This is a genomic window from Acinetobacter sp. YH1901134, from assembly GCF_013416965.1.
Taxonomy (GTDB): domain Bacteria; phylum Pseudomonadota; class Gammaproteobacteria; order Pseudomonadales; family Moraxellaceae; genus Acinetobacter; species Acinetobacter amyesii.
On sequence record NZ_VPEW01000006.1, the window covers coordinates 57672 to 115342 of the forward strand.

48 protein-coding genes and 1 tRNA gene (1 of these 49 only partly in view) are annotated in these 57671 nt (G+C 40.1%); 25 read left to right on the top strand and 24 right to left on the bottom strand.

Going from position 1 to position 57671, the window contains the following annotated elements:
• Positions 1 to 80 precede the first annotated feature (80 nt).
• Genes FTV50_RS07915 through FTV50_RS07925 form a run of 3 tightly spaced genes read left to right on the top strand, consistent with a single transcriptional unit; the run spans position 81 to position 3762 of the window.
• Positions 81 to 1751 carry a phosphoethanolamine transferase gene (locus FTV50_RS07915; RefSeq protein WP_180024076.1) on the top strand — a complete coding sequence of 557 codons (1671 nt, stop codon included), beginning with the start codon at positions 81 to 83 and terminating at the stop codon, positions 1749 to 1751.
• 3 nt (positions 1752 to 1754) lie between these two features.
• A complete protein-coding gene (locus tag FTV50_RS07920; protein WP_180024077.1) occupies positions 1755 to 2423 on the top strand; it encodes a response regulator transcription factor in 669 nt (222 codons plus the stop codon).
• Positions 2424 to 2442: 19 nt separating this feature from the next.
• The gene (locus FTV50_RS07925) at positions 2443 to 3762 is read left to right on the top strand and encodes an ATP-binding protein (protein WP_180024078.1); all 1320 of its coding nucleotides are present in this window, start codon (positions 2443 to 2445) and stop codon (positions 3760 to 3762) included.
• A gap of 46 nt (positions 3763 to 3808) precedes the next feature.
• Here the strand turns inward: FTV50_RS07925 and FTV50_RS07930 are convergent, their stop codons facing one another.
• A complete protein-coding gene (locus FTV50_RS07930; RefSeq protein WP_180024079.1) occupies positions 3809 to 4516 on the bottom strand; it encodes a phosphatase PAP2 family protein in 708 nt (235 codons plus the stop codon).
• 172 nt (positions 4517 to 4688) lie between these two features.
• Between FTV50_RS07930 and FTV50_RS07935 the strand changes: the two genes are divergently transcribed.
• Positions 4689 to 5387 (top strand): HAD family hydrolase, encoded by a 699-nt coding sequence (locus FTV50_RS07935; protein ID WP_180024080.1) that lies wholly within the window; start codon positions 4689 to 4691, stop codon positions 5385 to 5387.
• Between the two features lie 76 nt (positions 5388 to 5463).
• Here the strand turns inward: FTV50_RS07935 and FTV50_RS07940 are convergent, their stop codons facing one another.
• From FTV50_RS07940 to dhaK, 3 genes are all read right to left on the bottom strand, one after another.
• Entirely contained in the window at positions 5464 to 6651 is a 1188-nt protein-coding gene (locus tag FTV50_RS07940) for an ammonium transporter (protein WP_180024081.1), read from the bottom strand.
• A 602-nt stretch (positions 6652 to 7253) separates the two neighbouring features.
• On the bottom strand, positions 7254 to 7931 hold the full coding sequence (locus FTV50_RS07945; protein ID WP_180024082.1) for a DUF421 domain-containing protein: 678 nt from the start codon (positions 7929 to 7931) through the stop codon (positions 7254 to 7256).
• 224 nt (positions 7932 to 8155) lie between these two features.
• Positions 8156 to 9886 (bottom strand): dihydroxyacetone kinase subunit DhaK, encoded by a 1731-nt coding sequence (dhaK, locus tag FTV50_RS07950; RefSeq protein ID WP_180024083.1) that lies wholly within the window; start codon positions 9884 to 9886, stop codon positions 8156 to 8158.
• Between the two features lie 471 nt (positions 9887 to 10357).
• Here dhaK and FTV50_RS07955 point away from each other — a divergent pair, with 471 nt between their 5' ends.
• The gene (locus tag FTV50_RS07955) at positions 10358 to 10783 is read left to right on the top strand and encodes a hypothetical protein (protein ID WP_180024084.1); all 426 of its coding nucleotides are present in this window, start codon (positions 10358 to 10360) and stop codon (positions 10781 to 10783) included.
• 112 nt (positions 10784 to 10895) lie between these two features.
• On the opposite strand, the gene metH is transcribed toward FTV50_RS07955, so the two are convergent.
• Positions 10896 to 14585 (bottom strand): methionine synthase, encoded by a 3690-nt coding sequence (gene metH / locus FTV50_RS07960; protein ID WP_180024085.1) that lies wholly within the window; start codon positions 14583 to 14585, stop codon positions 10896 to 10898.
• 466 nt (positions 14586 to 15051) lie between these two features.
• On the opposite strand from metH, the gene FTV50_RS07965 reads away from it, so the two are divergent.
• On the top strand, positions 15052 to 16671 hold the full coding sequence (locus FTV50_RS07965) for an inorganic phosphate transporter (RefSeq protein WP_180024086.1): 1620 nt from the start codon (positions 15052 to 15054) through the stop codon (positions 16669 to 16671).
• A gap of 165 nt (positions 16672 to 16836) precedes the next feature.
• Here the strand turns inward: FTV50_RS07965 and FTV50_RS07970 are convergent, their stop codons facing one another.
• From FTV50_RS07970 to FTV50_RS07980, 3 genes are all read right to left on the bottom strand, one after another.
• Complete coding sequence (locus FTV50_RS07970) at positions 16837 to 18387, bottom strand: hypothetical protein (protein WP_180024087.1); 1551 nt, start codon at positions 18385 to 18387, stop codon at positions 16837 to 16839.
• A gap of 219 nt (positions 18388 to 18606) precedes the next feature.
• Entirely contained in the window at positions 18607 to 18786 is a 180-nt protein-coding gene (locus FTV50_RS07975) for a hypothetical protein (RefSeq protein WP_078189949.1), read from the bottom strand.
• 243 nt (positions 18787 to 19029) lie between these two features.
• Entirely contained in the window at positions 19030 to 19647 is a 618-nt protein-coding gene (locus tag FTV50_RS07980; RefSeq protein ID WP_111884441.1) for a rhomboid family intramembrane serine protease, read from the bottom strand.
• 159 nt (positions 19648 to 19806) lie between these two features.
• Between FTV50_RS07980 and nfuA the strand changes: the two genes are divergently transcribed.
• A complete protein-coding gene (gene nfuA / locus FTV50_RS07985; protein WP_078189947.1) occupies positions 19807 to 20445 on the top strand; it encodes a Fe-S biogenesis protein NfuA in 639 nt (212 codons plus the stop codon).
• Positions 20446 to 20674: 229 nt separating this feature from the next.
• Positions 20675 to 22870: a FepA family TonB-dependent siderophore receptor gene (locus FTV50_RS07990; protein ID WP_180024088.1), complete on the top strand. Its 2196-nt coding sequence runs from the start codon at positions 20675 to 20677 to the stop codon at positions 22868 to 22870.
• A 37-nt stretch (positions 22871 to 22907) separates the two neighbouring features.
• On the opposite strand, the gene FTV50_RS07995 is transcribed toward FTV50_RS07990, so the two are convergent.
• Positions 22908 to 23915: a hypothetical protein gene (locus tag FTV50_RS07995; RefSeq protein ID WP_180024089.1), complete on the bottom strand. Its 1008-nt coding sequence runs from the start codon at positions 23913 to 23915 to the stop codon at positions 22908 to 22910.
• Between the two features lie 46 nt (positions 23916 to 23961).
• Positions 23962 to 25002 (bottom strand): alpha/beta fold hydrolase, encoded by a 1041-nt coding sequence (locus FTV50_RS08000; RefSeq protein ID WP_373683680.1) that lies wholly within the window; start codon positions 25000 to 25002, stop codon positions 23962 to 23964.
• 334 nt (positions 25003 to 25336) lie between these two features.
• Between FTV50_RS08000 and FTV50_RS08005 the strand changes: the two genes are divergently transcribed.
• A complete protein-coding gene (locus FTV50_RS08005; protein ID WP_111884438.1) occupies positions 25337 to 25951 on the top strand; it encodes a carbonic anhydrase in 615 nt (204 codons plus the stop codon).
• An 83-nt stretch (positions 25952 to 26034) separates the two neighbouring features.
• Here the strand turns inward: FTV50_RS08005 and FTV50_RS08010 are convergent, their stop codons facing one another.
• Positions 26035 to 26664 (bottom strand): arylesterase, encoded by a 630-nt coding sequence (locus FTV50_RS08010; RefSeq protein WP_180024090.1) that lies wholly within the window; start codon positions 26662 to 26664, stop codon positions 26035 to 26037.
• Between the two features lie 11 nt (positions 26665 to 26675).
• On the opposite strand from FTV50_RS08010, the gene FTV50_RS08015 reads away from it, so the two are divergent.
• Positions 26676 to 27407 (top strand): ABC transporter ATP-binding protein, encoded by a 732-nt coding sequence (locus FTV50_RS08015; RefSeq protein ID WP_180024091.1) that lies wholly within the window; start codon positions 26676 to 26678, stop codon positions 27405 to 27407.
• Entirely contained in the window at positions 27404 to 29905 is a 2502-nt protein-coding gene (locus FTV50_RS08020; RefSeq protein WP_180024092.1) for an ABC transporter permease, read from the top strand. The genes FTV50_RS08015 and FTV50_RS08020 overlap by 4 nt, the downstream gene beginning before the upstream one ends.
• A 129-nt stretch (positions 29906 to 30034) precedes the next feature.
• On the opposite strand, the gene FTV50_RS08025 is transcribed toward FTV50_RS08020, so the two are convergent.
• The gene (locus FTV50_RS08025) at positions 30035 to 30859 is read right to left on the bottom strand and encodes a rhomboid family intramembrane serine protease (RefSeq protein ID WP_180024093.1); all 825 of its coding nucleotides are present in this window, start codon (positions 30857 to 30859) and stop codon (positions 30035 to 30037) included.
• Between the two features lie 78 nt (positions 30860 to 30937).
• Here FTV50_RS08025 and mtgA point away from each other — a divergent pair, with 78 nt between their 5' ends.
• Complete coding sequence (gene mtgA / locus FTV50_RS08030; protein ID WP_078193019.1) at positions 30938 to 31615, top strand: monofunctional biosynthetic peptidoglycan transglycosylase; 678 nt, start codon at positions 30938 to 30940, stop codon at positions 31613 to 31615.
• Between the two features lie 146 nt (positions 31616 to 31761).
• Positions 31762 to 33843: a polyphosphate kinase 1 gene (ppk1, locus tag FTV50_RS08035; protein ID WP_180024094.1), complete on the top strand. Its 2082-nt coding sequence runs from the start codon at positions 31762 to 31764 to the stop codon at positions 33841 to 33843.
• An 84-nt stretch (positions 33844 to 33927) separates the two neighbouring features.
• Here ppk1 and FTV50_RS08040 read toward each other — a convergent pair whose 3' ends face one another.
• The 5 genes from FTV50_RS08040 to rubA all read right to left on the bottom strand — a co-directional run bounded on the left by FTV50_RS08040 (position 33928) and on the right by rubA (position 38627).
• Positions 33928 to 34539, bottom strand: a complete 612-nt coding sequence (locus FTV50_RS08040; RefSeq protein ID WP_180024095.1) for a response regulator transcription factor — start codon at positions 34537 to 34539, stop codon at positions 33928 to 33930.
• A gap of 753 nt (positions 34540 to 35292) precedes the next feature.
• On the bottom strand, positions 35293 to 36198 hold the full coding sequence (gene oxyR, locus FTV50_RS08045) for a LysR family transcriptional regulator OxyR (RefSeq protein ID WP_180007453.1): 906 nt from the start codon (positions 36196 to 36198) through the stop codon (positions 35293 to 35295).
• 11 nt (positions 36199 to 36209) lie between these two features.
• Positions 36210 to 37148, bottom strand: a complete 939-nt coding sequence (gene estB, locus FTV50_RS08050) for an esterase EstB (RefSeq protein WP_078189932.1) — start codon at positions 37146 to 37148, stop codon at positions 36210 to 36212.
• A gap of 58 nt (positions 37149 to 37206) precedes the next feature.
• Entirely contained in the window at positions 37207 to 38385 is a 1179-nt protein-coding gene (locus FTV50_RS08055; protein ID WP_180024096.1) for an NAD(P)/FAD-dependent oxidoreductase, read from the bottom strand.
• Positions 38386 to 38462: 77 nt separating this feature from the next.
• Positions 38463 to 38627 carry a rubredoxin RubA gene (gene rubA, locus FTV50_RS08060; RefSeq protein ID WP_005179369.1) on the bottom strand — a complete coding sequence of 55 codons (165 nt, stop codon included), beginning with the start codon at positions 38625 to 38627 and terminating at the stop codon, positions 38463 to 38465.
• Between the two features lie 527 nt (positions 38628 to 39154).
• On the opposite strand from rubA, the gene FTV50_RS08065 reads away from it, so the two are divergent.
• Positions 39155 to 39700, top strand: coding sequence for an adenine phosphoribosyltransferase (locus tag FTV50_RS08065; protein WP_078189930.1), 546 nt, complete (start codon positions 39155 to 39157; stop codon positions 39698 to 39700).
• A gap of 91 nt (positions 39701 to 39791) precedes the next feature.
• On the opposite strand, the gene FTV50_RS08070 is transcribed toward FTV50_RS08065, so the two are convergent.
• Positions 39792 to 40298, bottom strand: coding sequence for a YqiA/YcfP family alpha/beta fold hydrolase (locus tag FTV50_RS08070; protein ID WP_180024097.1), 507 nt, complete (start codon positions 40296 to 40298; stop codon positions 39792 to 39794).
• A gap of 461 nt (positions 40299 to 40759) precedes the next feature.
• On the opposite strand from FTV50_RS08070, the gene lysS reads away from it, so the two are divergent.
• Complete coding sequence (gene lysS, locus FTV50_RS08075) at positions 40760 to 42286, top strand: lysine--tRNA ligase (protein WP_180024098.1); 1527 nt, start codon at positions 40760 to 40762, stop codon at positions 42284 to 42286.
• Between the two features lie 169 nt (positions 42287 to 42455).
• A complete protein-coding gene (locus FTV50_RS08080) occupies positions 42456 to 43907 on the top strand; it encodes a capsule assembly Wzi family protein (protein ID WP_180024099.1) in 1452 nt (483 codons plus the stop codon).
• Positions 43908 to 44260: 353 nt separating this feature from the next.
• Here the strand turns inward: FTV50_RS08080 and trpS are convergent, their stop codons facing one another.
• Positions 44261 to 45274 carry a tryptophan--tRNA ligase gene (trpS, locus tag FTV50_RS08085; protein ID WP_180024100.1) on the bottom strand — a complete coding sequence of 338 codons (1014 nt, stop codon included), beginning with the start codon at positions 45272 to 45274 and terminating at the stop codon, positions 44261 to 44263.
• Positions 45275 to 45476: 202 nt separating this feature from the next.
• On the opposite strand from trpS, the gene FTV50_RS08090 reads away from it, so the two are divergent.
• Entirely contained in the window at positions 45477 to 46403 is a 927-nt protein-coding gene (locus FTV50_RS08090) for a DUF808 domain-containing protein (protein WP_180024101.1), read from the top strand.
• 46 nt (positions 46404 to 46449) lie between these two features.
• Positions 46450 to 47355 carry a neutral zinc metallopeptidase gene (locus tag FTV50_RS08095; RefSeq protein WP_180024102.1) on the top strand — a complete coding sequence of 302 codons (906 nt, stop codon included), beginning with the start codon at positions 46450 to 46452 and terminating at the stop codon, positions 47353 to 47355.
• 55 nt (positions 47356 to 47410) lie between these two features.
• Here the strand turns inward: FTV50_RS08095 and FTV50_RS08100 are convergent, their stop codons facing one another.
• Positions 47411 to 47968 (bottom strand): hypothetical protein, encoded by a 558-nt coding sequence (locus FTV50_RS08100; RefSeq protein ID WP_180024103.1) that lies wholly within the window; start codon positions 47966 to 47968, stop codon positions 47411 to 47413.
• A 219-nt stretch (positions 47969 to 48187) separates the two neighbouring features.
• Here FTV50_RS08100 and FTV50_RS08105 point away from each other — a divergent pair, with 219 nt between their 5' ends.
• The 4 genes from FTV50_RS08105 (at position 48188) to FTV50_RS08120 (ending at position 51464) form a co-directional block, all read left to right on the top strand.
• The gene (locus tag FTV50_RS08105) at positions 48188 to 49687 is read left to right on the top strand and encodes a sodium:proton antiporter (RefSeq protein ID WP_180024104.1); all 1500 of its coding nucleotides are present in this window, start codon (positions 48188 to 48190) and stop codon (positions 49685 to 49687) included.
• Between the two features lie 395 nt (positions 49688 to 50082).
• Positions 50083 to 50685 carry a BapA prefix-like domain-containing protein gene (locus FTV50_RS16855; protein ID WP_373683681.1) on the top strand — a complete coding sequence of 201 codons (603 nt, stop codon included), beginning with the start codon at positions 50083 to 50085 and terminating at the stop codon, positions 50683 to 50685.
• A 30-nt stretch (positions 50686 to 50715) separates the two neighbouring features.
• Positions 50716 to 50982: a type I secretion C-terminal target domain-containing protein gene (locus FTV50_RS08115; protein ID WP_180024105.1), complete on the top strand. Its 267-nt coding sequence runs from the start codon at positions 50716 to 50718 to the stop codon at positions 50980 to 50982.
• A gap of 164 nt (positions 50983 to 51146) precedes the next feature.
• Positions 51147 to 51464: an MGMT family protein gene (locus FTV50_RS08120; RefSeq protein ID WP_180024106.1), complete on the top strand. Its 318-nt coding sequence runs from the start codon at positions 51147 to 51149 to the stop codon at positions 51462 to 51464.
• A gap of 105 nt (positions 51465 to 51569) precedes the next feature.
• Here the strand turns inward: FTV50_RS08120 and FTV50_RS08125 are convergent, their stop codons facing one another.
• Both FTV50_RS08125 and FTV50_RS08130 read right to left on the bottom strand, forming a co-directional pair.
• Positions 51570 to 52010 (bottom strand): universal stress protein, encoded by a 441-nt coding sequence (locus tag FTV50_RS08125; protein WP_078193002.1) that lies wholly within the window; start codon positions 52008 to 52010, stop codon positions 51570 to 51572.
• Positions 52011 to 52303: 293 nt separating this feature from the next.
• Positions 52304 to 52720: a hypothetical protein gene (locus tag FTV50_RS08130; protein ID WP_078193001.1), complete on the bottom strand. Its 417-nt coding sequence runs from the start codon at positions 52718 to 52720 to the stop codon at positions 52304 to 52306.
• A 167-nt stretch (positions 52721 to 52887) separates the two neighbouring features.
• Between FTV50_RS08130 and FTV50_RS08135 the strand changes: the two genes are divergently transcribed.
• Positions 52888 to 52964, top strand: a tRNA-Met gene (locus tag FTV50_RS08135).
• Between the two features lie 267 nt (positions 52965 to 53231).
• Here FTV50_RS08135 and FTV50_RS08140 read toward each other — a convergent pair.
• Together FTV50_RS08140 and FTV50_RS08145 are read right to left on the bottom strand one after the other, a co-directional pair.
• Entirely contained in the window at positions 53232 to 54857 is a 1626-nt protein-coding gene (locus FTV50_RS08140; protein WP_180024107.1) for an NAD+ synthase, read from the bottom strand.
• Between the two features lie 375 nt (positions 54858 to 55232).
• The gene (locus FTV50_RS08145; protein ID WP_180024108.1) at positions 55233 to 55745 is read right to left on the bottom strand and encodes a hypothetical protein; all 513 of its coding nucleotides are present in this window, start codon (positions 55743 to 55745) and stop codon (positions 55233 to 55235) included.
• Between the two features lie 165 nt (positions 55746 to 55910).
• On the opposite strand from FTV50_RS08145, the gene FTV50_RS08150 reads away from it, so the two are divergent.
• Positions 55911 to 57413, top strand: coding sequence for an AAA family ATPase (locus tag FTV50_RS08150; RefSeq protein ID WP_180024109.1), 1503 nt, complete (start codon positions 55911 to 55913; stop codon positions 57411 to 57413).
• On the top strand, positions 57401 to 57671 hold the beginning of the coding sequence (locus FTV50_RS08155) for a VWA domain-containing protein (protein WP_180024110.1). It continues 1166 nt past the right edge of the window; 271 of the gene's 1437 nt are visible here — the first part of the coding sequence; its start codon is at positions 57401 to 57403; its stop codon lies off the right edge, out of view. Before FTV50_RS08150 ends, FTV50_RS08155 begins: the two co-directional genes overlap by 13 nt.

Here is a 57671-nt window from a genome sequence, read left to right on the forward strand (position 1 = left end):
CTTGGTTTTGATCAGTTTTAAGTGATTTTTAAGTTTGAATTTTTAGATTAGGGCATCAAAGATCAATAATTGATGCCAATATGCTTCAGGTCATAGCTAAAATACAGCAAAAAATTCCAAGACTTAGTTTAAGTCAATTTAACCTCGTTCTTGCCTTATGGCTTGGGATGGTTTTGAACCTCGCGTTTTATCAGCAAATCCAGCAGCTCACACCTTATACGGGATTGAAGGCCGGACTATTTTTAGCTGCAACCGTACTGGTGGTGGTGGCACTTTATAATGTGCTGATGCAACTCCTGCAATGGCGATGGAATTCAAAACTTTTGGCGAGTGTTTTGCTTATCATTGGTGGCTTGAGTGCTTATTTCGTCAATAGTTTAGGCGTGACCATTACATCTGACCAAGTGCAGAACATGATGCAAACAGATGTAAAGGAAGTGCAGGATTTAATCTCGCCACAATTTTTTATCTGGGTCTTTGGACTGGTTATTTTGCCAGTGCTATTGATCTGGCTTTTGCCACTGCATAAAGAATCCCTAAGCACGGTCGTAGCCAAAAAGGTTCTACATATAGTGCTATCGCTCATCCTGATGGGTGCTTTGCTGTTTGTTTATTTTGTTGATTTTGCTGCTATTTTTCGTGAGCATCGTGACTTAAAAGGCATGCTCTCACCACAAAACAGTATCGCTTCGACATTTTCCTATTATCACAAAAAAGCACCGAAACAGAATTTGCCATTGTTGATCTATGGTGAAGATGCACATATGGTTGAAAACGTAAGCGCCAATAGCTTGCCAAAATTGATGGTCTTGGTGGTCGGTGAAACTGCGCGCGCGGAAAGTTTTTCACTGAATGGTTATGCTAAAAATACCAATCCTGAACTCAGTCAGCAAAATATTATCAATTTTAGCCAAGTCAGTTCATGTGGCACCGCAACCGCTGTGTCTGTTCCTTGTATGTTCTCGGGTATGCCGAGAACCGAATATGACGAACAGCTTGCAAGTCATCGCGAAGGTTTACTCGATATAACACAGCGTGCAGGTTATAAGGTGACGTGGCTAGATAATAATTCAGGCTGTAAGGGCACATGCACACGTGTTGAAAAATATGAATTTCCTGAAGCACTAAAGAAAAAGTGGTGTGATGCCGATGGCGAATGTCATGATGAAATCTTAGTGGATGGTTTGAAGGCCTATTTGGCGTCGATCCCCAAAGCGGATCAAACTCCTCGTTTAATTGTGTTACACCAAATGGGCAGTCATGGCCCTGCCTATTTCAAACGAAGTACCGCTGCGTTTCAAAAATTTAAGCCAACTTGTAATAGCAATGCCATACAGGGATGTAGCTCGACAGAATTAATAAATAGTTATGACAACAGTATTGTCTATACCGACCATGTACTGAATGAATTGATTAACACCTTAAAAGTGACTGACAACTATCAAACAGGACTGTGGTATTTGTCCGATCATGGCGAGTCGACCGGTGAGCATGGCTTGTATTTACACGGTTCTCCATACGCAATTGCACCGTCACAGCAAACTCATGTGCCGATGTTGATGTGGTTTTCATCGGCGTGGCAAAAAAATAATTCAGCGCAATATACTTGTTTAATGGCACAAAAAAGCCAAAAATTAAGTCAGGATAATCTATTTCCATCGCTATTGAGTTTGCTCGATGTGCAGACTCAAGTGATTGATGAAAAAAACAATATGTTGCAACAATGTACTTCAGTACAGCGCAGGACTTAAGCCATGCACAAAATACTTATTATTGAAGATGATTTCATGATTGCCGAATCGACTAAAACTTTGTTGAACTATCAACAGTTTGAAGTCGAGTGGGTGAATAATGGCATCGATGGCTTAAAGCTCATTATGCAAGGGGGGATTGATATCGTCTTGCTAGATCTGGGTTTGCCGATGATAGATGGTATGCAAGTCCTGAAACAAATTCGTCAAATGCAGCCTAAATTGCCAGTGTTAATCATCTCGGCACGGGATCAACTACAAAACCGTGTAGATGGTTTAAACCATGGGGCAGATGACTATCTTATTAAGCCTTATGAGTTTGATGAATTACTTGCACGGATTCATGCGCTTCTTCGACGCACAGGGCTGAGTTCAGTCGAAGCACCGCAGAAAATTTTAAAACATGGTGAATTGATTTTAGATATCGAACAGCATCTTGCACGCTATAAGGGTCAATATGTCGATTTATCTAACCGTGAATGGGCCATATTGATTCCACTGGTGACACATCCGAATAAGATTTTTTCGAAAGCCAATTTAGAAGATAAGCTTTATGATTTTGATAGTGATATCAGCAGTAATACTATTGAAGTGTATGTGCATCATCTCAGAACAAAATTAGACAAAGATTTTATTCGCACCATTCGTGGTTTAGGTTATCGACTCGGTTAAGGCAAAGGAATTATCAACCATGCAGCAGCCTTATTCTCTGAAAAAGAGACTAATTATTTATGTGTCTGTTTTCAGTATGCTTTTGGGCTGTCTTTTGGTGTTTTCAGCATATCGAATTGCGCTTGAAGAAATTAATGAAATTTTAGATGCACAAATGCAAAATTTGGCGGAACGTGTTGCAGAGCATGATCCGCAGCCCATTCGCAGTGAATTTGATCAACATAAGCATTATCACGAAGAAGATTTATTTGTTGATGTGTGGACCTATCAATCCAATGCACATCAAACCCATCAATTAAAATTATTGGTCGCGCCTCAGCCCAAAGCCGGTTTTTATACCCACAATACCCAACAAGATGAGTGGCATACCTATATTTTGCCACTCACAGATCGGCAAATTCAGGTCAGTCAGCAAGAGTCGGTTCGGCAGCATCTTGCAGCAGAATTGGCCAGTAGTATGTTTATTCCCTATTTGGTTTTTATACCTTTTGCATTAATCGCTTTGGGATGGTTGATTCAACGTAGCTTAAACCCACTGGAAAAATTTAAAAAAGAATTGGCAAAACGGGATGCCTTTGAACTTTCTCCAATCTCTCAAATGCCGTATCCAGAGGAAATTGCACCAACCATTATTGAAATGAACCAGTTGTTTGAACGAATTTCGTTGTCGCAGCAGGAACAGCGCCAGTTTATTGCTGACGCAGCGCATGAGTTACGGACCCCGATTACCGCACTGAATTTGCAAATGCAGATTTTGCTACAAAAATTTCCACAAGATGACGCTCTACAAAATTTGAGTAAAGGTTTAATTCGTATTCAGCATTTGGTCAGTCAATTATTGAGTTTGGCAAAACAAGATGCCTCGGTCTTTGAACTTGAGCGCAAACAACATTTTGATCTTAAGCAAGTCGCAACCAATTGCGTGGAGCAACTGGTGCATTTGGCCATGCAAAAAGATATTGACCTTGGCATGGAGCAACAACAAAGCATTGCCTTATATAGTATTGAGCCAACGGTACATTCAATCATTTTTAATTTGATTGATAATGCCATTAAATATACCCCTGCACAGGGCATGATTAATGTCTCCGTCTTTGAACATGCGGGGCAGGCGGTTGTACAGGTTGAAGATAGTGGGCCTGGCATTGACCCAGCTTTATATGAGCAAATTCGAAAACGCTTTTATCGAATTTATAATCATGAAGAAATTGGAAGTGGTTTAGGGCTGGCAATCGTGGATAAAGCCGCAAAACATATCGGTGCGGATTTGGAGTTTTCTAAAAGTGAAGCATTGGGCGGTCTGAAAGTGAATTTACAGATCCCATTCAGTGAATCATGAGTGACTCAATCATTTTCAGATCAAGTTCAATTTAGATAATTAAAGATCAGATCCATGTAAACGCTTTGCTGTTTTGCTGCGTAGTTGATGCATTGAAATGACGAGAAAATAACAGATACATGGCACAATTAAATGCCCAAATGATCCATGCTGTCCAAAGGTTATGACTCAGAAAATGCGCACCCCGCATCATTTGCGCCCAGCCAAAAGCAAAGCCTAAAATCAGCCCTGCACATAAAAAGAAGTAAGCACGGGCAGGTCGATGTATTCGATAAACAAAATATCCGGTGATTAGGGCAAAACCAGTCGCAGCATGGCCACCGGGAAAACAGTGTCCTTGGCGTGCTGAAAAATCCCAAGAAAAGCCGTGGGCTGTGGCGACTGTCATATTCCAAGGGCAGGCATGCGCAGATTGTGATTTGAGCAAACCAATCATTGCCGTGCTGAGTAGAGCCACTACGATAAAATAACCGAATTCAAACTTGCGTGCTTTCAGATGAGGATATTTAAAACTACATATCCATGCTGCGATATAGAGAACATAAACGCCTATGACGATATTCTTGATATAGCGATGGTTCAGCACCGCAAGTGCCCAATCATGACGATGAGGAAAACCACCATGTAGGTCGACCCAAGGCTGAATAAAAGCTTGGTCGAGCGAACCACCGACGGGGAAAACATAAAGGAGGCCAACCAAGTTGAGTGTGAGCAGAAGGGCTTGTCGTAATAAAAAGGAACGGTTCGAGAGCATAAGTCGTGTGATGTGCTGAAATTATTTTGTTTGAATGCTGCTATTTGAAACCACAAAACTTAAATCAGACTTAATCGGCTATTTGAACTGTATTGATATCGATAGTGAAGAAGGTGCATAAAGCAAAACGGGCATTGTGTTAAAGTTTTTGAAAACTCAGTAATAAAGATTTATGAGCATACGTGCAGTCCTTTTTGATTTAGATAATACTTTGACTCATCGAGATCACAGCGTTCAGGCCTATACGCAGTATTTAGCCGAGTCTTATCAGTCGACGCTGGTGGAGGTAGACCTTGTACAGATTAAACGTATTATTAATCGTATAGATAATGGGGGATATCCGAAAAAAGAATTCCTTACTCATCCGAGTATTGGGGCATCTGTCGCTTATGCTCTACAAACGGAGCTGGATTGGATACATCCACCCGATTTTGATGAGCTCACACAATTTTGGTTTCAGCACTTTGGTCAGTTCGCCGTGGCGATGCCGGGAGCATTGACCTTGTTGCAGCAACTAAAACAGCAGCAGTATAAACTGGCGGTGGTGTCGAATGGTGGACATGCCACACGCCTGAATATTTTGAATGGACTAGGTTTTGCATCGTATTTTGATCAGATCATCAGCTCGGAAAGTGCAGGCATCAGTAAGCCCAAAGTTGAAATATTTCAGCACAGTTGTCGTGAGTTGGGCGTGATGGAAACCGAGTGTTTATTTATTGGTGATCATCCTGTCAATGATATTTACGGTGCGAGCCAAGCAGGGATGTCTGCTGTATTGCTTGAAAGCTTTCATACTTTAAGTGCTGAACAACAGCACAGCATTCCGAATAAAATTCAGCATTTGGATCAGGTCTTAGATTTTCTAAAATAAGGTGATTTAAACTCAAGCTTTAAGCGAAGTTCAGGGTAAAAAAAAGCGGCATAAATGCCGCTTTAGATTATGTTGTTTAGAACATGTTTTCTTCAGAGTTTGCCGAAATACGGTGAATACTTAAGTCTGCACCACGGAATTCTTCTTCTTGATCTAGGCGAATACCCATCGTTACTTTGAGTAGACCATAAACGATAAAACCACCAGCCAATGCAATCACGATCGCGAGTAGCGTACCGATACATTGAGAGATCATTGAAATACCGCCTAAACCGCCCAACCATTTTTGTCCAAATACACCCACTGAAATACCACCGAAAGCACCACATACACCATGTAGTGGCCATACGCCAAGTACATCATCGACTTTGAGTTTGTTTTGAGTGTATGTAAATAGTTTGACAAAGATCAGACCTGCGATAGCGCCGATAATTAACGCACCGACAGGATGAACTACATCTGAGCCTGCACAGATTGCAACCAAACCTGCTAAGGGACCGTTATGTAAGAAACCGGGGTCATTTTTACCCATAAAGTTTGCTGCAAGCGTGCCGCCCACCATTGCCATGAGAGAGTTAATTGCAACCAGTCCTGAAATGGCATCCAAACGTTGCGCACTCATCACGTTAAAGCCAAACCAGCCAACGATTAAAATCCAAGAACCTAAGGCAAGAAATGGAATACTTGAAGGCGGGTGCGCGCTGATACGACCGTCTTTTTTATAGCGTCCATGACGTGCGCCAAGTAAAAGCACCGCAGCCAAAGCGATCCAACCGCCCATGGCATGTACCACGACCGAACCAGCAAAATCATGAAATGCTGTGCCAAATGTGCGTTCTAACCATACTTGTAGCCCAAAATTACCATTCCATGCCATGCCTTCAAAGAATGGATAGACCAAAGCGACCAATAATAATGTGGCAATCGCTTGAGTCCGCATTTTTGCACGTTCAGCAATACCACCAGAAATAATCGCTGGAATGGCTGCGGCAAAAGTCAGCAGGAAGAAACAACGCATTAAGTTGTAGCCATGATCGGCGGCTAAAGTGTCCCCAATATGGAAAAAATGCTGACCATAAGAGATGTAATAACCCACAAAAAAGTATGCAATTGCGGAAATAGAAAAGTCAGTCAAAATTTTACTCAGCGCATTGACCTGATTTTTATGTCGTACTGTACCCAATTCTAAAAATGCAAAGCCTGCATGCATGGCAAGAACCAAGACTGCACCAAGAAGGAGAAAGAGGAGATCTATATTTTGCATAAGGTGTTCCAGTTTAGTGCGCTAGTTCACGAAAAGAACTTCAGTATATCGAGCGGAATAATTTCGAAAAGAGGAGTGAGAGAGGGAAATTTTGATTAAAAAAACTAAAAAATGTAGAAGACTCGATATAAAGCAAAGACTTGCTTGAGTATGATAATAATGCACTAAAATAGTGCAATGATGATTTGCAATGACAAAATTAAATGAATGATTATTAAGTGAAAAACTATGTTTTTAGAATCTGTTTAAAAAATGAAAAACAAATAGCACCATTTCTGAGTTAATTCAGGGCAATTCATTATTTTGTATTTTTATCTGATTGATAGATGTTAGCGCGATAATGGAACTGAAAATTTACGAATGATACATTTTTGGGAGTCTGTCTGAGCATCTTGTGGTCTTCAAAAGATGAAAGCTGGATGTCTTGCCTGAACTGAAATGATGCACAGATATTAACCAATGAAATCTCTGCTGCTGCACTTTTAGATGGCGAATAAAACATTCAAGGGTGGATCTGTGGTGATGGTCGTTGGATCTGACTGTATTTTGATGACGTATTTAATTGAAGCGGCACAGAATTTTAAAGTTTTAGCCTTGAATGCTTAAGCTAAACGCTGTGTATTAATCGCTTCAGCCCAGTCACAACATCCGCAGCGCGGGCAGGTATCCTGAGCACCGTGAATGTACATGATTTTGCCACAGTGCGTACAGGCATACAGCTGATGCATTTTGATATCTCGAACCGCTTTATAGGGTTTCGGAAATAGTGGCAGTCCATAACGCACTTGTTCAGGTGGGTAAAACAAAATACTAAATTTGCCATCACTTTCTAATAAGCCAACTCGAACTTGTCCAAGATGCTCAACATTTTGCTGACGCATTTCAGAGAAGAATTCATCATGTGACATTTTACCTTGTTTAATCTTTTCTAAGACCAATTCACCATCTTCCACAATGTAAAGGGCTTTACCTTCAATTAAATCTTCAAAGGGCTGGTATTTCATCATTAGCCAAGTGATTACGCGGTATAAACCAATCACCACCGTCATCACAATGAGCGCTTGTAAGAGGGGGAGTTCCTCTTCAAACATCGGGTCGCCTGCAATTGAACCCAAAGCAAGGAGGATGGCAACTTCAAAGATGGATAACTGACGCACGCCGCGTTTGCCTGTTAGGCGTAAGAATACGATGATTAAAACGAACATAATGACGCTACGCAAAATCACTTCAGCAGCAAAAGTCCATGTAGTGTCATGGATGAATATTTGATTTAAATCCATGTCTCATCCTTTTTTATCGTTATATGTTTTAACTTAGCAAAGCGCTAGGCGATAAAGCAGCTCAATTGTGTTAATTTTTAAGCATTATTTGAAAATGGATTTCATGCTAACGGTATTGTATGCATGAGATATTTGATGAAAAAAAGTGCTTTAAAATAGCCATAAAAAAAGCACCGACGAATCGATGCTTTTGATGTGGTCTGGCAATTTTTAAAGATGCTCAGTTATTTAATATGTTCTGCAATATCCGTAAAGATTACACCTAAACCATGTGCGCCTGCATCTGGATAGCCAAGACTGCGGTCGCCCACAGTTCCTGCACGTCCCATACGCGCCACGATTTCTTTGGTATTTTCAGCGCCTTGAACTGCCGCTTTTGCACCTAATGTAAAGTTTTCTTTAAATGATTTATCGGTATGGGCAGACCATGAATCTGCACATGGCACTAAGGCATCAATCAGGGTTTTATCACCCACCACTGCGCCACGTCCAAATGAACGTTCACCTGTGGTTTGAATGCCTTTGACCGCTGCTTGCAGCATCTCTGAGAAATCAGCGACAGTTAAAACTGATTTGCCTTGAATCGATTTCGCTGCCGCACGGAATGCTGAACCCCAGATTGGGCCAGACGCGCCACCACAATGTTCCATAATGATCATTGAGCAGTTCAGCATGAATTCATCCATCTGCTGCGCTTGAATCAGACTTTGCCATTCACGTTTTAATTGCTTAAAGCCTTTCGCCACGCTCATACCGAAGTCGCCATCACCTGCATGCGCGTCCAGCTCACAGAATAGCACTTCATTTCTAATGATACAGGCAGACATCACATCCACCACATAACGCATGTTTTCGATGGTGAATTGCTCATTGCTAATCACCGCATGTTCAGGCTGTGTTTCAACTTGGGTGTTTACTACAGCTTCGGCTGAAGAATCTTTGGACACAAAAGTTAAAGGCTGTGCTGCTGAACCATCCATTTTAAATGCAGGGGTGTTGGCTGCTGCATCGAGGTAAGTTTTCAATTCATCATCGACAGCAAGCAAGGACACAGATGCACCATTCATGTCGATACTGGTCATATAGTTGCCGACAAATGTGCGGTAAATTTTGATGCCTTTACGTGCAAGGTGTTCGCATACATCATGGTTAAAGACATACAACTCTTGCAGCGGTGTGCTACCAAAGCCATTGACCAAGACTGCAACTTCTTTCATGTCTGGGCGGTCAAGGAACAGGTCATCCACGATGCGCTGTGCCATTTTTTTGGATGGCAAGATTTTTTCACGACGGATGCCGGGTTCACCATGAATACCAACACCGTACTCCATTTCATCTTCAGCTAAAGAGAAGGTTGGTGTACCTTTGGCAGGTACGGTGCATGAGCTATAAGCAAAACCAAGGCTAATGACGTTGTCCGCAGCTTTTTGAGCAATCGCTTTTACGTCTGCAAGTTCTAAGCCTTTTGATGCTGCTGCGCCTGCAATCTTATGTACAAATACTGTGCCTGCAACACCACGACGACCGACTGTATATAGGCTGTCTTTAACCGCAATGTCATCTGCCACTTTTACATAGTCAACTTTAATGCCGTCTTCAGTTGCAAGGGCTGCGCCATTCTGGAAATTCATCATATCGCCAGAATAGTTTTTGATGATCATCAGCACGCCTTTGTCAGTTGCGACTTGCTGTAAGGCTTTATAGACCTGAATTTGCGATGGAGATGCAAATACATCACCACATACGGCAGCGTCTAACATGCCTGTACCGACAAAGCCTGCATGGGCAGGTTCGTGACCGCTACCACCACCACTGATAAGTGCCACGTTATTGTGCTTTTCTTTGCGTGAAATGATTTTGTGCGACTCGTTAAATGCGAGTTCTGGATGGGCAAGAACAAAGCCTTTGCACATTTCAATTACGATGTTTTCTGCACCGTTCATGAGTTTTTTCATGGATGTACCAATGGGTTATGAATTTGGGGAGATCTAAAGGTGATTATTATAAGGAAATTGGTGTGGTGTCTGACATAAAAGTGTAAAAAGGGCATTTAAGAAGTATCTCTTTAAATTAATAAACCTCTCCCTAACCCTCACTTGCGCTTCGTTTTAAAGCAGTGCTTTAAAATTTGCTCAGGAGAGGGAACATCCATTATTGAATTCGTAATGAAAGCTCCCTCTCCCATTGGGATGAGAAGCACTGCTTCGCAAGGGGGTGAGGGTAAAAGTAATAAGTAAATACTAGGTTTGCAATTTTATAGGTAAAAGCCAATTTTAAATTTCATAGTTGTTTTTACTGTCTTTTTGTTGTTTTATGGAGTGTAGAATTTATATTTATATTAGTATTAAACTACGATTAATTATAAATTAAGTGAATTAATTTAAGTTTCAATTCAATAAAATTGATTGTTATTACTAGGAAAGTTTATGGAAAAAAAAAGAAGTATTAATAATAGTTTTAAATTAAGCTTTATCTTTTTTATTACTATTTTGTTTATTGATCTAGTAAATCCAAATTTAAAATTCTCTCTTGCTGTACTTGAATATATAAATGAAGGTGGGATTATTAATCCTATCATAGTAACAATAATCGGTTTACTAGGTGCAACCTATTGTTACTTATTTAAAAAAGGTAGGAGAAATGAACTGTTAAAATTGATATCTTTTAAGTTTCTTTGTTCAATGCCAATCATTTACATTTTTTTATGTTCGGCACTATTCCAAATTTTGTTATCTTATCCAGAACCTAATTTAAGATTACAAATAATTTTATTGCTGGCTATTGCAATTCCTAGCTTGATCATTATGGAAGTTTTAATCGATAAATTTAGTAAATTTACTAAAATTGTATGATTTGGTATGTTCACTTAAAGATTTTATAAAACTAGACATATACCAAGTTTCCCCCTCAGTAAGATTTAAAGCATTGCTTTAAATCTTACATAAGAAAGGCAAATCAAGGGGGTTAATTCACTGAATCATCCAAATTTGGCGCTAACCAACGTTTCGCTTCATCCAGTGTCCAACCTTTACGCTTCGCATAATCCTCAAGCTGGTCGCCTGCGATTTTACCCACGTTAAAGTACTGGCTTTCAGGGTTTGCATAGTAGAAACCGCTGACAGATGAAGGCGGCCACATTGCAAAACTAGAAGTCAATTGCGTACCAATCTTGTCGGTAGAACCTAACCAGTCAAACAATGGCGCTTTTTCAGAATGCTCAGGACAAGCAGGGTAGCCCGGTGCAGGACGGATGCCCACATACTTCTCTTTAATCAATTCTTCATTGCTTAAGGTTTCAGACGCTTGGTTACCCCAGAACTCTTTACGGATGCGCTCATGCAAATGCTCCGCAAACGCTTCCGCAAAACGGTCACCTAAAGATTGCGCAAGAATTGCAGAGTAGTCATCGCCTTTAGCTTTGTACTCATTGGCCATTTCTTCTGCACCAAAGATCGATACAGTGAAACCGCCCAAGTAGTCTTCTGCGACACCTTTAGGCGCAATAAAGTCCGCTAATGACAAGTTTGGTTTACCTGTCACTTTATCAGACTGTTGACGAATGTGATGGAAGGTATGCGTAACCGATTGACCATCTTCGCTATACACTTCAACCGAATCCGCTGCAGAACGGTTAGCAGGGTAAATACCAAACACAGCACGAGCATCAAAACGTTTGTTGTCGATGATGTCTTTTAGCATGGTCTGCGCTTGTTCATACAAGTCAGTGGCTGCTTCACCCACCACTTCATCCTTCAGGATTGCAGGGAATTTACCTGCCAAACTCCAAGAAATGAAGAACGGTGTCCAGTCAAAGTACTCAACTAATGTTTCCAATGGATAATTGGTCAGCGTTTGCGTACCAATAAAGTTTGGCTTCACAGGCGCATTGGCTGCAAAGTCAATTTTTAAGCCATTTTCAACCGATTCAGCATACGTCAGTTTCGCTGCTTTCGGCTGTTTGTTAGCAATACGCTCACGGACTTTTTCATATTCAGCACGGGTTTCTGCTACAAACTTTGGCTTCATTTCCTTAGAAAGTAAAGTTGTTGCTACACCCACCGCACGAGATGCATCGGCAACATAAATGACTGCATCGTTTGAATATTGTGGATCAATTTTCACTGCCGTATGCGCTTTAGAAGTGGTTGCACCGCCAATCATCAATGGAACATTAAAGCCTTTGCGCTGCATTTCTTTCGCAACAAAAACCATTTCATCCAGTGACGGCGTAATCAGGCCAGACAGGCCAATGATATCGACTTTTTCATCAATCGCAGTTTGTAAAATCTTCTCGCAAGGCACCATCACGCCAAGGTCGATGATGTCATAGCCGTTACAGCCCAACACCACGCCCACGATATTTTTACCGATGTCGTGCACGTCGCCCTTCACCGTTGCCATTAGGACTTTACCCTTAGATTGGCCAGCTGTTTTTTCCGCTTCAATGAACGGATTCAGCCAAGCTACAGCCTGTTTCATGACACGTGCAGATTTCACGACTTGCGGCAGGAACATTTTGCCTGAACCGAACAAATCACCTACCACGTTCATGCCGTCCATGAGTGGGCCTTCAATTACATCTAAAGGACGTGTAGCTTTCAGACGTGCTTCTTCAGTATCTTCATCAATGAATGTGGTGATGCCTTTAACCAAAGCGTGTTCAAGACGTTTTTCAACTGGAAGTTCACGCCATTCCAAGTTTTCAACTTGTTTTTGTGCAGCGCCTTGACCACGGTATTTCTCAGCAACTTCAAGCAGCTTTTCAGTCGCGTCATGCTGACTTTCACCTTGGTTTTGGTTCAAGATCACATCTTCAACCGCAGCTTTCAGTTCAGCATCAATATCATCATAAATCGCCATTTGACCTGCGTTGACGATACCCATAGTCATGCCTTGCTGAATGGCATGGTATAAGAACACTGAGTGAATCGCTTCACGTACAGGCTCGTTACCGCGGAAAGAGAACGATACGTTAGACACACCGCCAGAAATCATGGCATGCGGCAAGTTTTGCTTAATCCAGCCAGTCGCTTCAATGAAGTCCACAGCATAGTTATTGTGTTCTTCAATACCAGTTGCCACGGCAAACACGTTCGGGTCAAAAATGATGTCTTCAGCAGGGAAGCCAACTTCATTCACTAACACGTCATAAGAGCGCTTACAGATTTCTTTTTTACGTGCAGCAGTATCTGCCTGACCTTGTTCATCAAATGCCATCACAATCACAGCTGCACCATACTGACGGCACAAACGTGCTTTGTGTACAAACTCGTCATAACCTTCTTTCAAAGAAATCGAGTTAACAACCGCTTTACCTTGTACACATTTTAAGCCTGCTTCAATGATTTCCCATTTAGATGAGTCAATCATGATCGGCACACGTGAAATTTCAGGTTCAGATGCTACAAGATTCAGGAAGTGCACCATTGCGCCTTCTGAATCCAGCATGCCTTCATCCATGTTGATATCGATAATCTGCGCGCCAGCTTCAACTTGCTGCTGTGCAACTTCTAAAGCTTCGGCAAAGTTTTCTTCACGGATTAAGCGTAGGAATTTTTTAGAACCTGTAACGTTGGTACGTTCACCGACGTTCACAAACAGCGAATCTTCTGTAATGTTGAACGGCTCTAAACCGCTGAGACGGCAAGCGGGTTTGGTTTCTGGCACTTGGCGCGGCGCAATGTCTTTTACGGCATTGGCAATAGCACGGATGTGATCCGGCGTTGTACCGCAGCAGCCGCCAGTGATGTTAATCAAGCCACTTTCTGCAAATTCTTTAATAAAGGCAGCGGTTTGTTCAGGGGTTTCATCATAACCGCCGAAGGCATTTGGTAAGCCAGCGTTCGGATGCGCCGAAACAAAAGTATCGGCAACGTCAGCAATGGTTTTTACATGCGGACGCATGGCATCTGCACCTAGGGCACAGTTAAAGCCAATCGACAATAAATCACCATGACGCACAGAGTTCCAGAACGCTTCAGCAGTTTGGCCAGTTAAAGTTCGGCCAGAGGCATCGGTAATTGTGCCTGAAATCATCAATGGCAATTCGTAGCCAATTTGGTTGAAGACTTCTTTCACTGCAAAAATGGCAGCTTTACAGTTTAAGGTATCGAATACAGTTTCAATGAGTAGAATATCCGCACCGCCTTCAATCAGGGCATGCGCAGCTTGAATATAGTTTTCTTTTAACTCATCAAAAGTAATATTACGGAATGCAGGGTCATTTACATTTGGCGAGATTGAGCAAGTACGTGAAGTTGGCCCAAGCACACCAGCCACAAAACGTGGTTTTTCAGGTGTTGAGTATTTTTCACAAGCGGCTTTGGCAATACGCGCTGCTTCACGGTTGATCTCTGATACCAAATCTTCCATGTGGTAGTCAGACATTGAAACTTTAGTGCCGTTAAAGCTGTTGGTTTCAATGATGTCTGCGCCAGCATCGAGGTAGGCTTCATGAATGCCTTGAATAATTTGCGGCTGAGTCAACACCAATAGGTCATTATTGCCTTTGAGGTCAGATGCCCAATCTGCAAAACGCTCACCACGGTAGTCAGCTTCTTCGAGTTTATGACGCTGAATCATGGTGCCCATTGCACCGTCGATAATCAGAATCCGTTGAGCGAGCAGCTCTTTTAGGGTGGCAAGCGTGGACATAAATAACCCCAATCCGATGGAATATAAAATCGGCAAATATATTAACAGAATTCATTGCAGTTTTATTGATATTCAATCATCTTCACAGCGCGCACTTATTAGCTTGTTGAATTAATGAGCAATATTGCAACTTGCTAATTTCATATAAATCTATGGAAAGCTTCATGAATTTGTAATATTGCTCAGGCAAGATTAAAAAACATCCAGCGGGGCTATGCAATATGACAAAAAAACATGACAGATGAAATATAAGTTGAAACATTGGGTTTTAAAGAAAATAAAGTTTAAATACGCAGATTAAATAACTGATTTACTTTATGAAAGTAGAGTATGGAAGTCGGTGTTTAACGCTTAAAAAAAACAAATAAAGCATGAAAAATTGCTTTATATGACACCGCTTTGTCATATAATTGTCATAATTAAATTGAACAATATGGGGATTTTAAAATCCTCTATTCCTGCCTGCATGAATTCTAAACAAACTCCCGTAGATTCAGCGCACACGTCGACTCCTCAAAAGTCCACGAATGTTCATGTGCCTACACCGAAATTCTTTATGCCGGTATTTTTAACGGTGATTATTTCAACGTTGATTTATATTGGTTTTCAGGTGACTGCCGATTTAGCGCATGTTCCGCCTTTAAGTCTTTATTCAATGATTTTATTGGGCACAGCCTTATTCATCGCACTTGGCTTTGAATTTGTAAATGGTTTCCATGACACTGCAAATGCAGTAGCAACGGTGATTTATACCAACGCCTTGTCAGCACCGGTTGCGGTAATGTGGGCGGGTTTCTGTAACTTCCTAGGCGTAATGGTTGCCAGTGGTGCAGTCGCTTACGGCATTATTGCCTTGTTACCTGTTGAATTGATTATGAATGTCGGTTCAGGTGCTGGCTTTGCCATGGTTTTCGCTATGTTGATCGCAGCGATTTTGTGGAATTTAGGAACTTGGTTCTTAGGCATCCCTGCGTCTAGTTCGCATACTTTGATTGGTTCTATTCTTGGCGTTGGCATCATGAACTACCTGTTAAATGCAGGCGGTGGTGCGAGCGGTGTAGATATGGAGCAGGTGCTTAAAGTCGGTAAGGCGTTATTGTTCTCGCCACTGATTGGTTTTGCATTTGCAGCTCTCGTTTTCTTGTTGGTGAAGCGTATTTTCCGCAAACAGCTTGAACTGTTTCAGCCACCAGAAGGCAATAAGCCACCACCACCACTGATTCGTGCAATTTTGATCTTTACCTGTACAGGTGTAAGTTTTGCGCACGGTTCAAATGATGGTCAAAAAGGTATGGGTCTGATCATGCTGATTTTGATCGGATGTGTGCCATTGGCTTATTCATTGAATAAGAACTTAGATAATCAACATATTCAATCTTTCCATCAGTTATCTGCTCAAACTGCGACTGCGATCTACGCAGAGCATAAGGATATTCCTGATGCACAAGCGCGTGATGTACTCACCAAATACATTCAAACCAAAGAAGTCAGCCCAGAAGTTGTGCCAGCTTTAGCAAGTTTGACCGATCATTTAGGTGAGCGTGTTGCACAGTATGGCGACTTAAAAGATATTCCTGAACAAGAAGTATCTTCGATTCGTAATGACATGTACTTAAGTACTACTGCTTTTAAACGTCTAGATAAAGCTGACCAACTACCAGCAATGGCAGAAGCTGAACAAAAGACTGTGAAGGAATATCGTAGTCACTTAGACTCGTTCTTACAGTACATTCCAACATGGGTGAAAGTCGCTGTTGCATTGGCACTGGGTCTTGGAACCATGGTGGGTTGGAAACGTATTGTCGTGACTGTAGGTGAGCGTATTGGTAAAAACCACATGACCTATGGTCAGGGCATGTCTGCCGAGCTTGTTGCTATGTCAACGATTGCTGCTGCGGATGGTTTTGGTATGCCTGTATCGACCACACACGTATTGAACTCTGCGGTTGCAGGTACCATGGTCGCGAATAAATCGGGTCTGAACTTTGCAACAGTGAAAACCATTCTATCAGCTTGGGTCTTCACTTTACCTGCAACGATCTGTCTATCAGGTTGCTTGTACTGGTTATTCTTGAAAGTGTTCTAAGCAACTCAAATTCCAGATATAAAAAAACGCTGCTTCGGCAGCGTTTTTTTATGGCTTTATCTCAGTCATCACCGATTTTAATGGGATGACTGAGAGCTGAATTAGAACAATCAAACTAGCGAGTTGAAGCTTTGCAAAGTTCAACACTTATTTGAACCAATGCCGTTACGCTTTTTTAAACAGTCCCAATACTTTTTTCACGGGCAATTTCTCTTCAGCAAAACCATACAGCGCTGCAAAAGGTAAGGCAGTACGCGCCAAATAAGCCACACGCCATAAGCCACCATGGTTGGCACCATGCATCATGAGTTCTAATGGATGGTCTAGCGCTGTTTCAGGGTTAGCAACCGATTGAGGGTTTCTCAAGTCGTGAATCCATAAAGCTGCCATGAGTGCATTGGTGGTTTCAGGTTGGAAGGATTCCACATCAAATAAACTCGCACCATTAAATGCGGCCTTTAATAATGGATTCTTCGTTACTGAGCGGGTCGTGGTGGATGGCGCAATATTGATACTAACCCGCTGACCATTTTGACGTGCCACAGTTGCACGCCATTGTTGAATACGTTTTGCAAGTGCGTAGTTAGGACCTTGTTCCACCACCAAACAGTCAGCGATACCATAGGATTTTCCATTGTCTGCTGTGGTGGTTTGCTCATTATTTTGCTTAAAGAAATGCTGACCTGTGACTTTGGCAATGCTTTGCGTCAATAGCTTTTGTGCAGACGCACGGTTTTGGAATTTGGCTTGCGCTGCCGTAACAATCTCTTCTGGAACCGCATAGACATCGGTCGGAGTACACATAAACATCAAGCTGGTGTCGGCTTTTTGTTGACTGACATAAGCCATGATGCTGTCCATCGCCATTGCAACACGAACATGCTTTTCACCATCTAAATAGGCAATTGCAGCCAGATCAAGTTGATGTTCACTTTGTGCAAGCCACTGTGCAATTTCAGGAATGTGTGTCAGTAAATTGGCGCCCAATTTGTGTTTTAGTTCTTGAATGGGAGTGTCTTCATGCACAGCATCAAGACTCGGTGCATATAAAGTGGCATTACCGGCTTGAACCGTACTTAAGATTCGATCCCAAACACGTTCATTATTGAGGTCGATAGCTACAATATTGGCTTTCCATTTTGCTAACCACGTCAGAGGGCCTGCTTCGGAGGCAGCACCAAAGAGCACCATAGTCCGATCTGATAAATCGAACCATTCTGGGTGGGCAATGGCTTCACGTAATGCGTCGGCATGACTGGCTTCAATGATGCCAGCATCTTGCCATTTTTGAATCTGAGCCTGTAAAGCCTCACCTTGCAGTTTTTGACCATGATAGGGCACATACCACTCAGGTGCAGCGTCACTTTCACCTTTTAATTTCACGGTATGCAGCGGATGTGCAGTTATAGCTACTGCATCTTTGAGAGTATGCTTTTCTTGATCACGATAAAACTCAAAGACGTGATGCGCTTTATTTAAACCTTGCTCAGCAATGTTGATCGCGGCTTCAGATGATTGAATCCCATGTTCAACCAAGGCTTTAAAATATTCAGGATATTTTTTACGCCAGTTTTTTTCTTGTTTTGCACGTACAGAAGAGTGATGGTCAACTGCAGCTAAGGCTTCAGCGATAATTTCACGACCGGTTTTAGATGTACTCGGCTTTTGGTTTGAAGCCGAAATGGGAAATTGAAGACCTTCAGTTGAACTCGACATGCAAAATATCTCAGCTAATTTTGTCATTAATATACAGATGTATACATTATCTATGCCAAATTAAAAAATAGGGTGGCATAAAGTGCCAGATTTATATGATTTGTCATGTGCTTTTGTGAACTTTCGTAGAATATACAGCGTCAATTTTTATTGTCGGAATTGAAAAAGCCTTCGTTTTGAAGGCTTAAAAGAAGAGGGTATGAAATCAGCAACGGCAAATCAACAACGGCCTTTTTTAGCCTGTCCGGGCGGGCAAAAGTCGCCATGGCGATCTGGGTAATTATAAGGATAGTGATTACGATCTGGGTCGACCACGATACTGCCTTCACGAGTGTGAACGGCACAAGCACTCAACACGCAGGTCAACAGCAAACTTGAGAACAACAGGACTATTTTCATTGGAATTTTCACTTTTTATTCTGTGTTATTTCAGTTTAAATCAGGGCAAGGATAGATAGCGTTTCAATCTGCTGTGAAATTGTATAGCTCGATATTTAAAGTGCAGTGTTGTAGATGTGGGAAATTGGCTAAACAAAAGATCAATGGTCATGAGGTTAAACTCTGCATAATAAAAAAGCCTAAACTGAAACGGTTTAGGCTGTCATTTTCAGGTTAAATCCGGCTGATTTTTAGACTTATCCTTTAGAAAGGAACGTTTAATAACTGACTTAAGAAATGTGGAATGAGCTTCGGTTCAAGAATAATCGTCATGATTACACCATACGCTGCGCCCCAAAGGTGTGCGCTGTGGTTAATGTTGCTGTTGCCACGTTTACCTGACCAGATACTATAAGCCACATACAGCACGGCAAAAATAATCGCAGGAACAGGAATAAAGAATACAAAGATCAGTTTCCACGGTTCAAACAAGATATAAGCAAAGAGTACTGCAGATACTGCCCCAGAAGCCCCTAAACTTGCCCAATGGGTATCATGCTTATGTTTTAAATAACTCGGAATAATCGCAGCGATCAAACCGCCTAAATAAAACAATACAAAGCCCATGTCGAAGAAATATTGGCGATAAAAACTTTCAATCACGCTACCAAAGAAAAATAAGGTAATCATGTTGAACAATAGGTGCGCGCCATCTGCATGAATAAAACCATGGCTAATAAATCGGTCATATTCGCCACGACTGAGGGCTGGCGGCCAAAATAACAAACGATTCATCACTTTCTGATTTGAAAATGCGATCAGTGAAATCACCACCGTAATTAGGATAATGGTCACGGTGTGGTTAAAGGGTAGACCCAACATATATGACTATTCTACTTGTTAAAATTTATGCTCAATAATGCCATTAAAAACGGCTTAAAGCGTGAACTTTCAGAATAATTCCGACAATTTTAGTTGATTTTTTTCTAATGCCCCGCATCTTAAGTTAAAATAGCGACTTCAGCTTGAGGAAATATTGTAATGTCGACTGAGAACAACAGCACAGCAGTTGCTGAAGAAATTCCAAACCTATTGATCACTCCAAATGCCCAAGAGTATTTGAAAGATCTTTTGGATAAACAAAATACACCGGGCATTGGTGTACGTGTTTTTGTGGAAAATCCGGGTACGCCACGTGCTGAATGTTGTATGGCTTACAGTGCACCAGAAGAAGTTGTGCCTACAGACTATAAACAAGACTATCCAGATTTCCCTGCATTTATTGACACACCGTCTATTCCATATCTTTTGGATGCGGTGATTGACTATAACAAAGACCGTTTTGGTGGTCAGTTAACATTCCGTGCACCAAACTCAAAAGTGCCACGTGTGGGTCCAGATGCCTCTGTAGAAGAGCGTATCACTTATGTTCTACAGTCAGAAATTAACCCTGGACTTGCAGGTCATGGTGGTAACTGTGCATTGGTAGAGGTGGTTGAAGATGCAGAACATGGTTTAACTGCAGTACTTAAATTCGGTGGTGGTTGCCAAGGTTGTTCTTCAATCGATTTAACCTTAAAACAAGGTGTTGAAACAACATTGAAGCAGCATGTACCTGAGTTAATGCGTGTTGTTGACCAAACGGATCACAGTAATACTGAAGGTGCTTATTTCAAATAAGTTCAGTATTTTTATAAAAAGCCGCAACCTTGCGGCTTTTTTATTGTCTAAATCAAAAAAATGAAGATTTTTAGATATTTCTAGGGTTTTTACATCAAAATGATAAGCGATATCACAAATACAAATGAGAATGATTATTAAAATTAATTGCAATATTGTTTGTTGTTGTTACAATGTGCAACACATTATTCTAGATTTCTCCATAAATACGTTTATTTGGAAGCACTCAATGACCAAACAACTATTAAAATCAACGCTTACACTTTCAATACTCTGTGCATTGGTAAGTTTGACGCATGCAGAAGATGTGCACACTGAAGTACCAGATGAATCCGTAACGAAGATGGAAACCATTGTTGTTACTGCAGCAGAACAAGTTAAACAATCATTAGGTGCTTCAAAAATTACGGCAGAAGATTTAGAAAAAATGCCGGTTGTGAATGATATTTCAGAATATGTGCGCCGTATGCCGGGTGTAAATTTGACTGGTAACAGTGCCACAGGCCAGCGAGGGAATAACCGTCAGATTGATATCCGTGGAATGGGGCCTGAAAACACGTTGATCTTAATTGATGGCAAGCCTGTAAATTCGAGAAACTCAGTACGTTATGGCTGGCGTGGTGAGCGTGATACACGTGGTGATTCGAACTGGGTACCTGCAGATGCTATTGCATCGATTGAAGTACTGCGTGGTCCAGCTGCAGCGCGTTATGGTTCAGGTGCGATGGGTGGTGTGGTCAATATTAAAACCAAGAAAGTGACCAATGAAGTGCATGGCTCTGTGGAAGTTTTTACCAATCAGCCTGAAGACGCTAAAGAGGGTGCAAGTCACCGTGAGAGCTTTAACTTAAGCGGGCCAATTCTTAAAGATGTCCTTTCATATCGTTTATACGGTAGTTATAACAAAACCGATTCAGATGCTGCGGATATTAATGCTCTAATGGATAATGGTGCGCGTATGGCGGGTCGAGAAGGCGTTGAAAATAAAGATATTGCAGGGCGCTTGGCTTGGCAGTTGAACGATCAACAAGTCTTGATGTTTGACGCAAGTGTTGGCCGCCAAGGCAACCGTTTTGCAGGAGACAGTCAAAACAGTGTATTTGATCCAGCCGATCCCAACAAAGCACCAATTTTATCCGCTTTAATCGGTGAAGAAACCAATACCATTTATCGTGATAGTTTTGCATTAACCCATGAAGGTACGTGGGGTTGGGGCGATAGTAAACTCATTGCGCAATATGACAAAACCAAAAATAAACGCCTACCTGAAGGAACAGGCGGTAGTACTGAGGGACAGATTAATAATCTCGAGAATAAACAAACGTCACATCTAGAAACCATTCGCTTTAATGCAGAAGCCAATCTGCCGTTCCAATGGTATGTCCCACAAGTATTAACTTTAGGCGCTGAATGGGTTGAAGATGACTTTACTGATACGGTTAATACACAAGCTGGCGCAGGCGGTTTTGGCGATGTGTTGACCTCAGGTGACCGTTCACACATGGATTCACGGATTGCATCGGCCTATGTTGAAAACAATATGAACTTGGGCGAAAGCACCGATGTTGTTTTGGCACTACGCTATGATAATCATAGTAAATCGGGCGATAGCTGGAGTCCAAGTCTCAATATTACGCAAAAACTTGGCGACTATTGGAGATTAAAAGGTGGTGTGGCTAAGGCGTATAAAGCACCTAATATGTACCAAAATGCGGAAGGTTATCTGTTAAGCACTCGCGGTAATGGCTGTCCGATTGGGCTGAGCCAATGTCTATTACAAGGTAATGGCGATCTCAAACCTGAAACTTCAGTGAATAAAGAATTAGGTGTACAGTTTGAAAAAGACATCGTAAATGCAAGCTTTGCATGGTTCCGTAATGATTATAAAAATAAGATCGTTGCTGGGGATACACGTCTAGAAGAACTGGAAGTAAATGGAACAACATATAATGTACTGCGTTGGATGAATACGCCAGAAGCCTTGGTGGAAGGTGTTGAAGGAAGTATTTCTTTGGACTGGGGTGATATCACGTGGACCAATAACGTCACCTATATGATCAACTCTGAAGATAAACGTACTGGCAATCCACTTTCAGTGATTCCAAATTACACCATAAACTCTATTTTGAACTACAACATCACGGATCGATTAGACAGTAACTTTGTCTATACCCAATATGGTCGTCAAAAACCACGTCAATATGCAGAAACCAGTCTTGAAAGCAAAAATGGCTTGGCGATGGATAGCGTGAAAAGTTATGGCATTGCAGGCATTAACTTTGGTTATAAATTTAATGCGGCTTTAAGTGCTCGTATCGGTGTGAATAACCTATTTGATGAGCAAAAACTGCGTGATAAAACGGTCAACCAAACATATAACGAGCCGGGTCGAGCTTATTATGCAAGTTTGAAATACCAGTTCTAAGTATTTCCAAAAGAAAAGCCGCTTCACGCGGCTTTTTTTATGTTGGGATATTTAAAATTTTCAGTGCTTCACTTGAGTAGTAGAATTGTTCTAAATAGAGACGTGAACGCTCACGCAAATAACCCGACTCAATCATTTGTTGAACGATAGGATTGAGTAAGTTTTGAAGTTCATGCTGAATCAGTGCTTCATCAATATTTAAATCACGTAGCAATAAATCAAAAGGGCGTTCTGCATTACGCACGTACCAAGCGTATACGCCATCATGCACTTGCTGTTTCATATACTCAGACTGTCGCATAAAGTCCCAAATTTCATGACCCATCGCAACCGTTTGCGGCAAGTCCTGAACTTCAACATAGTTCTTTAATACCGAAACTGGCAGCGCTTTAATTTTATGCCATAAATTGGCTTGAAAATGGTACAGCTTATGATCATCAAAGTGCTGATTTAACACGGTTTCACTCATTTGACTGAGTTTTAAAATATTCTTTTGCAAGTATTTGCTGACCGCATTATCTAAATTGGTATCTGTGACATTTTCCAGTACCGATTTCCCCATTTTCATAAATCGTGAAACACCGGGTACCGATTTTGCAATCACCGAATTATCTAAATAATCTTGTATCGCATGTTGAATCAATTGACTGATCATGGCTGAAAATGCAGGATTGTTGACCATGGTATGAATTAAACGCTGACGATGTCCTTGTTTACTGGCCACATACTGTGCAATTTTATCGATGGTCAATACAGGAATGATTTCGGCAATTGTGGTGCTGTCATTTGCAGGGTGAATCAGTGCAAATTTGATATGTTCAGCAATTTGCTCAATTAGGAATTGACTTGCAGGGGTATTTAAAATTTGTTTCTGCAACAAGGCATTGATTTGATCAAAGCTCCAAATCTGCTGCAAAGATTGTTTACGAAACCATTGATAAAAATGGGTGAATTCAGTGGCTACGGTATCATTGTGTGAAAAGCTCTGATCTAAAAAGTTCAGTTGAGCGTCAATCAACTGCTCAATCATCGGGTTTTTCTGCATACTTTCCCTGAAGTCCCAGTCATGGGTATCTAAAAATGGCGAATGCTCAGTTTAACTGAATCAGTTTATCTACCAAAGGGTTTTTAAACTTTTGACTTTTCGCGAGGAAAGGCAAGTAATGGTCTGCAACTTGTTGTTCGGCTTCTAAGATTGGCATATGACCGACATTATTTAAAATCACTGGGGTTTCTGCACGTTTCAGTAAAGACTTGAGTTCGCCTGCCACTTCCACATTAAAGATTTTATCTTGTTTGCCCCAAAGGATCAGGGTTGGGGCTTCTACTGTTCGTGTTAAACGAGCAAAAGTTTCAGGGGTGTAGATTCGATTGAGCGTGACGACTTGATCGATCATTTTACTGGTGAAGGGCGCACGCGCAATTAAGATATTCTCCTGCGCTTCTTTAAGCTGTGTCGGAACATTGGGCGGATTTTGCATGAGTTTATGCATGACATCATCTAAATCACCCGGTTTTGAAACGATTAAATTTTTAAGTTTATACGGGTCGCGGGTGTAACTGGTATTGGCCTGTTTATAAATGCCCGCGCTGTTGAGTAAAAATAAGCTTTGGGTATCAAAAGGATATTGAGAGGCATATACCGTGGCAATGGAACCACCCAATGAGTGACCTGCAACATTCAGTTTATCTTCAATATCTATTTTAAGGACAAACTGGCGTAGTTGTTCCGTGACATTCGGCACTGAGACATCAAAATCGACCGGCACATGTGTATCGCCATTGGCCGGAAGGTCAGGGATGATCACATGATAGTTCGGTGTTAAATAATGCGCAACACGATTCCAATTATCACGTGTGCCGCCTAAACCATGAATCAGCAAGATGGTCGGTTTAGAGCGTTGACCGCCTTCGCTATAACTCCAATTCACATTGCCGACTTGAACGCTATGTGTAACTAAACCAGCCGCTTTACGCTCTTGGCTCAAATAGTTTTGCACGATAGAGGGTACGGCAAAGTTTTTGCTGATGGGAGACGGATTTGCAGCCAAAGTGTGGTTGGCAGTAAACGTCATACAGCAAATTGTTGCTAGCTTGAAAAAGCCAAAAACGCGTGAATGATGTCCTTTCATTGACGTTTACCCCAGTTAAATCGAATCGATATATTTTTTAGATCATTTATATGACTATTATCAGAATGGGCTGAAATAGTAAAAGCGTATATTTATGAAATATATTGTAAATTAAAAATGACCTTTGTCATCCATTGCTTTTTTGACGTGGTTAAACTTGCGTTTTAATAATGTGAACCATTACAGAAAAAATAATTTTTTTTGATGAATGTGGAGTAGCATTTTCTATCAAGTTGCATCGTCGTAGAAAAAATTCACAGCAATTGTTTTTGCAAGTGACAATCGATTCGACTGGGATTAAAATATTGCAACTTCGGATAAGGGTAATTAGAACATGCTAACAGCAGCAGAAGCTTTAGATCGTTTAAAAAAAGGGAATCAACGTTTTGTAGACGGTGAAACGAATCACCCAAAGCTTTTGACGCATCAACAACGTGCTGAAATGGCCGAAAGCCAAGAACCTTTTGCGATTATTTTAGGGTGTTCAGACTCACGTGTTCCTGCTGAAATGGTATTTGACCAAGGCTTAGGCGATTTATTCGTGATTCGTGTTGCAGGTAATATTGTGGCACCGTCTCAAGTCGGTAGCGTGGAATTTGCAGCAGAAAGCTTCGGTTGTCCTGTGGTCATTGTACTGGGCCATACACACTGTGGCGCGATTCATTCTACGATTGAAGCTTTAACTAACCCTGCGACACCACCATCAGCTAACTTGATGTCGATTGTGAATCGCGTTCGTCCATCTGTAGAAATACTCATGCAAACTGAATTGAAAGATGACCTTGAAAAACTTTCAATGCATGCAGTACGTTCAAACGTTTTTGCATCAGTAAATCAACTTCGTCATGGTTCAGCAGTCCTCGAAAACTTAATTGCGCAAGGCAAATTAAAAGTGGTGGGCGCTGAGTATTCACTCGAAACGGGTGAAGTAAGCTTCTACGATTTCTAAGCAAACTACAGTAAATAAAAGATTTAAAAAAAGGCGCTCAAATGAAGCGCCTTTTTTAACGAATCCATTTTCACCCACTAAATTTATAAGCTGGCTTTAATCAATGGATAAGCATTATTCAGCAAAATTGGTTGCGCTTTGGCATTTGGGTGAATTTGATCTTGTTGCATCAAATTTTTATGCCCCGCCACGCCTTGCATAAAGAAAGGTAATAATTTGATTTTGTACTGTTGGCTCAACACTTGATAGTTATTTTCAAAAGCTTGGCTATATGCCTTGCCATAATTCGGTGGAATTTTCATTCCAAATAAAATCACTTTCGATTTGGCCTGTTGGCTTTTTTGAATCAGCTGCGCTAAATTTTTTTGAATTTGTGCAGGGGGCTGTCCGCGTAAACCATCATTACCACCTAACTCAATCACCACAAGGTCTGGACGATGGGTCTGCAATAGTTTGGGGAGTCGTGCCAAAGCACCACTGGTGGTTTCACCGCTGACACTTGCATTGACCACTTTATGTTGTTTCGGATACTGTTGGTCTAGACGTTTTTGTAATAAGTGGACCCAACCTTGCTGCACTGAAACACCGTAACCTGCACTTAAGCTATCGCCCAAAATCATAATGGTTTTGGCAGAGAGCAGCATCGGGCAGAACATCAGTGCAATAGCCAGCAAGTAACTCAATAGACGATTATTTTGAATGCGATTTTGCATATAGGGAAGATATGACCCAACTCACGACAGATGTTGACATCATGCCACAGGCGATTATTTCTGCACAGCAATTGACACAAAAGATACAACTTCCACAAAAACAGTTATCGATCTTTGAACACCTCGATCTTGAAATCTTTGCCGGGGAACAAGTTGCGATCACTGGTCGCTCTGGTTCAGGTAAATCCACCTTGTTGGGGATTTTGGCGACCTTAGATCAGGCCAGTTCTGGACAGTTACGGGTCTGTGGTCAGGACATTCATCTATTAAATGAAGAACAGCGTGCTCAAGTCCGTTTGGCCCATATTGGTTTTGTCTTTCAGTCTTTCCAGTTGTTGCCACATTTAACGGCACTGGAAAATGTCATGCTGCCGCTACGGTTACAAGCAAATTTTCAGGTCAAAGCCGCAGAAGAAAAAGCATTAAAACTGTTAGCAAAGGTTGGACTAGAACGACAAGCGCATCAAGCCCCTAAAGTTTTATCCGGTGGTGAGCAGCAACGGGTTGCGATTGCCCGTGCTTTGGTGAGTGAACCCGATCTGATCTTCGCAGATGAACCGACAGGTAATTTAGACAGTGCAACGGCACAGGAAATTGAACAACTGTTATTTCAGTTAAATCGTGAAATGGGAACCACTTTGGTATTGGTGACGCATGATGCCGATTTGGCCCGTCAATGTCAGCGCCACTTTGAATTGGTCAATGGTCAATTGATTGAGCATCGAACAGGAGATGCTGCATGAATCTTTTGGCATTGTTTCGACCACTCTTACAGCTGAGTTTTAAAACCACGGGTGTGTATTTATTATTGATCGCACTGACCTTGGCGATCAGTGCCACCACTGCTTTAAAGTTTAGCAATGTACAAATTCAAAATGCTGTGGCGCTACAAGCTGCTGAAATGTTGGCAGCAGACTTGGTGCTGACAGCCAATGAACCAATTCCACAAGAGTGGCAACAACAAGCCAAAGCACAGCAATTAAAACAATCGAATGTCACGCTATTTAGCAGCATGGCGCACACTGATCAGCAATTTGTCATGGTCAATGTCAAGGCCGTTGATGCCGCATTTCCATTAAGAGGTGAAATCGAAACAGAACCGAAACTAAACCGCTCCATACAAGCAGGTGAGGTTTGGTTAAGTCCGCGTGCCATGGATTTGTTGGGTGTTAAGGTTGGAGATCAGATCAATATTGCTGATGCTGCTTTTCAAGTCAGTGCCAAAATCATCCATGACACCAATCAGGAACTCGGTTTCAGTGGTTTTTCACCGACAGTTATGATTGCGCAGTCTGAGGTGGCGAGAACCAATGCCATCCAAGTCGGGAGTCGGATTGAATATCGCCTGTTAATGGCAGGAGATGCACAAAATACCCAGCGATTTGAAAAACTGTATAAGCAGAAATTTGGTGATCAAAGTGAAGACCGTGCTGCTAACTCAGATCATGCGCAGGTTCAGGATGCGGCTCAAAGCAGTTTGAAATTGAGAAATGCCAGTGAAGGCAATACCCGCTTGATGAAGCCGATTGCCAACCTAGAAACGTTTTTACAGCTGGCGAATATTTTAACCATTCTACTTTGTGGCATCGCCATCGCATTAACCAGTCAGCGCTATGTCCAACAAAATCAGGATGCCATTGCACTGATGCGCTGTATTGGATCGACCAAACAGCAAATATTAAGTGCTTATCTGGCTTTACTGTTGGTTGTACTCGGGCTTTCAATCCTGTTTGGAAGTATGATTGGTCTGGGACTGGGCTTTGGCTTATTGCAACTCATGCTACAGCTGATTCCAAATTTACAATTAGAGTTTTCAGCCCTGTCTATGCTACTTGGTCCGCTTCCAATTGCAATATTCACCAGTGCGATTGTGTTATTAGGATTTGTTCTTCCAAGTCTTTGGCAATTATTAGGGACACCGCCGGCACGCGTGATACGACAACAAGAGCGTTCTGTACGTTCCATGCTTTGGATGCTCAGTTTCGGCACACTTAGTTTGTTGGTGTTTTGTGTGGTTTTAACTGAAAATTTACAGCTCACCTTATGGCTGATTTGCGCCATCATCTTCCTATGTGTTGGCCTATATATGATGGTCTGGCTCAGTTTAAAGGCCTTGAAAAGTTGGGGGACGAAAATCTCAGCGTATATACGCACACCGTATCAAACGGCATTTCAAATTACTGCATTAGCATTGGGGCTAAGTCTGATTACAGTTTTAGCGGTATTGCGTACAGATTTACTGGAACGTTGGCAACAACAATTGCCACAAGGGACACCTAACCAATTTGTCTATGGATTACCGCCATTTGAGTTACAGGATTTTAATCAACAACTCAGGCTGCATGGTTGGCAAGGGACGCCGATGTACCCGAATATTCGTGGACGATTAGTTGCCAAAAATGATCTCCCTTTTTCGGATGCTTTAATTAAAAGCAATAATTCATTACGCCGTGAATTGAATCTCACACAGGCTGCAACTTTTCCAAAAGATAATCAAATCATCGCGGGTAGTCAGCAGTTTCAACAGGTCAATGAAGTATCGGTAGAAGTGAAAACCGCACAAGAACTGGGTATTCAAATTGGAGATCGACTGAGTTTTAGCCTTCCTGAAGGGATTTTACAAGCCAAGGTGATCAACCTTCGCAGTGTGGAGTGGGAAAGCTTTAGTCCAAATTTCTTCTTTATTTTCTCTCCCCAAACCATGGATGAAAATGCCGGCAGCTATTTGGGGAGTTTCTATGTTCCACCGCAAGATAAAAATCAGTTAATTGGTCTAATTCAGCAGTTTTCGAATACCGTGTTTATTGATGTCAGTCTGATTTTGGATGAGATCAAACGCATCGTCAGCGTATTGGTTCAGATTATTACCATCTTGGCGCTGTTGGTCAGTATTTCAGGCATTTTAGTCTTGGTTGCATGTTTGAATTTATTTATGGATGAACGCAAAAAAGAAGTGGCATTACTGCGTTCCTTCGGCAGTTCCAAGCAAAAATTAAAGTCGATGCTCAGTTTGGAAGTAGGGCTAATGGGGCTAATTTCAGGTGTTGTGGCATGTATTTTTGCCGAAGTGATCAGTGCGATTGTCAGTTATAAAATGGAACTGACCATCCAGCTACATGCAGAGATTTGGTTGATCCTCCCACTGGTCATGACCTTAGTCTGTACATTGATCGGACGTTATCGCTTAAGTTATCTTTGCGACATCCCACCCTTAGAAAGCTTACGTGAACTAAATAGTTAAGGGGGGAGATGGTTAACAGCCGAGCAAGTTAAGAGTGGAGCAAGAACCTAGTGCGTAGTTTGGATTTAGACAAGATTTGACGTGTTTTCAACATGTCTGTGTTGATAGCCATTGGGTTCATTCCACTATTTAATGTGCTGTGAGCGATTGCTTCATCAGCAGGATAAAGTGTTCCCAAAGCGGTAAAATCGGTTGGATTAATTGTTGGCAATGCAGATAAAACAGGTAGCATCCGACAGCTGCGGCTATAAGACCGATGATTTGAATGAGCAGGGATTGATGTACTTTTTGTCCCACATACCAAATGAAAGCCAAGGCAGCCCCCATCAACATGCCGCCAATATGCGCGGCATTATTAATTCCACTAATCATAAAGCCCATCGCGAGGTTAATGCCCATCACCATTAATAAGGTTTTTTTATCCAGATAAAATTGTTGTTTAGGTAACATCGGAAGCAGCGAAATAATCGTCAACGCTGCACCCAGTCCCATCACTGCACCCGATGCACCTGCACCAATACTCGGGAAAAGCTGCTGATTGGCTGCACCTTCGGCCAATAATGCATAGCTGTCTTGAATGGTTAAATACCCACTCAACAAACTTCCCATCAGTCCGGCTAAAATATACAGGCCAAGGAAGTAGAAACGACCTAACATTTGCTCGGCAACACTGCCAAAAATATACAAAGCCCACATATTCAACATCAGGTGAATCAGGCCAAAATGAAAAAACATACTGCTGAATAAGCGGATGGGTTCCTCTAAAAAGGTTAAAGGTGCATAATCAGCACCCCAACGCAAAGCATCCAGTGTGTCGGGTTGGCTAACGTTCATTCCATGCAACACTTGCCAGCCAAAGAGTCCAACATTGATGGTAATTAAGAGTGCCGTGATCCACCACAGTTGGATTTGCAGCTTACGGGTTGATACAGCAGGAGGGCTGAGTTCAGACATGCTATTCTTGTACTGTGTCAAAATATTTAAAAATAAGCTTAACATGAAAAAACAGAATTTCTGGAGTAACACACTGACATGAAAGCCTTTATTGTTCGTACATTGTTAATTCTTGTCAGTCTTGTGCTTTTGGTGCAGCTTTGGATCTTTGGAAGTTTGGTGTGGTGGCGTACACATCCTGTGGAATCCACGATGATGATGCGTTTAGATTATTGGTCTGAGCCATCCAAACCGATTAAACACGAATGGCGTGATTACGACCAAATCAGTGATTATGTCAAACATGCTGTTGTTGCCGCAGAAGATGGCAAATTTTTACAACACAAAGGTTTTGATTGGGAAGGCATGCAAAATGCTTTAGAGCGCAATAAAGATAAGGGCAAAGTGGTTGCAGGTGGGTCTACAATTTCTCAGCAATTGGCAAAAAACTTATTTTTATATAATAAGCGGTCATTTATTCGAAAAGGGCAGGAAGCCGTTGCAACATGGATGATGGAACGCATGTGGACGAAGCAGCGCATTTTAGAGGTATATCTCAACTCGGTTGAGTTTGGGGATAACATTTACGGCGTAGAAGCTGCAACACAGCACTACTTTGGTAAAAGTTCAAGGAGTTTGAGTCGAGAACAAGCAGCGTTTATTGCGGCTATTTTGCCTAATCCAAAATATTATGATGAAAATCGACAAGATCGTAAGCTAAATTATCGTAAGCGCATGATCCAAAAATATATGCGTTATAGCCATATCCCAGATTAAGAACGATCTAAACACTCGTCAAATGGCATGGCAGTGATTTGAATTACAACAAAAAGCTCATATTAATGGGCTTTTTTTATGAAATTGTCACAAATTTGAAGCATACTAAACTGAGTACAGCACACATTTTTTAATATGGGTTTGAAATGAATACCGCAGCTGAAGTCGCGCAAGTACCTACTGAATATACTTATAATGATCGTTATATTAATCGAGAGTTATCGATTCTCGACTTTCATCTGCGTGTGCTCGAACAAGCGGTTGATCCGATACATCCATTACTTGAACGCATGAATTTCTTGCTGATCTTTTCACGTAACTTAGACGAATTTTTTGAAATTCGTGTTGCGGGAATGATGGAACAGCTAGACTTAGGTAATGAAAGCCGCAGTCCAGATGGCTTAACACCAAAACAAGTATTAGATGAAATTTCTGCGACAGCGCATGCGGCAATTGAGCGCCAGTATCGTATTTTAAATCAAGAAATTTTACCCAAACTGCGTGAAGAAGATATTTGCTTCTTACGCCGTGGGGAATTAACGCCTGCACAATCGGCTTGGGTAAAAAAGTATTTCCAAGAACAAGTTGCACCAGTTTTAACCCCAATTAGTTTAGATCCTGCACATCCATTCCCTCGCTTGGTGAATAAGTCGCTGAACTTTATTGTGACTTTAGAAGGGAAGGATGCGTTTGGTCGTCAGATTGACTTAGCCGTTGTACCTGCACCGCGTTCGCTGCCACGTGTCGTTCGGATTCCTGATGAATTAACCGGTGGCAAAGAGCATCATGTGATGCTATCGGCAATTATTCATGAACATGTCTCTGATTTGTTCCCCGGCATGACGGCGACGGGTTGCTACCAATTTCGCGTGACGCGTAATGCCGATTTGGCTTTAAATGAAGATGTTGAAGATTTGGCTAAAGCCCTCAAAGGTGAGTTGAATTCACGTCGTTTTGGTCGCGCCGTTCGCTTGGAAGTGACAGAAAATTGTCCGCAGCATATTTATGAATATTTGCTTGATGAGTTCGATTTAGAAGAAGAGCAACTCTATAAAGTAGATGGACCAGTTAACCTTGCACGTTTACTGTCAAACTTTAAACGTCCACATCTACGTTATGACGCGCATATTCCTGTTATACCGAAAGTACTCAAAAAATCTGAAAACATTTTTAGTGCGATGCAAAAGCAAGATATTTTGCTGCACCATCCCTTTGAATCATTCGCACCGGTAATTAATTTACTGCGTGAAGCTGCACGTGATCCACAAGTTTTGGCCATTAAACAAACGCTTTATCGAAGTGGTGCAGATTCGGAGATTGTGCAAGTTTTAGCGGAAGCAGCACGTAATGGCAAAGAAGTCACCGCTGTAATTGAGCTTCGAGCACGATTTGATGAAGAATCAAACATTGCTGTGGCTAATGTATTACAAGAAGCAGGCGCAGTTGTCGTGTATGGCATCGTGGGCTATAAAACTCATGCCAAAATGATTTTGGTGGTACGCCGCGAAAACAATAAATTGGTGCGATATGTGCATTTAGGTACGGGCAACTATCATGCGGGAAATGCGCGTATCTACACGGATTACGGTCTATTAACCACAGATAAAGAACTCTGTGAAGATGTACATCGTATTTTCCAAGAATTGACCGGTATGGGTAAAATGGCGAAGCTAAAAAAACTGCTGCATGCGCCATTTACCTTACATACTCAACTCATCAATTATATTGATAATGAAATTACTAATGCTAAAGCGGGTAAGTCTGCGCAAATTATAGTCAAGGTTAATGCATTAACAGAAGTTCAGTTGATCAATAAACTGTACGAAGCGTCACAAGCAGGTGTACAGATTGATTTAATTATTCGTTCTATTTGTTGTTTGCGTCCAGGTTTACCGGGGCTGTCTGAAAATATTCGCGTGCGCTCTATTGTTGGGCGTTTTTTAGAGCATACTCGAGTGTATTATTTCAGTAATAATGGTGATTCACGTATTTTCTGTTCAAGTGCAGACTGGATGGATCGTAATTTATTTAATCGCGTGGAAGCCTGTTTTCCAATTGAAGATCCAGCGTTGAAAAAGCGTATTTATCAATTAGGTTTAGTGAATTACTTAAAAGATAATCAGCAAGCTTGGTTGCTCCAAAGTGATGGGCGTTGGATTCGTACGCATGTTCAAGAGGGTGAGGAAGCACACAATTCACAGCATGTGCTTATAGAAGCATTTAAATAAATGCGTTAGAAAAGTAAAAGGGAGCAATGCTCCCTTTATTTTTTTAATTTATAAGTTTTTTTGAATCATTTATCTGAACTAAATTTAGCTGTAGCTACTAATTTTTCGGTAGATATTTTTAACAAAACCATCAATTTGATACGTTGAAAGTTTTAACTCACGGACCATCTGCTCTTGAGTCGCGCTATGGCTGACCATATCTAAAATTTGGTATTCAGCTGGATTCAGACTGAGCTGTTTAGGTGCTGCATTTTGCGGACTAAAAGTTTCACTCAATAAAAATTTAGCAAAACTGGGATGCAATGCAGCGCCACCTCTTAAAATGGTTTTCAGTTGGTTGTAGGTATCTTCCATCGGTTGTTGAATCAACATATAGGCGGTTGCACCTAACTGAATGGCATGTAAGGTTAAATCTGTAGATTGTTCATTGACTAAAATGATGAGATTACTCGAAGGATAGATCTTTTTGATTTTATGGATGAAAGAGATATCGGACTGCTGAGTGATCACTAAAAAAATTAAATTGGGTAATTGATTGAAAATTTGTTGTTCTGCATCTACTAAGTTTTCTGAAAATGTGATGAGATCTTCAGGATAACCGAGGTTTCCTAAGATGTTAAACAGCACTGTTTTTGAAGTCATTGCTTGATGATCAATGATCAAAACGGGCACTGGTAATAAAAATTCACTCATCATACATTTCGCTCATTTATTATTTTTAATCAAATTGCATTTCCATAATGTGCATGAAAGTGAATTAGAAAAATATACCTAGAAGTAGTGATTTATATATCAAAGTATAATTAAGTTATTGTGATATAATGGAATTTAATTAATGTATAGTTTTTTGTGTTTTTCATTGTGTTGAATGCAAAGATTTATAGTTTTTTCGTTTTTATTTTTAGAATATTGATTAAATAATCATCAGATTTAGATTAGAATTGAAAATAATAATTGAAATGTGAAAGCAGTATTTTGACAACCGATAAATTGAACTGTTTCTGATGTGAGTTAATATTGATTTATTGCTTAGTTATTTTAAATATTAATATTTATTCAAAAATATGTGATTTATTTCCCATTTATGTTTATTTTATAGCACAAAAATACAACTATAAAAAAAGCCCTTTGAAAAATGAATCAGAAATACTTTATCTAAAATACCTGAAACTAGTGATTTTAACGAAAGTTATATTTTACTAAGATGTATTTATCTTCTTACTTATCTGGCTAGTGTGAAGATATTGTCGAGGCGATGAATTGAGATATACATCAAGTCATATATTACCTTATCAGGCTACCTATTTGGGTTAGCCTTTTCTTTTTTTAGGTACTGTATTTTTTCATTTTCAATGTTAAGCTCATCTCAATATTATTACTTCTGCATTATTCATTTCCGCCAAATAAAAAAGAGAGCACAGGGCTCTCTTTAATTTTCACACTGATTAATTAGTGCAGATTATTAGTGATTTTCTGCAAGATTTGAAGCAATACATCAAATTCACTTTGAAGCGGTGTACTCTTACGTGTTACCAATGCCAATGTGCGTGTAGGACTTGCTTCAATTTCTTTCACAGCCAAATCTTCATTGGCTTTGATCATATTGGTATGAACTGCAATTTCAGGCAATAAGGTAAAGCCTAAATCTGCGGAAACCATTTCAACCAAAGTTGGCAATGAGCTTGCTTTTAATCGATGGTCATTTTTACGTTCACCAATCGGGCAAGCACTCAAAGCATGATCACGTAAGCAATGGCCTTCTTCAAGCAACATTAAACGAGATAAATCTAAGTCGTCTAGAGATTTCGCTTGAGCTGCATTTTGATCAGCTTTGTTGTACACCAAGAACAATTTTTCTTTGTTTACTTCTGCAACTTTCAAGCTACGTGTATCGAAAGGAAGAGCAAGTAATACGATATCTAGATTACCGTGCTCGAGTTTCTCAACAATTTTTTCACTTTGTGCTTCATGTAAATGCAATTGAATTTTTGGTAATTGCTTATGCACTTCTTCTAATAATGGCGCAAGTAAGAACGGCGCAATAGTAGGAATGACCCCTAGATGTAAATCACCCGTTAGAGGTTCGCTCATTTCACGACTTAAACGCATTAGGTCTTGCGCATCTGCCAATAGAACTCGGGCTCGTCCGACAACTTGTTCGCCAAGAGGAGTTAAACGCACGTTTTGACGGTCGCGTTCTACCAATACGCCACCTAGTAAACGCTCAAGTTCCATGATCCCACCAGACAAAGTAGACTGGGTGACGAAAGAACGACGCGCAGCTTCAGTAAAGTGTAGCGTTTCTGACAGTGTTACTAGATATGACAGCTGTCTTAAGGATGGTAATGCAGCCATAGTGTCCTAATTTATGATTTAAAGTGATCAGCAAACAAACCGCTAAGATATGGAATAAAATGCGGTGGGATATCATGCCCCATTCCATCAATTAATTCAAATTTAGCACCTGAAATAGCCTTTGCAACGGCCTTACCATGGCTTGGCGGCAGCAAACGGTCACGAGCTCCATGAACCACAATGGTTTTATGCTGAATTTGTTTATCCAACTGCAGCAGGGAACCTGTACATAATATTGCTAAAAACTGTTGAAGTACACCCGCTGGGTAATAACTCCGCTTATAGAGTTTACGTGCAGTTTGTATCGCTTCAAGCTGATTAATATAGCCTGGAGAGCCTATAATATTAAAAACTTTCAGGCTATGGTTAATAATGCCATCTTCATCGTTAGATTCAGGTTTTTCAATTAGACTAAATAATTGCTTTGGAAATGGCGGTGGAAGTAAGGGTTGGATGTTACTGGTAAAAAGTAAGCTTAAGTTGTGCACTTTATCTGGATAGCGTGCCGCCACGATTTGAGCAATCATGCCGCCCATCGAAGCGCCTAAAATATGGACTTTATCAAGTCCCATACGATCAATTAACAGTGCAACATCGTCTGCCATATCATATAGATCATAAGGCGCACCTTGATTCTCTAGACCTAAGGCAAAACGTCCCATCAGTTTAAAGGTGTTAAGACGTGGGCCTGGGTTACGAATTTTACTCGACAGACCAATATCACGATTATCAAAGCGAATAACTCGGTAACCTTGATCTATTAGGGACTTACAAAAGAAATCAGGCCAATACAACATTTGTGCGCCGAGTCCCATAATCAATAAGATTGCAGGATCTTCAGGATGACCACCCACCTCGACATGAAGTTCAATGCCATTGCCTAACTCTACGCGAGTTTCATGCATAAAAGAGGCATAAGGTGAAATATTAAACTGAAGGGCACTATTCATTTTTATTTTCCTTTAAAAAGGACGTCTATTATTATCAGGACGTCCTTGTATTTAAACCCTAAACTGAAGCAGGAATCAAGTCCGGAACCTGCTTAGTCAAAGTTAAGCGTTGCTTCCCAGCAGTTGCACCGAGCAGTACAAATCCACGTAATACGCCATCTTGATCGATCGCACGGGCAATCATGCCATCTTCAAGCTCTTCTGTTTCCCATTGAGTTTCAACATCAATAGGCGCAGGAAGGACAGTTAAAGGTGCTGCAGGTGTTTTAACGGCTACAGGCATAGCTGGATAATGCACAGCGGTATGTTCACCATTGAGGGTTTTTGCCAAAGCACGTGCTTGTTGCATGATCGGCATGACGTATGGAAGAAGGGTACCATTGACTTCAGCACAGTCACCGACAGCATAGATATCTGCCAAGTTGGTTTCTAAGCCTTTATTGGTTAATACGCCACGACTGGTGTGAATGCCGGCTTGTTTTGCCAAGTTAATTTCAGGCTGTAGACCAATCGCAGACAACACAACATCTGCCACTAAGCTTTGACCATTGGCAAGGCTCACTTGATAGTCACCATTTTCAATACGTGACACTTTGTCGACTGTCGTACCTAAAACGAATTGAATACCCGTTTCTTCTAAATTGCTTTGGAATTTAGCTGCAACATGAGACGGCAGTAGGCGACCCAAAGGTTGCGGAGCTAAATCGACCACCGATACTTTCGCCCCAGTATTTTGGAGGTCGTTGGCAAATTCACAGCCAATCAAGCCTGCCCCTAAAATCACCACACGTTTATCTTCACGTGCTGCAAGCTGTTTACGGAAAGCTTTGTAGTGATCTAAATTGTTGACGACGTGAATGTCTTCACTGCCATCACCCGAAATAGCTAAGCGAATTGGATTTGCGCCGACTGCTAAAACGAGTTTTGAATATAGTTGTGTTTGAGTTCCATTTTGGCTTTCAATAGTAAGCTCATGTTTTGCTGCATCAATGGATTTAACCCAACTCTTATTGATGATTTGCATATTGAGTTGAGCCGACATTTTTTCGGCATCCCCTAGAGGGATTTGCTCAGGAGTTTTATTACCAACGAGCGCATTGGATAATGTCGGTTTAGCGTAGTTAATGGCATCATCCGCACAGATCATAATAAGTTCTAGTTCAGTATTTAACTTTCGAAATTCACGTGCAACGGCATATCCCGCCATACCAGAACCAATAATGACAATAGGGTGCATACTCAACTCCAAACACATTTCATATTTTTTAAAGACAAAAAAAAGACCATAACGATGATGGCCTTAGATTCTATTTATTAGATTTCAACCATTTCAAAATCTACTTTTGAGACGCCACAGTCTGGGCAAGTCCAATCATCTGGGATATCTTCCCATTTCGTTCCTGCTACGATACCGTCTTGTGGCCAGCCTTCTGCTTCGTCATAAATCCATCCACAAACGATGCACTGATACTTTTTCATTCCATTCTCCAAAAACTGACACAAAATTAAGTCAGTAAATACTTCATAACTGTATAAGTTTATTCCTTAAGGTTAAATCACCTTATACAGTAGACTCTTATGCTAAATTTTTACGCAGTTCTGACTATAAAGTAAAGTGGCTAAGAGTTTAATGAGTGAAATTAAAAGCAGAATGGCAGTGAGGGACAATAAATATCATCAAAACCCCAGATCTGGGAAAAATTGTCTGACAATATTTATGCCTATTGAAAGCTATATTGGAATTCATTTCTGTGAATTGGGTTCTAAATACCGCTTTTTCTATCTTCATAGACTAAAGTCTTGCAGAAAAAAACTCTAAAATCTTTTATTTTATGATTAGGAAAATATATATTTGATATTTTTTAAATAAATACAATATTAATAATCAATAACTTATGTAAATTTGCTGTATCTTAAATATGCATTTTAGTCGGGGGTTAGCTGTTCTTTTCTCTCAAATCGCGTTAAAATTCACACATTCCTTTCTTAATTTATTTTCTCCTATTATGAGTAATTCTACTGCTGCGGCATTGTGGTCTAACATTCGTACTGTCCAAGATTTTCCAAAACCAGGAATTTGTTTCTTTGACCTTACGCCGTTATTTATGAATAACATCGAATCGTTAACTGATGCCCTAATTGCAAGTATTCCAGCTGAGCAATTGGCAGAAGTAGATAGCTTTATTGCAGTTGAAGCGCGTGGTTTTGTTTTGGCAAGCTTACTTGCTCAGCGTACAGGCAAAGGTTTGGTGTTGGTACGTAAAGCCGGAAAATTACCACCACCTGTTGTCGGTGTTGGTTATAGCCTTGAATACGGTTTAGATCGTCTTGAAATGTCAGCTGAAATCGAATCACAAAAAGTAATTATTGTGGATGACGTATTGGCGACGGGCGGTACGCTTCGTGCAGTGAAACAATTGGCTGAAAAATGTAAACACCAAGTTTTAGGCGCAAGCATTTTCTTAGATTTGCCTGACTTGCATAAAGATTTAGGACTAAATATTTGGTCTGTTTTAGATGATAAAACACGTCCTGAAGCAGATGCAGCTTAAGCGTCAGTTTTAAAATGTAAAAAGCCTTGTCTATGACAAGGCTTTTTAATGTCCGATAAAACGACGTTGCTGCTTATGTTTATATGATGACTTATTTTTTTAAGTAATTTAATTCGATATGTTGGATTAAATCATTAATATTTTCAGGGCATTGAAGGCGATGATGTCCGCCATCCATGACTTGAACCTGCATATAGTCTTCGAGTTGTTTTTCTGCCTCATACATATCCAAGATTTCATCACCACGTTCGATATATGCAATTTGTGGAATATCGTTATCCAAATCCATTTCATTGATTGCCGGGTAGTCGTCACGAAAGTCTGGATGCAGACTCGGGTTAGCAATCACACAAGGAATGCGATGAAACAGCGACATTTTCAAAGCCCAGTATGCCCCGAGACTATGACCGACGATGATATCGGGTTTAATGGTTTCAATACTCTCGTGGTAAAAGTCCGCAACAGTTTGAAAATTTAAGTTGCGATAGTCCACTTCAATGCAGAATTTTTGTTTTGCATTGATGGCATGGAACTTCGTAGATTCACGGGAAGAATCCAATCCATGTAAAAACAGAATTTTCGATAAGCAGGAAGTCATTGTTTTTCTACACACTGTTTTCAAACATTTTTGGATGTGTTGAATATTTTATTTTTCAACAATTTTATGACTTCATTGTAGAGAGAATTGTCAAAAAGAGAATTTAGCTTTTGGTCTAATTTATAGGCATTTAAAAGACTTTAGTCTTAAAGAAAATAGATTAAAAGGTTGAATTAAGCTATTAAAATATATTTCAATATACTGATAGTTATAAATATTTTAAAGTACGTAGTTGTCATTGTAATATCGCTAAATATTGGCTTGCTAAGTTTAAATATTTAACTTTTATTTCGTGCATATCTGAAAGGTATGGATTAAGCAAATCTGAAGGTATAGCTGTCAAAACAACTTACTTTGATAAATTTCAACTTATTAAAAAAATGCGCACATTGCTTACTGCTCAATTCAAAGGAAATCTGCTATGCTATGCAACTTCCGTTTTTTAACTATTTGAGACAGAGATGACGCAACATAACGCTCAATCGACTTCTGAACAAGCCATTTCCGAAAACGATTTAATTGCACAGCGTCATGCCAAGTTAGAGCACATCAAAGAGCACGCCAAGGAAACAGGTGTTAGCCCGTGGCCTAACACATTTAAGCGTGAACACTATGCACAAGACCTACAAGATCAATTCGCTGAAAAATCAAAAGAAGAAATTGAATCAGGCGAAAAGGTTTATGTAAAAGTTGCTGGTCGTGTGATGTTGAACCGTGGTTCATTCATCGTAATCCAAGATATGACTGGTCGTATCCAACTTTATGTACCACGTAAAGAGTTGGATGCTGATGTTCTTGCAACTATTAAAGCACTCGATTTGGGCGATATTATTGCCATTGAAGGTTATATTGGTCGTTCTGGTAAAGGTGACCTTTATGTTCATATTGAACATTTTGAGCTTTTAACCAAATCACTCCGTCCACTTCCAGACAAATTCCATGGTTTGACTGATACTGAAGTTAAATACCGTAAGCGTTATTTAGACCTCATCATGAACGAAGAAACACGTAAAACTTTTGAAATTCGTGCAAAAGTGGTGTCAGGTATTCGTTCATATTTGAGCAATGAGCGTTTCATGGAAGTTGAAACACCAATGATGCATGTGATTCCGGGTGGTGCATCTGCGCGTCCATTCGAAACTCACCACAACGCATTAGATATGCCTTTATTTTTACGTATTGCGCCTGAGCTTTACTTAAAACGTTTGGTCGTTGGTGGTTTTGAGCGCGTGTTCGAAATTAACCGTAACTTCCGTAACGAGGGTGTATCAACACGTCATAATCCAGAATTCACCATGATTGAATTCTACCAAGCATATGCAGACTACAAAGACCTGATGGCTTTGACAGAAAATATGCTTGAAAAATTGGCCATTGACATATTAGGTTCGACTGATGTGCCTTATGGTGAAGAAGTGTATAGTTTCAAAGGTCCATTCAAGAAAATTTCGATGTTTGATGCGATTCTTGAACACAACCCAACGTTCACCGCTGAAAATGTATCTGACCGTGAGTTTCTTGCAAACTTCGTTAAAAATGAACTGAAAGAGCAAGTAAAACCTGGTTTTGGTTTAGGCAAACTTCAAACCATCGTATTTGAAGAAACTGTTGAAACAAAACTTCGTCAACCGACATTCATCACAGAATACCCAGCGGAAACTTCACCATTGGCACGTCGTAATGATGAAAATCCACATATTACGGACCGTTTTGAATTCTTCATCGGTGGTCGTGAGTTGGCAAATGGTTTCTCAGAGTTAAATGATCCGATTGACCAAGCTGAACGTTTCCAAGCCCAAGTTGCCGAAAAAGATGCGGGTGACGATGAAGCAATGCATTACGATGCAGACTTTATTGAAGCATTGGAATACGGCTTACCTCCTACAGCGGGTGAGGGTATCGGTATTGACCGTTTGGTGATGTTGTTTGCGAATGCTGCAAGTATCCGTGAAGTGATCTTGTTCCCACATATGCGTCATAAAAACTAATTTAGTTTTTGAAATAAAAAACCCGCTTAATGCGGGTTTTTTATTTTGTATTTTTATTGAACATCTTTACCGAAATGATGAAAAAAATAAAAGGAGATACAGTTTCACCCTTGAATAAATGAGTTGAAAAATCTAAGGTGGGCTGTGAATTAAACTTGAGAAAAAGAGCATGTATTTAAGAAAGTCACTCTATGCTGCTGTACTGTTTGGATTATCAGTTCCTGTTTTTGCTCAGGGGATTGTATTAAATAATGAAGAGTTACGCGCAGATTTGAATTGGTTGAATCAGCAAGGCGTTATTCAAATTAGTACCTCAACATGGCCAATGAGTGGTGATGAAATACAGCGAGCGTTAACTTCTGCAAAAGTGATGACACCTGCACAACAAAAAGTATTACAAAGTATTCAAAATAAATTGACTGCCGAAAATGCATTATTAAAAGCAGAATTGTTTGCAGAGTCAGATAAAAATAATTTACCGCAAAATTTTGGTGATCATCAAAAAGCGCAATATCAAGGTGCACTTGAACTCAACGTTGGTGGTGAAAATTGGGATGGTCGTTTACGTGTAAATGCTGAAGATAAACAGCAAATTAATAATGATCAAGATGTAAATGTGGAAGGCTCATACATTGCCGGGAAGCTTTGGAACCAATGGTTAATTGCAGGTCAGATTCCGACTTATTGGGGGCCTGGTCATGACGGTAGTTTAATCCGTGGTGATGCGAGTCGTCCTGTGTACGGTGTTACTGCACAGCGTACACAACAGAATGCTTTCGAAACACCATGGCTATCATGGATCGGCCCTTGGCAGTATCAAGCTTTTGCTGGACAGTTAGATGATTATTCTGCTATCCCAGATGCAAAACTCATTGGACTTCGACTAACTGCACAACCTACTCCATATTTGGAATTGGGAGCATCACGTTCTATACAATGGGGTGGCGAAGGTCGTCCCGAAAGTTTTAGTTCACTTTGGGATGCCTTTATTGGTAATAAAGATAATGGTGGAACAGGTAAGGCTGATCCATCAAATCAAGTCGCGGGTTTTGATGCGCGTTTGAATTTACAACCACTTGTGCAAGTTCCAGTTAGTCTTTACGGCCAATATATTGGTGAAGATGAAGCAGGTGGTTTACCAGCAAAAAGCATGTATCTTGCAGGTGTTGATTATTCTTCAAGTGTAAATAATATGCCTTATCAACTGTATACTGAATGGGTTGATACTCGAACTAATGGTGATGCCAAAGGCATTTCATACAATCACTCTATTTACACAGATGGATACTATCAACATGGCTATCCACTTGGTCATGCATTAGGTGGTGATGCTCAAATGGTTTCAGTGGGTGGGAATATACGTATTGATCCACTAAATCGTCTAAATGGTCGTGTACTTTTTGCAAAAGTTTCTGAAACAGAACGTGCTGCTTTGAACAATGCAGCATTTCCAGAAAAAGATGAATTGAAAGCTCTAGACTTAACTTGGACACATTATTTACGTCCAGATATGCCTTTAAAAATTAATGGTTGGGTGAGTGACTCGGATTTAAATGGTAATGATGGTGGAGCGTCAATTGGAATTGAACTACCATTAGATAAACGTTTATTTCATTACTAATTTATATTCGTTTTTAAAATGATGTATTAATTGAAAAGTCCGCTTATAGCGGACTTTTTTCTATTAGTAATTGTCAATTTTTAGACAAAAAAATACGCAATGATTGGGGTGTTCATTGCGTATAACAACGAATCTGCTTTCACAGGTTCGGTAAAGGAGAAATGTTATGAATTTAGGTATTCCTAAAACATAAATAGATAATAGAGTGAACGGTCAGTCATTTCATTGGTGTTCACGTTAAGTGATGTTACCTAACGTTAAAACTAAGGAGATTTTGTGAATACCTTCACAAAAAGTGCTTATAAAAAAGCCTTTCACATTAGAAAGGCTTAATTTTATAGAATTTTTTAAATTTAGAAGTGGAAAACACCCAGTCCAGATTTAATTTCATCTAACGTTTGTTGGGTAATATCACGGCATTTATCGGTACCAGTTTTTAAAATATCCATGATGTAGTCAGGGTCTTTTTGCAAGTCTAAACGGCGTTCACGGATCGGGCCGATTAGCTCTTTTAGCACGCCTTCAAGACGCTTTTTCACAGTACCATCGCCTAGACCGCCACGACGATAGTGTTCTTTTAATTCTGCAACAGCTTCTTTATCTGGATCGAATGCATCGAGGTAAGTAAATACGACGTTACCTTCAACTTGACCTGGATCTTCAATACGTAAATGATTTGGATCGGTATACATTGCATTAACAGCTTTCTTGATATCTTTATCAGTCGCGTCAAGCACAATAGTATTGCCCAAAGATTTAGACATTTTTGCTTTACCGTCAAAACCTGGCAAGCGGCCGACATTAGAGAGTAAAGCTTTACATTCAGGAAGTACGTCACGACCAATTTGACGATTTAAACGACGAACAATTTCATTGGTTTGTTCAATCATTGGAATTTGGTCTTCGCCGACAGGAACGACAGATGCTTTAAACGCTGTAATATCGGCAGCTTGAGCCACTGGGTAGCATAAGAAACCTGCAGGAATGTCACGCTCAAATCCACGCATTTGAATCTCAGATTTGATGGTTGGATTACGCTCTAAGCGAGAAACCGTCACAAAGTTCAAATATAACATGGTCAATTCATTCAATGCTGGTAAGCATGATTGAACGCAAATCGTGGTTTTGGTTGGGTCAATTCCTACAGCAAGATAATCGGTTGCGACTTCAATAATATTGCGACGAACTTTTTCGAAGTTATCGGCATTATCAGTTAAGGCTTGAGCATCAGCTAAAAGAAGATGTTGATGATGCGAATCTTGTAAACCTACGCGTGAACGTAAAGAACCTACAAAATGACCTAAATGTAATTGTCCAGTCGGACGGTCGCCAGTCAAAATCACTGGACGATTATCTTGAGTACTCATTATCTGTTCCAAAGTGGTAGTCAAAGCTACGGCTGATTTTCAAAGAATGTCCCCATTGTACGGCATTCTATTTTTGATTGTTACTGACACAGCACAATTGACTGAAAAATGGGTGAATATTTTGTTAATTATTAAAAAACTAAATACAATTTTAGCGTTAAATAGAATTAGAATATTAAAAAATGCCTAAAGGATAAAAATAATGGCGAGTAGCTTATTAATCTTACTTGATGATATTGCAACTGTGCTGGATGATGTTGCTGTCATGAGTAAGATGGCAGCCAAAAAAACAGCGGGTGTCCTTGGAGATGATTTAGCACTGAATGCGCAACAAGTCAGTGGTGTCCGTTCGGATCGTGAACTTCCAGTTGTTTGGTCTGTGGCCAAAGGTTCTTTTATTAATAAATTAATTTTGGTTCCGGCTGCTTTATTGATCAGTGTGGTTGCACCTTGGCTGATTACACCACTATTGATGATTGGTGGTTTGTTCTTATGTTATGAAGGTGTGGAAAAAGTTCTGCATAGTTTGCATCATAAAAAAGCCAAAACAGAAGAAGTTGCTCGTGAAGAGATGACTCATATTGAAACGGATTTGGTGACTTTTGAGAAAGAAAAAGTTAAAGGAGCCATCCGTACCGATTTTATTTTATCTGCTGAAATTGTGGTGATTTCATTGGGTACGGTTGCGACTGCGGCATTTGGGACCAAGGTCATGGTGCTTTCAGTGATTGCAATTTTAATGACTGTTGGTGTTTATGGATTTGTTGCGATGATTGTTAAAATTGATGACTTAGGACTTTATCTCACTCAACAAGCATCACAATTTAAAAAGACCGTTGGACAAGGTTTGTTAGCATTTGCACCTAAGTTGATGAAGACATTGACCATTGTCGGTACCATTGCCATGTTTTTAGTGGGTGGTGGCATCATTACCCATGGTGTGCCTTTACTACACCATTTTATTGAAGGCTCTGTAGATTATGCAGAACATATTCCTACAGTTGGCAGTATTGTGGGTGCATTAACACCGACTTTAATCAATTTAGTGACAGGTTTTATTGCAGGTTTAATCGTGTTGTGCGTCGTATCTTTAATTCAAAAAGTATGGCCAAAGTCGCAAAAGGATTAATCTGTAAACGCACGGATATCAACTATTTTATATAAGGAAGATCACTATGCGCTGGAAAGGTCGAAGAGTTAGTTCAAACGTAGAAGACCGTCGCGGTGGTGGCGGTGCAAAAGCGGGTGGGATCAGTATTCTCGGTTTGGTTGTGGCATTTGTTGCGTGGAAGTTTTTTGGGGTAGACCCGCAGCAAGCATATCAGGCGACCAAACAAGTGACTTCACAGGGTCAAACGGCTGAAGTCAAAGGTCTGGATAATCCAACACCTGAACAACAAGAAGCGATGGATTTTGTTGGAACGGTTTTGGCTGATACCGAAGATACATGGACTAAAGTCTTCCAAGAACAGTTAAATGCCCAGTATAAACCGCCTAAGTTGGTTATGTTTAATGGTGTGGTCAACTCGGGTTGTGGTACAGCACAAGCTGCAATGGGGCCGTTTTATTGCCCAGCAGATCAGAAGGTCTATATTGATACCGCATTCTTTAAAGATATGCGTACGCAAATGGGCATTACGGGTGAACAAAATCAAACAGAATTGAGTCGCCAAGATCAGGCGGGTGATTTTGCGCAAGCCTATGTGGTTGCCCATGAAGTTGGACATCATATCCAAACGATTTTAGGCATTTCTGAGCAAGTCCAGCAGGCCCGTGCGCAAGCATCTAAAGCTGAGGGTAATCGTTATTCGGTTATGCAAGAACTGCAAGCAGACTGCTTTGCGGGTATTTGGGCGCATCATAATCAACAGCGTACCCAATTTTTAGAGCAGGGTGATGTAGAAGAAGCGATGGACGCTGCACATAAGATTGGTGATGACTATTTACAGAAAAGTGCAACAGGGCAAGTGGTCCCAGATAGCTTCACGCACGGCACTAGTGAACAACGTATGAAATGGTTCCAGACAGGGTTGAAATCAGGCAATATCAATAGCTGTGATACCTTTAATCAAGCCATTTAAAACAAAAAGAGGATGCAAAACATCCTCTTTTTTTCATTGAAAAATAGATTGAAGCTTATTTGTTGAGAAATGATTTGAAGTTTCGAACAATACGATAGCTGACATACAATGCGGCAAATGCAAATAAAGCTACGCCAAAAACAGTATATTTAAGGCCTGAAATATCGTTTTGATAGAACTGTTTTAATTGGGCATCGCTATAGCGTAATTTTTGTTTTTGTCCAGTGCGGCTATTGGTGAAACTCACATTTTGGATATATTGAAATTGTCCGATTTTTAGCAAATCGAGGTGTTGAATTTGTCGGGTGTGTTGCTGATTAAATTCATCTAAACAAATATCTTGTGCATAGTTTTCACAATTCATTTTGGCAAGATAACCATTATTCGCCAGCATGATAAAAATCGCACGATCGGGTGATTCATTATTGGAGACCAAAACCAATTGTTCTTTGGGTGTTGAATCCAGTGAGATCGTTTTTGCCTGACTAAAATAGTGCTCAGCACGTAAAATTTCCTGTGACTTGCTATAGCAAGTGAGGATCAGGGCCGCCGTAATGATAAAGATCACCGCAGCAAAAAAGAGTCGAAAAACAGTTTTAATAGTCTGATGCATAGGAGAAATCATGTAGATGATGAAAATGCATAAAATCTATGCAGGCTTGCTATGTTAAATGATCTTGATAAAAGATGTGAAAAAAACTGAATTGATACACGGAATTTAGATAAAATTTGTTAGAATATTTTATTTTTAAATACTAAATAATTTGGTATTTATTTTTAAAATACCTATATCTCACTCTGTAGGCGACACAGCACCAAAATTGGGAACAAAATGGGAAATTATTTTTTTCTACAGGTTTTTACCGTTATTTTTGCACTTTCGATTGCAACCACGATTTTTAATAAACGTATCTTGGGCTTTCCACAAGCCATAGGTGTTCCCATTGTTTCTGCAATTTTTGTCTTTATTTTGCAATGGGGCGCAAGTTTGCTCAATGGCAATCAATTTGTGACGATTAATTTACACAATATTGAAGAGGCAGTTCGTCATATCGACTTTTATGACTTTTTAATTAATGGCGTGATTTGTTTTATTTTGACCTCATCTGCCTTGAAATTTAAAGTTTCCGATTTACGTTTGCATTGGAAGCCGATCAGTATTTTGGCCAGTATTGCCTTGGTGCTTTGTGCGGTGTTTTTTGGTGTTGCTTTATATGGTTATCAGTTCTTAATTGGTCATCATGTTGATTTATTGGTGTTGTTATTATTAGGCGCTGCTTTAGGTGCGACTGACCCAATTGGGGTTAAAGGTGTATTAAGTTCTGTACGTGCGCCACATCATTTGATGGTGAAATTAGAAGGCGAATCGCTCTTTAATGATGCCATGTGTATTGCCGTGTTTATGACCTTACTCAATGTTTTGCAAGGTGAACATTTTACCGTCATTGGTACGCTTGAAACACTGTTATATGAAATTGTTGTCGCAGTCATCATTGGTTGGGCATTTGGTTTAGGAATATTACGTTTACTCCGTGGTAAACATGAAATGGAATCCTTGATTTTAACCACAGCGTTGTTGGCAAGTGGTTCTTATCTAGTCGCTTTATTCGCACATGCATCTGCACCAATCGCATGTGTTATTGGTGGTTTGATCGTTGGGAATAAATGGAAAGAAATTCTTCAAGAGCGAGAAATCAGGGAAGTGAATCATTTCTGGCATACCGTGGAAGGAATCATCAATTCCTTTTTATTTACCCTGATCGGTCTTGAGTTATTTATCTTAGATTTAAGTATCAGCTTGATTTTAGGCGGCATGGTGGCGTTTATTATTTTGCATGCATCGCGCTTTGCAGCAAACTATTTATCTTTCGCATTTTTCCCGAGTTTCCGTAAAAAAAGCTATAACGGTAGTCTTGCGATTTTATCCTGGGGTGGGGTTCGTGGAGGCATTTCATTGGCTTTGATCCTCGCTGTTGCCAATATTCCTGAACTCAGTGAATACAGTAGTATTTTGATTGGATATACATTTATTGCGGTATTAATGTCGGGGCTCGTGTGTGGTCTAGGTTTACCTGCTGTGATGAATGCTTTTTATTACAATCCGAATGAAGAAACCAAAGGCTTTAAAGGTTGGTACCAAAGAATGTGCCATAAAATGAATAAAAAGGGCTTCCAATATATTGTGGGTGAAGATATCCATGGTAATGAAACCATTACGGTTTATAACCCAGAAGCGTTAATAGATACCAAAGCGGATGATGGTGTTGCTGCTGTACATAACCCAGAAAAAGTGCAAGAAGTTCGTCGTTTGGAGAACCCTGAAAACTTCTAAAACTGTTTTGTTGGACTTAAAAAAGGAAATGCTTGAGCATTTCCTTTTATTATTTATAGTTATGTTTCATCATGGTACATCAAAATGGGGGGAAATTATGACTGTTCATTCATTGGTGTTATTGTGACTTACATCACATAAATAAGTGTTTGTTATTACTTGCATAAAGATTGATCTAAAATCTAAATGTATTGATAAAAATATTAAAATATTCAAACAATTATGCAAAAAAATACACAAAGCATGATATAACGCACACAATTAAAAAAATTGGTTTTAATGATTTGTAATTAAAGAAATTATTAATCACCAATAACTCATTACAAAACCAAAAAAACATAAAAACGGCCCTAATGTAAATAAATGAGGTTTTACCTATGTCGTAAATTTCTGTCATTTCTAAAGAAAGTCATAAAGTTTTGGATCAAGTTGAATCCAATCAAGTGGGGCTTATCGAAAATTCTGTCATCGTACTCAAAATCCGGAAAGAGGATGTTGCTTCAATTACAAAGAATGGTGCTGACGCAATAATCACCTTAAAAAATGGGGAAGTGATTACTGTACAAAACTATTTTAGTGAGGCGACACCAGATAATAGTTTGGTATTTGAGGATGAAGACGGTACATGGTATTGGGCAAAATTTACAACAGTCAACGGTGATATTGCGGATGTTATTCAGTATCAACCTTTAGATGAAATTGAACCGCTGCTCTATAACGATTCTTTGACAGGTGTAATTTTACCTTGGATTTCGGGAGCAGCCGGTGCTGGTTTATTGGGTGCAGCTATTGTTGGTGAATCTGATTATTCTGGTGGTTCTAAGAATACGACTAAACCTGACGCGCCTAAAGATGTGGTGATCACCGATGATGGTGAGCACGTCACAGGTGAAGGTGAGCCGGGTACAACGGTAGAAGTAAAAGATCAAGATGGCAAAGTCATTGGCGCAGGCACAGTGGATTTATCAGGGAATTTTGATGTTGAATTTAAAAATTAATTAACCAATGGTGAAACCATTGAAGCCACTGTGACAGATAAAGTAGGCAATGATCAATTCAACACCAAAGCGGGCATTGATACGGTTATTTATAAAGTATTGGATCAAGCCGATGCAACGGGCGGTAATGGACATGATACTTGGAATGACTTTAATTCGTCTGTAGGCGATAAAGTGAATATCAAAGCCTTGTTACAAGGTCAAAATGTCAATCAGTCGAATATTGATCAGTTTGTTTCGGTTAAATCTGATGGCAAGGGCAACACTGTGATCAGCATTGATCGTGATGGAACATGATCTAAATTTGGTGATAAAGTTGAATTACTCACTTTGAAAAATACCGATGTGACTTTACAAGATCTAATCGATCACAACCAATTACTGTACTAATCTGTCAAAAGTAAGTATTAATCAAAGAGAACCTTCGGGTTCTCTTTTTTATGTGGCTCAAAGGAGATCAGATGAAGCAGAGTGATGAATTGGCAACGCAAATTTTGTCGGTCATTCAATTGATACCGCAGGCGAAGATTGCCACTTACGGACAAATTGCCAAATTAGCGGGTTTACCGAAGCATGCACGACTGGTTGGCTATGTACTCAAGCATCTAGATGCAACATCAACGATCCCATGGCATCGGGTGGTCAATGCGCAAGGAAAAATCAGCACGCAGCGTTGCAATGAAAAAGGTGAAAATATCCAGCAATTGAAATTGGCAGCTGAAAATGTCTTTGTGGTGAGTGGACGCATCTCATTGAAACAATATCAATGGTTACCCTAAAAAATCCTTGCCTTAAACTTAGCGTTTTTTATATTGATGACGCAGTCAATAAAAAAGCCCTCTAGGATCAGAAGGCTTTTTATTTCACGCTATAAATCTAATGGCTTATTTGCGCACAACTAAAACAGGAATGTCTGAAGCACCCAGTACACTTTGAGCTACGCTGCCCAAGAAGAATTTTTTGATCCCTGTACGGCCATGTGAACCAATGATAATCAAGTCCGCATGTGTTTCTTCTGCAGCTTTAACCAGTTCAGTATGCACCACTTGACCTTCAAGTAAGCGAGTTTCAACAGTGACACCTTCAGTTGAAAATTTCGCTTTTGCTTCTTCAAGTGTATTTAAAATCGATGCACGAGCACGTTCAATTAAATCATTGGTTTGTGTTGCTGAAATATACTCTGCAGCAATATATGGATCGAGCGTCAGTACTTGAACCACAGTAATTTTACTGCCAAAAGTTTTTGCAAACTCGACAGCTTTAGCCACCGCAGCATAAGAAGTTTCTGAACCGTCCACTGGAACTAAAATATTATTTAAAGCCATCTTATTTCTCCTTATCTGATCAATTGAATTTGGATGGAAAAACCTGAAAAAAAGTGCTACTTACATTGATCATAGTTTCATCATACGCTTTTTTATTTGGGAATAAAACCAAGTAAATTCATAAGGATATTGCGAAATTTGCAATAAAAATATTGCAAAAATATAGACTTGTTTTCACCTCGCTTAGCGATAGCAAAAATGCTCAATAATGTAAGCAGCTATGTCTAGATTGTAAGACAATTTGGTGCTGAAAAAATTGAGCCTAGATAATTCATCCATCAGTGGACATGGTTTCAATCACACCGTTTCTCTTGCTCTGTCAGGGTAATATGCAACGCTTGTTGCTCAAGCAAGCTTAATTTATGCAACGCATCTTCAGGGAAAATCTGTTTTTGCAGGCGTTGAATTTGTCGCGCTGATAAATGCTGATTGGCACAATACATCGCAGCTTCATTAGCGCGCGCAACACTGACTAATTTCTCCTGATCATTGAAGTCGAGACGAATGATTGATTGCTGTGCTCGGCTAAGTTGAGCCATGCTGCGCTTTTGTTGCATGCTCAATAAAGGCTGTTTATTAATCCAAGTCGCCACATCACGTCGCACACCATTATAGTCAACAAAAATAGGTGAGACGATTTGGCAGCCCGTTAAGGTCATGACGGCAAGGCTGAGGGTCAGACAGGCTTTTTTTATCGAATTGAATTGCATGATAAAACTCTAATTTTTAATCAAAAAATATAGTAAATAGGGCTAAAAATAGCATAATTTGCTTAAATAGTAACATCTTGAACTTTGCTTGTTTAAACTCTGAACAATTGCAAACAAAAATGCTTGACGATAATGTGTGAAATCTAGATAATGCCACCACAGTTTACGGCTATGTAGCTCAGTTGGTTAGAGCACCGCACTCATAATGCGGGGGTCACAAGTTCAAGTCTCGTCATAGCCACCATTTTTATAGACCAAGCTCTCAGCTTGGTCTCTTTTTTTGTGCCTAGAAAAAGTCAAATAGATTGAAATAATTACAGCACTAATAAAATAATCTATTTACGATGTTAATGTAGAAATAAAAGAGAACTCAAATCTTTGATGTTATGAATTGATGTCCTAACTTTTGAAATACACATCTCAATTATTTTTTATTCTTACTGCTGCGTATTTTGCGCCTATAAAAAAGCCCAGTTATAGAACTGGGCTTTTTTTAATTTGAATCGAGTAATTAGATACCCGGTTTCCAACCATTCACGATTGGGTAGCGTCGTTCACGGCTAAATGCACGTGAGCTAATACGTGGACCAATCGCGCCTTGGCGACGTTTGTATTCGTTTAGATCAACCAAACGGATGACTTTTTTCACGACTTCAGCATCAAAACCTTTGGCAATGATGTCATCTTGGCTCATGTCTTCTTCGATATACGCATACAAGATGGCATCCAATACTTCATATTCAGGTAATGAGTCTTGGTCTTTCTGATCTGGACGAAGTTCCGCAGAAGGTGGACGAGTAATTACACGTTCAGGGATCACTGGTGTTTCTGAAATGCTGTTACGGTATTTTGCTAGTTCAAATACAATCGTTTTATAAACGTCTTTAAGAACTGCAAAGCCACCGACCATGTCACCGTACAATGTACAGTAACCAACAGATAATTCAGACTTGTTCCCTGTAGAAAGGACTAAATTGCCAAACTTGTTCGATAAGGCCATTAGCAACGTACCACGAGAACGCGCTTGTAGGTTTTCTTCAGTCGCATCAGTCGGTGCAGCGCCAAAGAAAGGGAATAAGGTTTGCATAAAGCCATTCACAATTGGATTGATTTCGGCAATACCAAAAGTTACGCCCATATTCTTGGCTTGTTCAGCCGCATCTTCAACACTGATTTGTGCAGTATAAGTATATGGCATCATGACCGCTTGAACTTTATCTGCACCAATCGCATCGGCAGCAATCGCTAAAGTTAATGCTGAGTCAATACCACCAGATAGACCTAAAATCACGCCAGGGAAGCCTGAACGTTGTACGTAGTCACGTGTTGCGATCACAAGGCTTTGGTAGATTTCAGCCATGGTATTTAATACAGGCGTGATTGCACCTGTTTTAAAGGCTTTTTGTTCAGCATCGTATTCTGCGATATATAGATCTTCAACAAAACTTGGTGCTTGCAACGCAACTTCACCTGAATTGTTCATCACAAAGCTTGTGCCATCAAAGACAAGGTCATCTTGACCGCCCACTTGGTTGCAGTAAACCAGATTGATGTTCAATTGTTTGGTCAATGCACCCATGGTTTCAATGCGATGCTGTGGTTTACCAACTTCATAAGGTGAAGCATTCAACACCAAAGCGGTTTCAACATTTAACTGAGCAAGCTGTTGAACAGTTGGTAAAGCCCAAACATCTTCGCAAATCAACACACCAAACTTATGACCTAAATATTCAAAGACAAGGTGTTGATGACCCTCACTGAAATAACGTTTTTCATCAAAAACGCTATAGTTTGGAAGATTTTGTTTATTGTAAATCCCGAGAACTTGACCATTTTTCATGACAGCAGCAGAGTTATAGCGCTGACCATCTTCAGTTTGATTCACAAAACCAAAGACTAAAACGATGTCCTTAACGTTCGCCAATTGTTCAAAAGCTTGCTGTGTACGTTTATTTAAACTTGGACGTAATAATAAATCTTCAGCAGGATAACCAACTGTAGAAAGTTCAGGAAAAACAATAATATCTGCGTTCTGTTCTTTTGCAGCATTGGCTTGTTGAAGCATTTTTGCTGCGTTTGATTCTAGATTACCAATATGCGGAGAGAACTGAGCAAGTGCAATTTTAAAACTATTCATTCCAACTAAATCCTATTCCTATAGGTGAATACACTTAACACACTGATTTGTATTATTGTGATTATTCAGCGAGTGTATTTAGATACGAAAAATACTGCCGAAAGGCGAAAACAAAACACCATCATCGTATGATAATTCACTTGTTTTGATGCAAAGCAAAAAAATAAGGTGAGCCTATTTTATCTGAATTTAAGCGAGATACTAGAGGTATTCATAGCTTTTAAAAGCCTAGCTAAGCTTATGTGCCATAAAGTAAATATTAATGCTGTTTTTTTGTACTTAAAATAGCGTCAATGGTCGAGCAATAGTGTGAAATAGAATGATCAGGCGATATTCAATTTTATCTAAAAATATTCGACTAAGTGTATGGACGCTTTACAGTTCAATTTGATGAACAAGTTCTGGATATAAAATAATATTTTTAATTCGCTTTAAATAGATGTCACGAGCAATGTCGCCTTGTTGCTCAATGTTGTAGTCAAAAAATGCTTTGTGTGCTTTGAGGGTATAGCGGTAGGGATTATATTTTTTAAAACTAAAGAAATACGCCATCTGTAAAACAGCACCCCGACCCAAAACATTGATCTGCTGCTGGTATTGATAAACATGGGCCATCTCATGAATAAACAGGGCGCGATATCCTAAAGACGCTTTGGCATAGTCCGCTTTAAACAGTAAATTTCGTGCATGAATATACCCCTGAGGCGCCATGACCACATGCGCCGATTGCCAAGGCAAAAAAGGGTGATTCATCACTTTCACTTGCTCATATTGAATCAAATCGCCAAATACACTCCGACACATGGATATTTCACCTGCCGTGAGAGATCGATATTTAAAACCTTCAAGTTTTAATAGTCGGATGAGCGTGTAAAAGAAAGGCAACATGATGAAAGGTGTCTAAATCTCTAAAGGGATGTGTAGTTTTACTATAACCTGAAAATACAATATCACGCTGTTGCGCTGTATTTAAAAAGCGATATTTTTGCATCTGCTACAGCGAAAAATCGGTTAGGGCGTTACAATTTAATTTTCGGTCAAACAGATAATCAGATGCAAGCAAGGATCAATACTTTAATTTCTGAAATCAGCAAAAATATGTATGAACGCGAGCAGATTATTGCATTGAGTTTGCTGGCTGGTGTTGCGGGCATGAATACCTTTTTATATGGTTTGCCCGGCACAGCAAAAAGTTTGATTTCGCGTCGAATAGCCTCTGCTTTTGAAGTCCATGACTACTTTGAATATTTGATGAATCGTTTCAGTACGCCGGAAGAAATTTTTGGACCGGTATCGATCAAAGCCTTAAAAGAAGATCAATACATTCGTAAAACAGAACATTATTTACCACGAGCAGATTTTGCTTTTTTAGATGAAATTTGGAAAGCCAGCCCTGCGATTTTAAATACTTTACTGACCTTGGTGAATGAACGGAGTTTTAAAAATGGTGATATTGTCCAAAAAGTTCCATTGAATGTTTTGGTCAGCGCATCGAATGAAATTCCCGAACCGAATCAAGGTTTAGATGCCTTGTATGATCGTTTTATTTTGCGTTTAGAAGTGCCACCGATTGCTGTTGCAGAAAACTTTCATGCACTGTTACAGGCCAAGCCGAGTCAAGTCAGTGTTGAAGTCGATGCGACCTTAAAAATAAAAAAAGCGGAGTTGCAAGATTGGCGGGAACAGATTTATCAGGTGGAATTACCCGACTCGATTTTAAATCTGTTTGATCAACTTAAAAATCGACTCAATCATAACTTTGAAGATCATGTGGTCTATGTCTCTGACCGTCGTTGGCAGCGTGTGGCTTATTTAGTCAAAGCCTGTGCTTTTTTAAATGATCGTCCATCGGTGATTTTGAGTGATTTATTAATTTTAAAACATTGTTTATGGAATCAGCCTGAAGACATTGCTTTTGTTTCACAGCAGATAGATGAAGTATTGGCTGAAAATGGCTTAAATTACGGTTTGCAATTCGAACAGCATGTGGCAGAGAAGGATGCACTTGAACAGCGGGTGCTCAATCATTTTTATTATACCGATGATGTGTATGAGAGTTATTTAATTCATGGCACTGACTACTTACGTGCAGTGACCAATCTAGATCGACACTATAAAGATAAAGTGTTGTATCTCGAACTGGATAAAATGGATACGAAAAAGGACTTCTTTGCCTTAGATGATACCGGTGAAGAAGTGCGTGGCATCGTATGTAATTTTAATGGTTCAAGAGTGTGTACGTTAAAAGGTGGCTATTACGGCTTAGAAGAAGTGGTGACGCCGTATATAAAACATACCAAAGGCAGTCCACGTAGCGCACTTTCAGCACAAAGCCAATATGAGCTTTTACACGAAGTTCAACAGATCAAAGCACATTTTCAAACAGAATTGGATCTGTTGACGGAACGCTTTAATAGCCAGAAGCATCAGTTCAATTCTGTCTTTGTCGCTGAACAGGATATTCAACATTTAATTCAATCGATTGAGCAGCAATTGGCACGATATCAGTTGCAATTGCAAGATTGTGAGCGTTTGGAGCAGTTATGTCGCAATTAGAACCGTCACGACAACAAACCCAATCAGCACTCGATGAATTAAGTTCGCAACTTTATGATGAATTAAAACAATCCAGCTTAAAACATTGGTTGGATGATCATAAAGTTGCAAAAAAGCTCGATCAAAAAATTCAGGAATGGGCCTTTCAGGCAAAGTCGAGTTTAGATCAGCAGCATCCCTATGGGGTGGTGCAGCAGCAATTGGAACATTGGCTTGTGTTAAAGCATTGGGAGCAGGGTGATTTTGTTCAATTCCACA

Bases quoted from the DNA above. Each gene is read 5' to 3' on its own strand.
- FTV50_RS08120 (WP_180024106.1), top strand. From the start codon at position 51,147: ATGAAGCAGAGTGATGAATTGGCAACGCAAATTTTGTCGGTCATTCAA.
- FTV50_RS08010 (WP_180024090.1), bottom strand. From the start codon at position 26,664: ATGCAAAATCGCATTCAAAATAATCGTCTATTGAGTTACTTGCTGGCT.
- FTV50_RS07995 (WP_180024089.1), bottom strand. From the start codon at position 23,915: ATGCAGAAAAACCCGATGATTGAGCAGTTGATTGACGCTCAACTGAAC.
- FTV50_RS08150 (WP_180024109.1), top strand. From the start codon at position 55,911: ATGCAAGCAAGGATCAATACTTTAATTTCTGAAATCAGCAAAAATATG.
- FTV50_RS08090 (WP_180024101.1), top strand. From the start codon at position 45,477: ATGGCGAGTAGCTTATTAATCTTACTTGATGATATTGCAACTGTGCTG.
- FTV50_RS08105 (WP_180024104.1), top strand. From the start codon at position 48,188: ATGGGAAATTATTTTTTTCTACAGGTTTTTACCGTTATTTTTGCACTT.
- mtgA (WP_078193019.1), top strand. From the start codon at position 30,938: ATGAAAGCCTTTATTGTTCGTACATTGTTAATTCTTGTCAGTCTTGTG.
- FTV50_RS07925 (WP_180024078.1), top strand. From the start codon at position 2,443: ATGCAGCAGCCTTATTCTCTGAAAAAGAGACTAATTATTTATGTGTCT.
- FTV50_RS07980 (WP_111884441.1), bottom strand. From the start codon at position 19,647: ATGTTGGGTCTACCCTTTAACCACACCGTGACCATTATCCTAATTACG.
- FTV50_RS07975 (WP_078189949.1), bottom strand. From the start codon at position 18,786: ATGAAAATAGTCCTGTTGTTCTCAAGTTTGCTGTTGACCTGCGTGTTG.
- dhaK (WP_180024083.1), bottom strand. From the start codon at position 9,886: ATGAAAAAACTCATGAACGGTGCAGAAAACATCGTAATTGAAATGTGC.
- FTV50_RS08070 (WP_180024097.1), bottom strand. From the start codon at position 40,298: ATGACTTCCTGCTTATCGAAAATTCTGTTTTTACATGGATTGGATTCT.
- FTV50_RS08100 (WP_180024103.1), bottom strand. From the start codon at position 47,968: ATGCATCAGACTATTAAAACTGTTTTTCGACTCTTTTTTGCTGCGGTG.
- FTV50_RS08145 (WP_180024108.1), bottom strand. From the start codon at position 55,745: ATGTTGCCTTTCTTTTACACGCTCATCCGACTATTAAAACTTGAAGGT.
- metH (WP_180024085.1), bottom strand. From the start codon at position 14,585: ATGTCCACGCTTGCCACCCTAAAAGAGCTGCTCGCTCAACGGATTCTG.
- FTV50_RS07935 (WP_180024080.1), top strand. From the start codon at position 4,689: ATGAGCATACGTGCAGTCCTTTTTGATTTAGATAATACTTTGACTCAT.
- FTV50_RS08000 (WP_373683680.1), bottom strand. From the start codon at position 25,002: ATGAAAGGACATCATTCACGCGTTTTTGGCTTTTTCAAGCTAGCAACA.
- FTV50_RS07945 (WP_180024082.1), bottom strand. From the start codon at position 7,931: ATGGATTTAAATCAAATATTCATCCATGACACTACATGGACTTTTGCT.
- FTV50_RS08025 (WP_180024093.1), bottom strand. From the start codon at position 30,859: ATGTCTGAACTCAGCCCTCCTGCTGTATCAACCCGTAAGCTGCAAATC.
- FTV50_RS08130 (WP_078193001.1), bottom strand. From the start codon at position 52,720: ATGCAATTCAATTCGATAAAAAAAGCCTGTCTGACCCTCAGCCTTGCC.
- FTV50_RS08095 (WP_180024102.1), top strand. From the start codon at position 46,450: ATGCGCTGGAAAGGTCGAAGAGTTAGTTCAAACGTAGAAGACCGTCGC.
- FTV50_RS08055 (WP_180024096.1), bottom strand. From the start codon at position 38,385: ATGCACCCTATTGTCATTATTGGTTCTGGTATGGCGGGATATGCCGTT.
- FTV50_RS07965 (WP_180024086.1), top strand. From the start codon at position 15,052: ATGAATTCTAAACAAACTCCCGTAGATTCAGCGCACACGTCGACTCCT.
- FTV50_RS07990 (WP_180024088.1), top strand. From the start codon at position 20,675: ATGACCAAACAACTATTAAAATCAACGCTTACACTTTCAATACTCTGT.
- rubA (WP_005179369.1), bottom strand. From the start codon at position 38,627: ATGAAAAAGTATCAGTGCATCGTTTGTGGATGGATTTATGACGAAGCA.
- FTV50_RS07940 (WP_180024081.1), bottom strand. From the start codon at position 6,651: ATGCAAAATATAGATCTCCTCTTTCTCCTTCTTGGTGCAGTCTTGGTT.
- FTV50_RS07920 (WP_180024077.1), top strand. From the start codon at position 1,755: ATGCACAAAATACTTATTATTGAAGATGATTTCATGATTGCCGAATCG.
- FTV50_RS07915 (WP_180024076.1), top strand. From the start codon at position 81: ATGCTTCAGGTCATAGCTAAAATACAGCAAAAAATTCCAAGACTTAGT.
- estB (WP_078189932.1), bottom strand. From the start codon at position 37,148: ATGAATAGTGCCCTTCAGTTTAATATTTCACCTTATGCCTCTTTTATG.
- FTV50_RS08015 (WP_180024091.1), top strand. From the start codon at position 26,676: ATGACCCAACTCACGACAGATGTTGACATCATGCCACAGGCGATTATT.
- FTV50_RS08080 (WP_180024099.1), top strand. From the start codon at position 42,456: ATGTATTTAAGAAAGTCACTCTATGCTGCTGTACTGTTTGGATTATCA.
- FTV50_RS08020 (WP_180024092.1), top strand. From the start codon at position 27,404: ATGAATCTTTTGGCATTGTTTCGACCACTCTTACAGCTGAGTTTTAAA.
- FTV50_RS07955 (WP_180024084.1), top strand. From the start codon at position 10,358: ATGGAAAAAAAAAGAAGTATTAATAATAGTTTTAAATTAAGCTTTATC.
- FTV50_RS07970 (WP_180024087.1), bottom strand. From the start codon at position 18,387: ATGTCGAGTTCAACTGAAGGTCTTCAATTTCCCATTTCGGCTTCAAAC.
- FTV50_RS07930 (WP_180024079.1), bottom strand. From the start codon at position 4,516: ATGCTCTCGAACCGTTCCTTTTTATTACGACAAGCCCTTCTGCTCACA.
- FTV50_RS08140 (WP_180024107.1), bottom strand. From the start codon at position 54,857: ATGAATAGTTTTAAAATTGCACTTGCTCAGTTCTCTCCGCATATTGGT.
- FTV50_RS08005 (WP_111884438.1), top strand. From the start codon at position 25,337: ATGCTAACAGCAGCAGAAGCTTTAGATCGTTTAAAAAAAGGGAATCAA.
- trpS (WP_180024100.1), bottom strand. From the start codon at position 45,274: ATGAGTACTCAAGATAATCGTCCAGTGATTTTGACTGGCGACCGTCCG.
- FTV50_RS08065 (WP_078189930.1), top strand. From the start codon at position 39,155: ATGAGTAATTCTACTGCTGCGGCATTGTGGTCTAACATTCGTACTGTC.
- nfuA (WP_078189947.1), top strand. From the start codon at position 19,807: ATGTCGACTGAGAACAACAGCACAGCAGTTGCTGAAGAAATTCCAAAC.
- FTV50_RS08125 (WP_078193002.1), bottom strand. From the start codon at position 52,010: ATGGCTTTAAATAATATTTTAGTTCCAGTGGACGGTTCAGAAACTTCT.
- oxyR (WP_180007453.1), bottom strand. From the start codon at position 36,198: ATGGCTGCATTACCATCCTTAAGACAGCTGTCATATCTAGTAACACTG.
- ppk1 (WP_180024094.1), top strand. From the start codon at position 31,762: ATGAATACCGCAGCTGAAGTCGCGCAAGTACCTACTGAATATACTTAT.
- lysS (WP_180024098.1), top strand. From the start codon at position 40,760: ATGACGCAACATAACGCTCAATCGACTTCTGAACAAGCCATTTCCGAA.
- FTV50_RS08040 (WP_180024095.1), bottom strand. From the start codon at position 34,539: ATGATGAGTGAATTTTTATTACCAGTGCCCGTTTTGATCATTGATCAT.